Source organism: Amycolatopsis sp. NPDC049868 (assembly GCF_044461365.1).
Classification (GTDB): domain Bacteria; phylum Actinomycetota; class Actinomycetes; order Mycobacteriales; family Pseudonocardiaceae; genus Amycolatopsis.
Genome location: NZ_JBITKV010000017.1, coordinates 57672 through 115342 on the forward strand (window position 1 = coordinate 57672; position 57671 = coordinate 115342).

Consider the following 57671-nt stretch of genomic DNA (forward strand, 5'->3'; position numbering starts at 1 on the left):
CCTCGCTGCAGACCACCGAGGGACTGGCCTGGCACCTGATGACCGGCGGCGCGGCCAGCGTCATGTCCGGCCGGATCTCCTACCTGCTCGGCTTGCAGGGGCCAGCGGTCTCCATCGACACGGCTTGCTCTTCTTCGCTGGTCGCGCTGCATCTGGCGGCGCAGGCGGTGCGGTCGGGGGAATGCTCGATGGCGTTGGCGGGCGGGGTCACCGTGATGGCCTCGCCGAGCGGGTTCGTCGGCTTCTCGCGGCAGCGTGGTCTCGCCGAGGACGGCCGCTGCAAGGCGTTCTCCGCGGACGCGGACGGCATGGGCATGGCCGAGGGCGCCGGGATGGTGCTCGTGGAACGGCTGTCCGACGCCCAGCGCAACGGGCATCAGGTGCTGGCCGTCCTTCGCAGCAGTGCGATGAACCAGGACGGCGCGTCCAACGGCATGACCGCGCCGAACGGGCCTTCGCAGCAGCGGGTGATCAAGGCCGCGCTGGCCGGGGCGCATCTCTCGTCCGCCGACGTGGACGTGGTCGAGGCGCACGGCACCGGCACCACGCTCGGCGACCCGATCGAGGCGCAGGCCCTGCTGGCCACCTACGGCCAGGACCGGCCGGAAGACCGGCCGCTGCTGCTGGGCTCGGTGAAGTCCAACATCGGGCACACCCAGCAGGCCGCCGGGATCGCCGGGGTGATCAAGCTGGTGCTCGCGCTGCAGCACGGCGAGCTGCCGAAGACCCTGCACGCGGACGAGCCCTCGCCGCATGTGGACTGGACCGAAGGCCACGTCCGGTTGCTGACCGAGAGAACGCCGTGGCCCGCAGGCGAACGTCCGCGACGCGCCGGGGTGTCGTCGTTCGGCCTGAGCGGCACCAACGCGCACGTCATCCTGGAGGAAGCGCCCGCCGCGGTTCCCGCGCCGGTTGAGCGGCCGGAGCCGGTACTCGGCACCGGAGTGGGCGGCGCGTGGGTGCTGTCCGGGCGGACGCCGGAAGGCCTTGCCGGGCAGGCGGAACAGCTGCGCGAGTGGGTGCTCGCGCGGCCGGAGCTGTCTCCGGCGGACGTGGGCTGGTCGTTGGCGACGACCCGGTCGGTGTTCGAGCATCGCGCGGTGGTGACGGGCGAGTTCGCTTCGGGGTTGAGCGACCTGGCAGCCGGGGTGCCCTCGGGTGCGGTGGTGACCGGGGCGGCGCGGACCGGGGTGCGTCCGGTGTTCGTGTTCGCCGGTCAGGGTTCGCAGTGGCTCGGCATGGGGCGGGAACTCGCGCAGGCGAGTGCGGTGTTCGCGGCGCGGCTGGCGGAGTGCGAGCGGGCGCTTGAGTCTTTTGTGGACTGGAAGTTGTCCGAGGTGTTGGCTGAAGAGCTGACGACGGCGGATGTGGTGCAGCCCGCGTTGTGGGCGGTGATGGTGTCGTTGGCCGCGGTGTGGGAGGCGGCTGGGGTTTCGCCGCAGGCGGTGGTCGGGCATTCGCAGGGTGAGATCGCGGCGGCGACTGTGGCGGGGATGTTGTCCCTTGAGGACGGCGCGAAGGTCGTTGCGCTGCGCTCCAAGTCGTTGAAGGTGCTGGCGGGTCTGGGCGGCATGCTGTCGGTTAACGCGGCGGCCGGTGTGGTTGAGGAGCGGATCGCCAGGTGGGGTGAGCGGTTGGCGTTGGCCGCGGTGAATGGTCCGGCTGCGGTGGTGGTTTCCGGTGCGCCGGAGGCGTTGGCCGAGCTGGAGTCCGAACTGGGTGCCGAGGGTATTCGGGCGCGGATGGTGGCGGTGGATTACGCGTCGCATTGTGCGCAGGTGGAGGGCCTGGAAGCGGAGATTCGTGCGGTGCTGGCGGGTGTTTCGCCGCGTAAGGGCCGGGTGCCGATGGTGTCGGCGATGTCCGGGGAGACTTTGACGGGCGAGGAACTGGATGCCGGGTACTGGTACGAGAGCCTGCGCTCGACTGTCCACTTCGAACGTGCGGTGCGCCTCCTCGCCGAGCAGGAACACAATGTTTTCCTAGAGGTCACCCCGCATCCGGTGCTGCTGGGCGCCATGAACGACACTCTGGGCGACACCGCCGCGGTGTGCGGCACGCTGCGGCGGGACGACGGCGGCAGCGCGCGGATGCTCACTTCCTTCGCCGAGGCTTTCGTGCACGGGGTCGCGGTGGACTGGACGCGGGTGCTGCCGTCCGGGAACCGGGTGGAACTGCCGACGTATGCGTTCCAGCGGGTGCGGTTCTGGCCTTCGGAGGCCGCGCCGGTGCTGGGCGGCGACGCCGTGTCGCTGGGCCTGGGCGCGGTCGATCACCCCTTGCTCGGCGCGGCGGTGGAACTCGCCGATGGCGCCGGCTTGGTCTGCACCGGTCGGCTGTCGGTCCGGACTCATCCGTGGCTGGCCGATCACAGCGTCGGCGGGGTGATCCTGGTGCCTGGCACCGGTTTCGTGGAGATGCTCCTGCGGGCCGGGGACCAGGCGGGCTGCGGCGTGCTGGAAGAATTGACCTTGCAGGCGCCGCTGGTGGTGCCCGCCGAGCAGGCCGTGCAGTTGCAGGTCATCGTGTCCGAGGCGGGCCAGGACGGCCGGCGCGCGGTCGAGGTGTTCGCCCGCCGCGACGACGCGGGCGAAGGCTGGACCCAGCACGCCGGCGGCACCGTGGCCCCAGCCGGACCGGGCGAAACCCACGACGAGGAACTGGCCGTCTGGCCGCCGCGGAACGCCACCCGCGTCGAGGTCGACGGCCTCTACGAGGCTTTGGCTGACGCTTCCTACCGGTACGGTCCGGCTTTCCGGGGCGTGCGCGGAGTCTGGCGGCGCGGCGAAGACGTCTTCGCCGAAGTGTCGTTGCCCGAGGGCATGGCCGAGCAGGCGGCCACGTTCGGCCTGCATCCCGCGTTGCTCGACGCGGTCCTCCAGGCCGGCGTGTTCGCCGGTGGCCCCGACGCCGAGGTCTCCGGCGAAGTACGGCTGCCGTTCGCCTGGACCGGAGTGGAACTGTTCGCGGGCGGCGCGTCCGTGCTGCGCGCGCGGCTGCGCCGCGACGCGACCGGCTCACTGTCCTTTGTGGCGGCGGACGTCACCGGCGCGACCGTCGTTTCGGTGGGGTCGTTGAGCACCCGTCCGGTGGCGGCGGACCAGTTGAGCGTCACCGACCCGGTGGTGCAGGATGCGCTGTTCGCGGTGGAGTGGGCGGAGATCGGCGAGACGACTCCCGCCGATGTGGCCTGGGCGGTCGTGGGGGAGGACCGGTTCGGCGTCGCCGATGTCCTTCCGGCCGAGTCCATTTCGGACCTTTCCGCGCTGGCTGAGACGGCACCGGGTGTGCTGGTGGTTTGCGCCGGCGGCACCGGGGACGCCGACACGCCCGCATCCGCAAGGCGGGCGACCGCCGAAGTGCTCGACGTGGTCCAGCGGTGGCTGGCCGACGAACGTCTCGAAGCGGCACGCCTGGTCGTGCTGACCCGCGGCGCGGTGGCTTCGGTGCCCGGCGAGCGGGTGCACGATCTGGCCGGGGCTGCGGCCTGGGGTCTCGTGCGGTCGGCCCAGTCGGAGAACCCCGGACGGCTGGTGCTGGCCGACGTCCTCGACGACGCGGACCTCGCGCGGCTCCCGTCCGTTATGGACAGTGGTGAGCCGGAGGTGGCTGTTCGCGGTGGTGTCGCGTTGGGACGGCGGCTGACCCGTCCGTCGGGCGATCTCGCGCTGCCGGGGGGTTTGTGGCGGCTGGAGGCGGACGAGAACGGGTCCCTCGACGGACTCGTGCTGGCTCCGGTGGCCGGCGTGGCGCTGGAGCCGGGCCAGGTGCGGGTGGGGGTGCGGGTCGCGGGCTTGAACTTCCGGGATGTGTTGATCGCGTTGGGGATGTATCCCGGCGGTGGGGTGATGGGCGGTGAGGTCGCGGGCCGGGTCTTGGAGGTCGGGTCCGGGGTGACCGGTTTCGCGGTGGGTGACCGGGTGCTGGGCATCGTGTCCGGTGGGTTCGGTCCGGAGGTGATCGCCGACGCGCGGCATCTCGTCGGCATTCCGGACAGCTGGTCCGAAGTGGACGCTGCTTCGGTGCCGGTGGCGTTCCTGACGGCTTGGTACGCGCTGGTGGAGTTGGCGGGCGCGCGGTCCGGGCAGCGGGTGCTGGTGCACGCGGCCGCGGGCGGCGTGGGGATGGCGGCGGTGCGTATCGCGCGGCATCTGGGGTTGGAGGTTTTCGCTACTGCCAGTCCGGCGAAGCACGGTGTGTTGGCCGGTCTGGGTCTGGATGCGGACCATATTTCGACCTCGCGTGGTGTTGAGTTCGAGCGTGATTTCCTTGTCGCGACGGATGGTCGTGGTGTGGACATCGTGGTGAACTCGTTGGCGGGTGAGTTGGTGGACGCGTCGCTGCGGCTGTTGCCTGAGGGTGGTTCGTTCGTGGAGATGGGCCGCACCGACCTGCGGGACCCGGAGACCATTCCCGCCGGAGTGGTTTACAGGCCATTCGATCTGGCGGAGGCCGGCTCGGCGGGCCTGCACCGGATGTTGGCGCGGGTGGTCGAGCTGATGGCCTCGGGCGTGCTGGCGAAGCTGCCGGTGCGGGTGTGGGACGTGCGGCGGGCGCGGGACGCGTTCCGGTTCATGTCGCAGGCCAAGCACACGGGCAAGATGGTCTTCACCATTCCGGCCGCGGCGGTGTCGGCTTCCCGCTCGGCGCTGATCACCGGCGGCACCGGGACGTTGGGTGGTCTGGTCGCCCGGCATCTGGCGTCGACCGGGCGTGCGGACGAGTTGGTGCTGACCGGCCGTTCCGGCCCGGGCGCGCCGGACGTCGCGACGCTGGCGGCGGAGTTGGCGTCGTTGGGCGCGTCGGTCCGCGTGGTCGCCTGTGACGCGGCGGAGCGCGAGGATCTCGCCACCGTGCTGCGCGGGGTGCCGTTGCTGAAGTCGGTCGTGCACACGGCGGGCGTCCTGGACGACGCCACGATCGCGTCGCTGACGTCCGAGCGGGTGTCGGCCGTCATGCGGCCCAAAGTGGACGGTGCGTGGAACCTGCACGAGCTGACCAAGGACCGCGAGCTGGACGAGTTCGTCCTGTTCTCCTCGGCGGCTTCCACCTTCGGTGCCGCCGGGCAGGGCAACTACGTCGCGGCGAACTCCTTTTTGGACGGTCTCGCGGCGGACCGCCGGGCGGCAGGGCTGCCGGGAACCTCGCTGGCGTGGGGGATGTGGGCCGAGACCAGCGCACTGACCGGGCAGCTCAGCGACGCGGAACGGTCCCGGATCAACCGGGGCGGCGTGGCGGCGCTGAGCGCGCAGGACGGTCTCGCGCTGTTCGACCGCGCGGTGTCGCGCGACGAAGCGGTCCTCGTGCCCGCGCTGCTGAACATCGCCGGACTGCGGGCGCAGGCGGCCAAGGGCAGCGAAGTCCCGCCGGTCTGGCGGGCACTGATCACCGCCAGGCCCGGCCGTCGGACGGCGGCGTCGGAGGTCGGCGCGGACTCGTTGCGGCAGCGGCTGGCCGGACTGTCCGAACCGGACCGGGAACGCGCCCTCGTCGATCTGGTGCGCACCCATGTGGCGGCGGTGCTCGGCCACCGTTCCCCCGAGGCGATCGGCGCGAACCGGGTCTTCACCGAGCTGGGCTTCGACTCGCTGACCGCGGTCGAACTGCGGAACCGGCTGAACGCCGCCACCGGTCTGCGGCTGCCCGCCACCCTCGTCTTCGATTACCCGACCTTGCTCGTGCTGGCCGGGCACCTCACCTCGCTGCTGGTGGACGGCTCCGCGGCGCCGGTGCGCTCGGTGGCGACGCACGTCGCGGCGGCCACCGGCGAGCCGATCGCGATCGTCGGCATGGCCTGCCGGTATCCCGGCGACGTCACCGACCCCGAATCGTTCTGGCGGCTGCTGCGCACCGGGACCGACGCGGTCGCCGGGTTCCCGGACGACCGCGGCTGGGAGACGGTCTACGACCCCGACCCGGACAGCGTGGGCACCCTCTACACCCAGTCCGGCGGCTTCATGTCCGACGCCGGCGGCTTCGACGCGGGCTTCTTCGGTATCAGCCCGCACGAGGCGCTCGCCATGGACCCGCAGCAGCGGCAGCTGCTCGAAGTCTCCTGGGAGGCGATCGAGCGGGCCGGGATCGACCCCGGTTCGCTGCGCGGCAGCCAGACCGGCGTGTTCGTCGGCGGGTTCGCTTCCGGCTACGGGATGAGCCTCGGCGCGGGCGCGGAGGGCAGCGAAGGACATGCGACCACCGGTTTCGCCACCAGCGTGTTGTCCGGCCGGATCTCCTACACTCTCGGCCTCGAAGGCCCGGCGATCACCGTGGACACCGCGTGCTCGTCCTCGCTGGTCGCGCTGCACCTCGCGGTCCAGGCGATCCGGGCGGGGGAGTGCTCGATGGCGCTTGCCGGCGGCTCGACGGTCATCGCCACCCCGGACGGCATCGTCGGGTTCAGCCGGCAGCGCGGTTTGGCAGCAGACGGCCGGTGCAAGGCGTTCTCCGCGGAAGCCGACGGCATGGGCTTCGCCGAGGGCGCGGGCGTCGTGGTGGTGGAGCGGCTTTCGGACGCGCGGCGCAACGGGCACCAGGTGTTGGCCGTGGTGGCCGGCAGCGCGGTGAACCAGGACGGTGCGTCGAACGGGTTGACGGCGCCGAACGGTCCTTCGCAGCAGCGCGTTATTCGCGCGGCGTTGGCGAATGCCGGGTTGTCGGCGTCCGATGTGGACGTCGTGGAGGCGCACGGCACCGGCACGGTGCTGGGCGACCCGATCGAGGCGCAGGCGTTGCTGGCCACCTACGGCCGGGACCGGGACCGTCCACTGTGGCTGGGTTCGGTGAAGTCGAACATCGGGCACACGCAGGCGGCGGCCGGCGTGGCGGGCGTGATCAAGATGGTGCTGGCGTTGCAGCATCAGGAGATCCCACGCACGCTGCACGTCGAAGAGCCTTCGTCGCATATCGACTGGGAGTCCGGCGCGGTCCGGCTGCTGGACGCCCCGGCTCCGTGGCCCTCCGGCGACCGGGTGCGCCGGGCCGGTATTTCCTCGTTCGGCATCAGCGGCACCAACGCGCACATCCTGGTCGAGGAGGCCCCCGCCTCGGACGACGCCGAGACCGAGGCTGTCCCGCCGTCCACGGCGGTCGAATCCGGCGGGATCGGCGCTTGGCTGGTTTCCGGGCGGACGGCGGACGGCCTGGCGCGCCAGGCCGAGCGGCTGCACGGCTGGGCCACCGCCCGGGAGGCGCTGGCCCCGGCCGACGTGGCCTGGTCGCTGGCTACCTCCCGGTCCGCGTTCGAACACCGCGCCGTGGTCGTCGGCGACCAGGACGCCCTGCTCGCGGGCCTGCGCGACCTCGCCGACGGCGTCCCGTCCGGCTCGACGTCCGCCGGAGTGGTCCGCGACGACGTGCGTCCGGTGTTCGTGTTCGCCGGGCAGGGTTCGCAGTGGCTCGGGATGGGCGAGGAACTCGCGCGGTCGAGTGCGGTGTTCGCGGCGCGGCTCGCCGAATGCGAGCGGGCGCTGGAGTCCTTTGTGGACTGGAAGTTGTCCGATGTGCTCGAAGGCGAGCTGGAGTCGGCGGATGTGGTGCAGCCCGCGTTGTGGGCGGTGATGGTGTCTCTTGCCGCGGTGTGGGAGGCGGCTGGGGTTTCGCCGCAGGCGGTGGTTGGTCATTCGCAGGGTGAGATCGCGGCGGCGACGGTCGCGGGGATGTTGTCCCTTGAGGACGGTGCGAAGGTCGTTGCGCTGCGCTCCAAGTCGTTGAAGGTGTTGGCGGGTCTGGGCGGCATGCTGTCGGTGAGCGTGGCTGCTGTTGTGGTGGAGGAGCGGATCGCCAGGTGGGGTGATCGATTGTCGCTGGCGGCGGTGAACGGTCCGGCCGCGGTGGTGGTTTCGGGTGAGCCTGAGGCGTTGGCCGAGTTGAAGTCCGAGTTGGATGCCGAGGGTATTCGGGCGCGGATGGTGGCGGTGGATTACGCGTCGCATTGTGCGCAGGTGGAAAGCCTGGAAGACGAGATCCGTGCGGTGCTGGCGGGGATCGAGCCGCGGCGTGGCCGGGTGCCGATGGTGTCGGCGATGTCCGGGGAGACTTTGACGGGCGAGGAACTGGACGCCGGGTACTGGTACGAGAGTCTGCGTGCGCCGGTGATGTTCGACCGCGCGATCCGGACGGTGGCGGGTGACGGAAACCGGATGTTCATCGAGGTGACCCCGCATCCGGTGCTGCTCGGCGCGATGAACGACACCTTGGACGAACTGGCCGCCGACGCCGGGCCGGGCGCGGCGCCCGGCGTCGTGTGCGGCACGCTCCGCCGGGACGACGGCGGTGCGGCGCGGTTGCTGACCTCGTTCGCGGAAGCTTTCGTGCACGGTGCGCCGGTGGACTGGGCAGCGGTGCTGCCGTCTGGCGCCCACGTGGACCTGCCGACATATGCGTTCGGCCATGTGCGGTACTGGCCGAAGCCCGGTGGCGGTCGTGCCGGTGACGCGGTCTCGTTGGGCTTGGGCGCCGTGGACCATCCCTTGCTGGGCGCGGCGGTGGAACTGGCTGGCGGTGCAGGCATGGTGTGCACTGGCCGGTTGTCGGTGCGCACGCATCCGTGGCTGGCCGACCACGTCGTGAACGGGGTGCTCCTGTTGCCGGGCACGGCGTTCGTGGAACTGGCGGTGCTGGCCGGGGACCAGATCGGCTGCGGCCTGCTGGAAGAGCTGACTTTGCAGTCTCCGCTGGTGATCCCGGCCGACGGCGGCGTGCAGGTCCAGGTGGTGCTGGGCGACGCAGAGGACGGGCGTCGGACGGTCGAGGTGTTCGCGCGCCGCGACGACGCGGGCGAGGACTGGACTCAACACGCCAGCGGCACCGTCACCACGGCGACGACCGCGGAGACCCGGGACCCCGAGCTGGCCGTCTGGCCGCCCCGCGAGGTCACTGCTGTGGACGTCGACGGGATGTACGCGGACGAAGGCCCGTACGGCTACGGCCCGGCCTTCCGCGGCCTGCAAGCGGTCTGGCGTCGCGGTGAGGATGTCTTCGCCGAGGTCGCCCTCCCGGACGGGCTCGACGCGGGAGCGTTCGGCCTGCACCCCGCGCTGCTCGACGCGGTGCTGCACGCCAGCGCGCTGACCGGCACCGCCGAATCCGGCGAGGTGCGCCTGCCGTTCGCGTGGACGGGAGTGCGGCTGCACGCGAGCGGGGCGTCGGCGCTCCGGGCGCGGTTGCGCCGGGACCACACCGGCGCGCTGACCGTGACGGCCGCCGACCCGGCCGGGGCTACGGTGATCACGGTGGACTCGCTGATCACCCGTCCGCTCGCGACGGATCAGCTGACCATCGCCGGACCCAGCGTGGCGGACGCGTTGTTCGCGGTGGAGTGGTCCGCGATCGGCGAGGCACCCGCGCTCGCCGGGGACTGGGCTCTTCTCGGAGCTGACCGCTTCGGCCTCACCGACACGCTCACGCTGCGGTCCTTTGTGGACCTGCCTGCGCTGATCGCGGCGGAGAACACCCCCGACGTGGTGCTGGTTTGGGTCGGCGACGGAGACGCGGCCGACGCGGCGAAGGCGGCGCGCCAGGTCACTGTGGAAACGCTGAACCTGCTCCAGTCGTGGCTGGCGGAGGAACGGCTGGAGCAGACGCGGCTGGTGCTCCTGACCCGGCGGAGCCAGGCCGTCGAGCCTGGCGAGCGGATCGGCGATCTGGCCGGTTCCGCGGCGTGGGGACTGGTGCGGTCCGCACAGGCGGAAAACCCCGGCCGGGTAGTGCTGGCCGACCTGCCCGACGGCGCCGCCGCCGCGCTCCTGCCGACCATTGTGGCCAGTGGGGAACCGGAACTGGCGGTCCGAGGGCAGCTCGCCTACGCCCGGCGGCTCGCCCGCCCGAGCGGCGTCCGGCAAGGGACAGCGCACCCGCCGGTCGCGGGCACCGCCTTGGTGACCGGCGGGACCGGCACCCTCGGCTCACTCGTCGCCCGGCATCTGGCGACCACCGGACAGGCCGACGCGGTGGTGCTGACCAGCCGATCCGGTCCCGCGGCCGCCGGGGCGGCGGGGCTGGCCGCCGAACTGGCCGAACGCGGCACCGGAGTGGCCGTCCTCGCCTGCGACGCGGCGAACCGGGCCGAACTGGCCACCGTGGTCGACGCGATCCCGGAGCTTACCTCCGTGGTGCACACCGCCGGGGTGCTCGATGACGCGACGATCACTTCACTCACCGAGTCGCGTGTGGACACTGTGCTGCGGCCTAAGGCGTTCGCCGCCTGGCACCTGCACGAACTCACCCGAGACCGGAACCTGGCGCGCTTCGTGCTGTTCTCCTCGGCCGCGGCCACCTTCGGCGTGGCCGGGCAGGGCAACTACGTGGCCGCCAACGCTTTCCTCGATGCCCTCGCCGCCGACCGGCGCGCGGCCGGCCTGCCCGGCACGTCCCTCGCCTGGGGCATGTGGGCCGAGGTCAGCGGCCTGACCAGCACACTCACCGACGCCGAACGCGCCAAGATGGCCCGCGACGGCGGCGCGCTCAGCGCCGACGAGGGCCTCGAACTGTTCGACGACGCGCTCGACCGGGCCGAGGCCGTCCTGGTGCCCGTGCGTCTCGATCTCGGCCGGCTGCGGACCCGGGCGGCCCGCGGCGGCGACGTCGCGCCGTTGTGGCGGGCGCTGCTCGGCGGCCCGGCTCGCCGGAGCGCCTCGTCCGGCGCGGCGGGCGCGGATTCGCTGCGCGAGCAGCTCGCCGCACTGTCCGCGCAGGACGGGCACGAGGTGCTGCTCGGCCTGGTGCGGACCCACGTCGCCGCGACACTGGGGCACGCGACCGGCGAAGCGGTCGATCCGGAACGGGCCTTCACCGACCTGGGCTTCACCTCGCTGACCGCGGTGCAGCTGCGCAACCGGCTCAGCACCGCGACCGACCTGCGGCTCCCCGCGACCCTGGTCTTCGACTACCCGAACCCGACCGCGCTCGCGGTGCGGCTCGCCGAACAGTTCGGCGGGGTCGCCGCGGGCCCGGCCGCGCCGGTCGTCACCGGTGGGGTCACCGACCACGAGCCCGTCGCCATCGTCGGGATGAGCTGCCGGTTCCCCGGCGGGGTCGACAGCCCGGAGGAGTTCTGGCGGTTGCTGGACGGCGGTGAGGACGTCATCTCGGCGTTCCCCGCCGACCGCGGCTGGGACCTCGGCGGCCTGTACGACGCGGACGCCGCGCACACCGGCACCTCCTACACCCAGGCGGGCGGCTTCCTCTCCGACGCCGGCGCGTTCGACGCCGCGTTCTTCGGGATCAGCCCGCGCGAGGCGCTGGCGATGGACCCGCAGCAACGCCTGCTGCTGGAGCTGTCCTGGGAGGCGTTCGAACGGGCCGGGATCGACCCGACCTCGTTGCGCGGCAGCCAGACCGGGGCGTTCGTGGGCGGCTACACCTCCGGCTACGAGCAGAGCGTGCTCGCCGAAGAGGGCAGCGCCGACCTCGAAGGCCACCTGATGACCGGCATCGCGACGAGCATCCTTTCCGGACGGCTGGCCTACACGCTGGGCCTCGAGGGCTCCACGATGACCGTGGACACCGCGTGCTCCTCCGCGCTGGTGGCCCTGCACCTGGCCGCGCAGGCGCTGCGCAGCGGCGAATGCTCGATGGCGCTGGCCGGCGGGGTCACGATCATGGCCACGCCGGGCACGTTCGTCGAGTTCTCCCGTCAGCGCGGGCTGGCGCCGGACGGCCGGTGCAAGGCCTTCGCGGCGGGCGCGGACGGCACCGGATTCGCCGAGGGCGCGGGGCTGCTCGTCTTGGAACGGCTGTCGGACGCGCGCCGTGCGGGGCACCCCGTGCTCGCGGTCATCCGGGGCAGCGCGACCAACCAGGACGGTGCCTCCAACGGCCTCACCGCGCCGAACGGCCCGTCGCAGCAACGGGTCATCCGGGCGGCGCTGGCGAACGCGCGCCTCACTGCGTCCGAAGTGGACGCTGTGGAGGCGCACGGCACCGGCACCTCACTGGGCGATCCCATCGAGGCGCAAGCGCTGATCGAGACCTACGGGCAGCATCGCGCGGCGGAGCGGCCGCTGTGGCTGGGCTCGGTGAAGTCCAACATCGGGCACACGCAGGCGGCCGCGGGCGTGGCCGGGGTGATCAAGATGGTGCTCGCCCTCCGGAACCAGCGCCTCCCGCAGACCCTGCACGTGGACGAGCCCTCGCCACACATCGACTGGTCGGCGGGCGAGGTGCGGCTGCTCACCGAACCGGTGCCCTGGCCCTCGGACGGACGGCCCCGACGAGCCGGCGTGTCCTCGTTCGGGATCAGCGGCACCAACGCGCACGTGATCGTGGAGGAAGCCCCGGCCGCGGCTGAACAGCCGGAGCGGTCCGGCGGCCCGGCGGTGGTGCCGTGGGCGCTGTCCGCGCGGACCGGGGAAGCGGTGCGGGCACAGGCCGCGCGGCTGCGGGCGCACCTGCTCGACCGGCCGGACGCGGACCTGGTCGACGTCGGTTTCTCCTTGGCCCGCACCAGAACGGTCTTCGGCCACCGCGCCGTCGTCGTCGGCCGCGACCGCGACGGCCTGCTCGCCGGGCTGTCCGCGCTCGCCGACGGCACACCGTCGCCGGAAGTGCCGACGGGCGTCGCGACCGACCGCAAGACCGTGTTTGTCTTTCCCGACAAGGGGTTCGGTCAGCTGGCTGAGCTGATGGACGAGTCTCCCGCCTTCGCGGCGAGCATCGCCGAGTGTGCGCGGGCGCTGTCCGTCGAGTTGGACGAGGCGGTGCGAACCGGCTCGGACCGGCCGGAAGTCCGCTGGGCCGTGCAGATTTCGCTGGCCGAGCTGTGGCGTTCGGCGGGCGTGCGCCCGGCAGCCGTCGCCGGGCAAGGGATCGGCGAGCTCGCGGCCGCGACGGTGGCAGGGGAGATGACCCTGGCCGAAGCGGCGGTGTCGCTCGCCGCGGACACCCCGGCGGAACGGCGCGCGGGACGTGTCCCGGTGCTGCCGGTGGAAGAACTCGGCGGGTTCGGCGAATACGTGGAGTTCGGCGCCGAGCGGCTGAGCCCGGCGGAACCGGAGGCCACGGTCACCGCCGCGCTGTCCGGTGCGGTGCCCGGCCTGAGCGCGTTGCTGACCGCGCTTTCCGCGGTGCACGTCCAGGGCACCGCGGTGGACTGGAGCGCGCTGCTCGGCCGCGGACGACGGGTGGACCTGCCGACGTATGCGTTCCAGCGCAACCGGTTCTGGCCCGCCCCGCCCGCTGTGCACAAGCAGGTGCCAGGGGAACGGGAGTTCTGGGCCGCGCTCGACGGCGGTGACCTGACGGCACTGTCCGAAGTGCTCGGTACGACCGAGCAGTTGAGTGCCGAAATGCCGCTTTCCGCGGTGCTGGAACGGATCGTCGCCTGGCGCGGTGCCGACGCCGAGCCCGGCGGGGAAGCCGCGGCGGAGTCGCAGTGGCTGCCGCTGCTGGCGGGGAAGACCGAGGCGGAGCGCCGGGAAGTGCTGCTCGGACTGGTTCGCGAGGAGATCGCCGGCGTGCTCGGCTACGCGTCGGTCGACGAGGTCGGGCCGAGCACGGACATCTTCGATCTGGGCGCGACGTCGATGTCGGCCGTTCAACTGCGCGAGAGGTTCGACGCGCGGACTGGTCTTAAGCTGCCCGAGGGTTTCGTCTACGACAACTACCTGCCGGAAGCCATCGCGGACTTCCTGGCGAAGGAACTGCACGACCCCGCCGGTTCGGCGGGGTAGGCGAAAGCGCGCGGGGCCGCCGTTTCCCGGGCGGTCCAGGGGAATCGTCGCGCGCGTTCGCCGTCCGCGAGCGCGGGGAACTTGGCCGTCCGACTTCGATGATGGGATCTACCAGTGCCGAACGAAGAATCGTGGAGCGTGCTCTCCGCCCCCACGTCGAACTCCGTCGTCCTCGCCGTCGATTTTCCTGCCCCCGGCCGTCCCGAAGCGGGATTCGCGGATCTGACCGCGGTGATGGGCTCCGCGTGGTCCGCCCACGGCGTGCTCCAGACGAAGCTGCCCGCGGTGACCCTCGCCGATCGGCCCGGCCCGGAGACCTACCTCGACTACTGGACCGGCGACGAGCAGTTGAGCGGCCGCGAGGTGGTCGCGGTGCTCGGCTACTGCCTCGGCGGCGTCTACGCGGCGGAGATCGCCGAGCGGATCGCGCGGCGGCAGCGCACCGAACCGGCCGTGGTGCTGTTCGACGGGCAGGTCACCGACAAGCAGTTGCTCGCGGTGGAGATCGACAAGCTGATCGCGCTCGGCGGCCCGGTGCTCACCGTGGAGGAAGCGAGCGAGGCCCGGCTGCGGGCCGTCGAGATCGTGACCACGCCGGGGATCGCGCTGGCCGACGCCACCGAGGAGATCGTCACGCTCTACCGCGAGGTGGCCACCGGCGCGTTCCACAAGGTCGGCCTCGCGCCGGAACGCGGCGAAGAGGTCGTCCGGTTCTTCGAGACCTACATGGCGTGGCTCACCGCCGCCGAGGGCATCGACCCCGCCTCCGCCTGGGGCCGTTCGCTCGCGCTCACCTCCACCGATTACGCGGCGCTGGAAGAGGACGGCGCCCCCACCGCGGTCAACGCGACCAAGCTGATCGACAAGCGGTTCCGCCTCGAAGTCAGCCACGCCGACCTGCTGCGCGCCGACGAAACCGCGCGGGTGCTCCGAGACCACTCCGGGTTCTGAGCGCGATGGCCGCGACGACCAACAAGGAAAAAGCACTGTGGCTGATGGAGGAACTGGTCCCCGGCGCGGGGATCAACAACCTCGGCTTCGCCCTGCACGTGGCGGGGCGGCTGCGCCCGGACGCGCTGCGCGAGGCGCTGGCCGTGGTGGTGGCGCGCACCGAGGCGCTCCGCACGGTCTTCCGCGCCGGTGGCGCTGACCTGGTCAAGGAGATCCTGCCCGCCGACTCGGCGGAGGTGTCCGAGGTGACGGTCGAACCGCTCGAACTTTCCGGCGCGGAGCTGGAAAAGGACCTCACCGCGTTCGTGGACCGCCCGTTCCCGCTGGAGGGCGATCTGCTGATCCGCGCGGGACACGCCCGCGGCCCGGACGGCGACCTGTTCTGCCTCGGCGTGCACCACCTGGCGTTCGACATGACCTCCGCCGCGTTGTTCCTGCAGGAGTTCCTCCCGGTCTACGAGGCGATCGTCGCCGGGCGTCCGGTGCCGCCCGCCTCGGCGCGGCCCTCGGCGGGCGTGGAAAGCCGGCCGCGGCCCGCCGATCTCGAGTACTGGCGCGAAAACCTGAGCGGCTTCACCCCCGGCACGCTCGACCTGTGGTGCGGACGGCCCCGCGTCCACCGGCCGATGATGCGCGGCGACTACGCGCGCCACCCGCTCTCCGGCGAAGCGCTGGCGGCGATCGGGCAGTTGCAGCGAAAGCTGCGCGCCCCGGTCGCGGCGGTGCTGCTGGCCGCCTACTCCGCGCTGCTCGTCGCGCACGGCGCGGGCGCCGATCTGGTGGTCGGGACCCCGGTCGACGTCCGCGGCGAGAACAGCGGCGCCATCGGTTACCACGTGAACGTGGTGCCGATCCGGATGCAGGTGGATCTGGCGGCCGGGTTCGGCCCGCTCGTCCGGCACGCCCGGGACGCCTTCCTCGGCGCGATGGCGCACGCGCACACCTCGGTGGAGGAGCTGACCGGCGAACTGCCCGGCATCGGCTCCACCTGGCAGACCGCGCTTTACCGGCACCTGTTCAACTTCGTGCCCGACTCGCCGGTCACCGAACTGGCCGTGGCCGGCCATTCCGCCCGGCTGCTGCGGGTGGACAACCCCTACAGCAAGTTCGACCTCGAACTGGTCGCCTCGCAGACCACCCCGGAGATCCAGTTCCGGTACTCCACCGAGAACTTGGACCGCGCCGACGTGGCGGCGCTGCTGCGGCGGCTGGACGCCCTGCTGGTCGCCGCCGCCCGGTCACCGGACCGGCCGCTGGCCGAAACCGCCGGGTGGAGCGAGACCGACCGCGAGACCGTCGAACGTGCCCATCGCGCACCTATCGCCGTGACAGTTCCCGCAGCCACTCCGGCCCGCGCGGCGGCCGCGTTGAAGGAACGGCTCACCCTGACTCCCAGCGAACGAGCACTGTCCGGCGGCCGAGTCTCCATCGTCGCTCCGGACGGACGGGAACTGCCCGTCGGCGTCCGCGGCGAACTGTGCCTGGACACCGGCGATGGCCCTGCGCGCACCGGAGAACTGGCCCGCTGGTCGCCCGACGGCGCGATCGAATGGCTCGGTCAGCTCGGCCGCCGGTTCGACACCGCGCACGGTCCGGTCAACCTCGGCGACCTCGAAGCGGCGCTGCTGGACGAGCCCGGCGTGTCCGCCGCGGCGGCGGTCGCCGTCCCGACGGACGACGGGGAACACACCGTCGTCGTCTTCGCGGTGGCAGCGAAACCGTTGGCAGTGAAGGAAGTCCCCTGGCCGGTGGTGTCGCTGGAGGCCTTGCCGGAGACCGCCGACGGCAGCCTCGACACCGAGGCACTGCGGCTGCTCGCCGAACGGGAGACCCGGCCGGAAACCGGCGACCGCGACCACGAGGACGCATTGGTCGAAGATCTGGTGCGGATCTGGGCGGAGCTGCTCGGCGGCGAGGCCACCGCACGGACCCACTTCTTCGAAGCGGGCGGCCATTCGCTGCTCGGCGCCGTGCTGGCGCAGCGGGCCGAAGAGCTCACCGGAACCCCCCTCGGGTTGACCGAGGTGTTCGAGCACCCGACTCCCGCGGCGCTGGCCGTGTGGGTGCGCGCGTCACAAGCAAGGCAGGAATCGGCTCACGAGACCGCAGGGAAGAGCGTATGACCACGGCTTACGAAGATCACCGCCTCGCCGTCATCGGCGCCGGGGTGATGGGCACGAACATCTCGACACTCGCGCTCGGCCACGGCGTCCCGGTCGTGCTGGTGGACATCGACGAGTCCGTTCTGGACACGGCGAAGGCCACCATCGCGCAGAAGTCCCGGCACGCCCAGCTGATGGGCGTCCTGCCGGACCGCCCGACGGCCGAACTGACCACCAGCACCTCGCTGTCCTCGATCGCGGACGCGACCACCGTCGTCGAGGCCGTCACCGAGGTAGCCGAGGTGAAGGAGAAGGTGCTCACCGAGGCCTCGCGGATCGTGGCCCCGGGCACCACGCTGATCTCCAACACCTCGTGCATCCCGATCGACGAGATGGCCGCCTGGACCGCGCGTCCGGAAGAACTGGTCGGCGTGCACTTCATGAACCCCTCGTACCTGATCAAGATGGTCGAGGTGATCCGCGGCCCGCGCACCGCGCCCGCGGTGCTGGACAACGCCGTCGCGCTGCTTTCGGTGCTCGGCCGGGAATCGCTGGTGATCGAGGACTCGGCCGGGTTCGTGATCAACCGGCTGCTGCACCCGCTGATCAACACCGCGGCGATGCTGGTGGAGGAGGGCGTCGCCTCCGTCGAGGTGGTCGACGGCCTGCTCGAAGGCTGCCTCGGCCACTCGACCGGACCGCTGCGCACCGGCGACCTGATCGGCCTGGAGAACCTGGTCGATTCCCTCAACGTGCTCTACGAGCGCCGCGGCGACGAAAGCTGCCGCCCCTGCGACCTGCTGCTGCAGAAAGTGGCGGACGGCCACCTCGGCCGGAAAACCGGCCGGGGCTTCTACGACTACGGAAAGGTCGCGTCATGACTACCGGGGAGACCACCGCCACGTCGCGCACCGCGGAAAGCCTCCAGCAGGAGCTGCTCGGCTTCCTCAGTGAGCGCATCAAGACCGACGTCGAGGCCGACCAGGACCTGTTCGCCTCCGGCGTCGTCTCCTCGATGTTCGCGATGCAGCTCGTCGTGCACCTCGAATCGACCTACGACATCGCCATCGTCGGCCCGGACCTCAAACTGGACAACTTCCGCACCGTGGTGGCGATGACCGAGCTGGTGCTCCGGCTCCAGGACGGCGATGTTTGAGAAGATCGCCGACGAGGTCGCCCTGCTCGGCGAGCTCGTCGGCGACCGGGCCGCGGGCTGGGACGTCGAGGGCGAGCTGCCGATCGGGCTGCTGCGGGACCTCGGCTCCCGCGGCCTGCTCTGCGCGCAGGTGCCGGAGTCGTTCGGCGGACGGGGCCTGAGCAGCGCCGAGAACGGGGAGTTCACCGCCGAGGCAGGCGAACTGTGCAGTTCGCTGCGCAGCATCATGACCTCGCAGGGCATCGTGGCGTGGACCGTCCAGCGCTTCGGCGACAAGGTGCAGCGCCGCGAACTGCTCGGCAGGCTCACCGGCGGTGAGCTGACCGCGGTCGGGTTCAGCGAACCGGGCGCGGGCAGCGATCTCGCCGCCATGCGCACCCGGCTCAAGCCGGAAGGGGACGGGTTCGTCCTCGACGGCGAGAAGAAGTGGGTCACCGGCACCCGCTACGCCGATTTCGTGCTCATCGTGGCCCGCCACGGCGACGGGGACGGCGCCGCCGCGGTCGTGGTGCCCACCGACGCCCAGGGCGTGCGGATCGAACCGGTGCCGCATCCGATGGGGTGCCGGGCCGCCGGGCACGCGAACATTTTCCTGGACAACGTGGCGGTCCCCGCCACCGCGGTACTCGGCGGGGGCGAGCAGCCACTATCGCTGCTGTTCACCACGGCGTTGTCCTACGGCCGGATGTCGATCGCCTGGGGGTGTGTCGGCATCATCCGGGCTTGCCTCGACTCCGCCGCGCGGCACGTCGCGCACCGCCGCCAGGGCGGGGTGGCGCTCGCTGAACACCAGCTGGTGCAGGAACACCTGGCCGAGATGTACGTGGCCGAGCAGCTGAGCCTGCGCGCCTGCGAACACGCCAGCCAGGGCTGGGACAGCTTCTCGCCCGACCTTGGCGCGCTGACGGTGCTCGCCAAGCACGTGAGCGCCGGCTACGCGGCTCGTGCCGCCGCGGCCGCCGTTCAACTGCACGGTTCGACGGGCGCGGGGGACGGGCACGTCGCCGCCCGCGCGTTCCGCGACGCGAAGCTGATGGAACTGATCGAGGGCAGCAACGAGATCTGCAAGCTGATCCTGGCCGATCACGTCTTGCGCAACCGGGGAGGAGAACTTCCGTGACCGACAAGCCGACCTTGGTCAAATGCCTGGTCTGGGACCTGGACAACACCGTATGGGACGGGACCCTGCTGGAGAACCCGGACGTGGAGCTGTTCCCGGGGATCCGCGAGACCATCATCGAACTCGACTCCCGCGGCGTCCTGAACTCCGTCGCCAGCAAGAACGACTACGACCTCGCCTGGAAGCACCTGGAGAAGCTCGGCCTCGCCGAGTACTTCGTGCATCCGCAGATCGGCTGGGGCCGCAAGTCCGATTCGGTGGCGCAGATCGCGGAGCGGCTGAACTTCGCGCTGACCACCATCGCCTTCATCGACGACCTGCCGACGGAGCGGGCGGAGGTGAACTACCACAGCGACGCCGTGCGCTGCTACGACGCCACGCAGGCGGGCGAGCTGACCGGGCTGCCGGAGTTCAGCCCCGAGGTCGTCACCGTCGACGCGCGCCGCCGTCGCGAGATGTACCAGGCCAGTTTCCGCCGGGACGCGGAGAAGGAGACCTTCAACGGCCCGGACGAGGACTTCCTGCGCAGCCTCGATTTGGTGATGGCGATCAAGCGCGCCGACGAGGTCGACCTGTCGCGGGTCGAGGAGCTGACCCTGCGCACCAGTCAGATGAACGCGACCGGCGTGCACTACTCCGACGCGGACCTGCGGAAACTGCTCGCCGACCCCGACCACGAAGTGCTCACCGTCACCCTCACCGACCGGTTCGGCCCGCACGGCGCGGTCGGCGTGCTGCTGCTGGAACGGCATCCGCGGCTGTGGCACCTGAAGCTGCTCGCGACCTCCTGCCGGGTGGTCACTTTCGGCGCGGGCGCGGTGCTGCTCAACTGGCTGATCGACGAGGCCGCGCGGGCGGGCGCGCATCTGGTCGCGGACTTCCGGGCCACCGATCGCAACCGGATGATGGAGATCGCCTACCGGTTCGCCGGGTTCACCACCGACGCCTGCGACTGCCTCGCCGTGCTCGGCGAAGCCGCCGCGGACGGCCTGCAGCGCCTGCACTTGGTGGCCGACCGGCGCGACGCCTCGACGACGATGAGCCTCACCGCACCGGAGCTGGCTGTCGCCGCCGAAACCGCGGTGCGTCCCGGCTGACACCGGACCCGCCCCGACCCCCACCGGGCGGGGAAGGCCCGCGTCCGCGCGTCCTTCCCCGCCCGCCGCCCGTGCCAGGTAGCGGCGGGATTCGCGCAGCTATCGCAGAAGATCTCCGGAATGCCGAGGGTGTTGTGAACGAGACTGACCGAACGAACGGCACGGGATGCGCGGCCGACGGCGCGGAGCCGGTGGCCGTCGTCGGCATGAGCTGCCGGTACCCCGGCGGCGTCCGCTCGCCCGAAGACCTCTGGGAGCTGCTGGCCGAAGGCGGGAACGTGCTGTCGGCGTTCCCTGAAGACCGGGCGTGGCGGCCGGACCTGCACGACCAAGATCCGGAAGCGGCCGGGAAGACTTACCTCGCCCGCGGCGGTTTCCTCGACGACGCAACGGGTTTCGACGCGCGGTTCTTCGGCATTCCGCCGCGCGAGGCGCTGGCGATGGAACCGCAGCAGCGGTTGCTGCTGGAAGCTTCGTGGGAGGCCCTCGAACGGGCTGCCATCGTCCCGGAGTCGCTCCGGGGCACCAGCGCCGGGGTTTTCGTCGGCGCGGAGCCCCGGGAGTACGGCCCGCGGCTGGAGGACGCGCCCTCGCCGGTGAAGGGCTATCTGCTGACCGGCACCACGACCAGCGTGCTGTCCGGCCGGGTCTCGTATCTGCTCGGGCTGCACGGGCCGTCCCTCACCGTGGACACGTCCGCGTCCAGTTCGCTGGTCGCGATTCACCTCGCCGCACAAGCATTGCGCGCCGGCGACTGCTCGCTGGCGCTGGCCGGCGGCGTCTCCGTGATGTCGACGCCCGGCAACTTCGTCGCGTTCAGCGGCCTGCGGGCGCTGTCGCCGGAGGGGGACTGCCTGCCGTTCTCCGCCGCCGCTGACGGCACCGTGTGGTCGGAGGGGGTCGGACTGCTCGTGTTGCGGCGGTTGTCCGACGCCATCCGCGACGGACAGCCGGTGCTGGCCGTGCTGAGCGGTTCCGCGGTCAACTCCGACGGCGCGAGCGACGGCCTGACCGCCCCGAACGGCGAGGCGCAGCAGGCGGTGATCCGCCAGGCTCTGGCCAATGCCCGGCTCGACGCGTCCGAAGTGGACGCAGTGGAGGCGCACGGCACCGGGACCACTCTCGGTGACCCGATCGAGGCGGAAGCCCTCTTCGCCACCTACGGCCGGGAGCGGGACGAGCCGTTGTGGCTGGGCTCGGTCAAGTCGAACCTCGGGCACACCCAGGCCGCGGCCGGGGTGGCCGGGGTGATCAAGATGGTGCTCGCGCTGCGCAACGGCGTGCTGCCCGCGACCCGGCACGGCGAGGAGCCGACCCCGCGCGTCGACTGGTCGCGCGGCACGGTCCGGCTGCTGAGCGAACCGGTGCCCTGGCCGGCGGGCGACCGTCCGCGCCGGGCCGGGGTGTCCGGATTCGGGCTCAGCGGCACCAACGCGCACGTCATCGTGGAAGAAGCCCCCGGCACTACGGAGCAGGTGCCGGTGCCGGAAGTGGTCCCGGCCTGGGTGCTGTCCGCTCGCTCGGCCGAGGGGCTGCGGGCGCAGGCGGCCCGGCTGCGAGACTGGGTGTCGGCGCGGCCTGGGCTCGAACCGGCCGAGCTGGCCTGGTCGCTGGCCACCACCCGGACCCCGTTCGAGCATCGCGCGGTGGTGACCGGGGACCTGTGGACCGGGTTGGCCGGTCTCGCCGACGGGGTGCCCGGGGCCGAGGTCGTCTCCGGGGTCGCGCGCGGTTCCGGGCGGCCGGTGTTCGTCTTTCCCGGCCAGGGTTCGCAGTGGCGGGGCATGGGGCTTGCGCTGGCGCGGACGAATCCGGTGTTCGCGGCCCGGCTGGCGGAATGCGCGGCAGCCTTGGAGTCCTTTGTGGACTGGAAGCTTGCCGAGGTGCTCGAAGGCGAGCTGGAGTCGGCGGACGTCGTGCAGCCCGCGTTGTGGGCGGTGATGGTTTCCCTTGCCGCGGTGTGGGAAGCCGCGGGTGTCGTGCCCGCCGCGGTGGTGGGCCACTCCCAGGGCGAGATCGCGGCGGCCACGGTCGCGGGGATGGTGTCCCTTGAGGACGGTGCGCGGATCGTTTCCCTGCGGTCGAAATCGCTGACTGCGCTCGCGGGCCTGGGCGGCATGTTGTCGGTCAACGCGACCGTGGCCGAAGTGGAAGAGCGGCTCGCCCGGTGGGGTGAGCGGTTGTCGCTGGCCACGGTCAACGGGCCGTCCGCAGTGGTGGTCTCGGGTGAACCGGCGGCGCTGGCGGAGTTGAAGGCGGAGCTGGACGCCGAGGACATCCGGGCGCGGATGGTTTCGGTGGACTACGCGTCGCACTCCGCGCAGGTGGAGCGGCTGGAAGAGGAGATCCGTGCGGTGCTGGCGGGGATCGAGCCGCGGCGTGGCCGGGTACCGATGGTGTCGGCGATGACCGGCGAAACCCTGACTGGCGAGGAACTGGACGCCGGGTACTGGTACGAAAGCCTGCGGGCACCGGTGCGGTTCGACCGTGCCGTGCGGGTTCTCGGCGACCGGGTGTTCATCGAGGTGTCCCCGCATCCGGTGCTGACCGCCGCGATCGCCGACACCTTGGAGGACGCCGGTGCGGTGTGCGGCACTCTGCGCCGCGACGAGGGCGACAGCGCCCGGCTGCTCGCCTCCCTCGCCGAGGCGTACACGCACGGCGTGCCGGTGGACTGGACGGCCGTGCTGCCCGCGGCGAACCGCGTCGACCTGCCCACCTACGCCTTCCAGCACGAACGTTTCTGGCTCGACGCCGGAGCTCCCCGCCGGCTCGACGGCGTCGCCGCGAGCCTGCCGGAACCCGTGGCCGCCCCGGTCTCCGGGTGGGCGCGGACGCTGGCCGGGAAGTCGGCCGCGGAGCAGGTCACGCGGGTGCTCGACCTGGTCCGGGCGCAGGCCGCCGCCGTCCTCGGGCACGCGTCGCCGGAGTCGGTGGATTCCGCGCTGACCTTCAAGGAGATCGGCTTCGACTCGGTCACCGGGGTCGACCTGCGCGGCCGGCTGTGCACCGTGCTGGGGCGCAAGCTGCCCAGCACGCTCACCTTCGACCATCCGACCCCGCTCGCGCTGGCCGAGTTCCTGCGAACCGAACTTCTCGGGCTCGCCGACGCCGCGCGGACGTCGGAGCGCACCGGCGCGGCCGCGGACGAGCCGATCGCGATCGTCGCGATGAGCTGCCGCCTGCCCGGCGGCATCAGCGACCCCGAGCAACTGTGGCGGCTCCTGGCCGCGGGCGGCGACGCCGTCGGGTCGCTGCCGTCCGATCGGGGCTGGGACCGCCTCGGCGAGATCGCCACGCTCGGGGGCGGATTCCTTGCTGCGGCGGGAGAATTCGACGCCGCGTTCTTCGGCGTCAGCCCGCGCGAGGCGCTGGCGATGGACCCGCAACAGCGGATGCTGCTGGAACTGTCCTGGGAGGCGTTCGAACGCGCGGGCCTCGATCCGAAACGGCTGCGCGGCTCGACGACCGGCGTGTTCGTCGGCGGCGCGGCCTCCGGGTACGGCGGCAACGCGCCCGAAGAGCTTCAGGGGCATCTCCAATCCGGGATCGCGCCCAGCATTCTCTCCGGCCGGGTCTCCTACACCCTCGGCCTGGAAGGCCCCGCGCTCACCGTCGACACGGCGTGCTCCTCGTCGTTGGTCGCCCTGCATCTGGCGGCGCAGTCGTTGCGTGCCGGGGAGTGCTCGCTGGCGCTGACCGGCGGCGTGACGGTGCACGCGACGCCGTCGTGGCTGGAGTGGTTCACCCGCCAGCAGGGCCTGGCGCCGGACGGCCGCTGCAAGGCCTATGCGGAGCAGGCCGACGGCATGGGCATGGCCGAGGGTGGCGGTCTGCTGCTCTTGGAGCGGCTTTCGGACGCGCGGCGCAACGGGCATCAAGTGTTGGCCGTGGTGGCCGGCAGCGCGGTGAACCAGGACGGTGCGTCGAACGGGTTGACGGCGCCGAACGGTCCTTCACAGCAGCGGGTGATCCGCGCCGCGCTCGCCGACGCGGGCATCGAGGCCGCTGACGTCGACGCCGTGGAGGGTCACGGCACGGGGACCCGGCTGGGTGATCCGATCGAGGCGCAGGCGTTGCTGGCGACCTACGGTCAGGACCGGGACCGTCCACTGTGGCTGGGATCGGTGAAGTCGAACATCGGGCACGCGCAATGGGCCGCCGGGGTGGCGGGCGTGATCAAGACCGTGCTCGCGCTGCGTCACCAGGAACTGCCCGCGACCCTGCACGCGGGCGAGCCATCGTCCCAAGTGGACTGGGAATCGGGCGCGGTCCGGTTGGCGACCGAGGCGGTGTCCTGGCCGGAGGTCGGCGATCGGCCGCGTCGGGCCGGGGTGTCGTCGTTCGGTATCTCGGGGACCAATGCGCATGTGATCGTGGAGCAGGCTCCGGAGGTCGCGGAGGCTCCGGTCGAGGCTGATGTCGTGTTGCCGGTGGTGCCGTGGGTGGTGTCGGCGCGTTCGCCGGAAGGTCTGGCTGCGCAGGCGGCGCGGTTGGCCGGGCTGGTTGATGAGCCGCTGGACGTGGGCTGGTCACTGGCTTCCCGGGCGGCGTTGGAGCACCGTGCGGTCGTGTTGGGCGACCACAGCCAGGGATTGGCCGCACTGGCCGAGGGCCGCGAGTCCGCCCACGTGGTGTCGGGTGTGGTGGGTTCGCTGGGGAAGGTCGGGTTTGTTTTCACTGGTCAGGGTGCGCAGCGTTTGAGCATGGGGTTGGGTCTGTACTCGGTGTTTCCGGTGTTCGCGGAAGCTTTTGACGCGGTGTGTGCCGGGTTGGAAGAGCATTTGGACGGTTCGCCGGCGGCGGTGATCCGAGGCGAGTACGGCGATCTCAACGACACGGTGTGGGCGCAGTCGGGGTTGTTCGCGGTCGAGGTCGCGCTGTTCCGGTTGTTGGAGTCGTGGGGGATGCGGCCGAACGTGGTCGCGGGCCATTCGATCGGTGAGCTGGCGGCCGCGTATGTGGCTGGCGTGTGGTCGCTTTCGGACGCCTGCGCGGTGGTAGCCGCGCGCGGCCGGTTGATGCAGGAGTTGCCGACCGGCGGAGCGATGGTCGCCGTCGAGACGACCGAAGACGAGGTTCGGAAGGCGATCGCGGGCCGCGCTGGGGTGGGTATAGCCGCGGTGAACGGCCCGAGGGCGGTGGTGATTTCCGGCGTCGAGGACGAGGTGCTGGCGGCTGCGGCGGAGCTGGCGGGCGCGGGTTGCCGGACGAAGCGGTTGTCGGTGTCGCATGCGTTCCATTCGCCGTTGATGGAGCCGATGCTGGCGCGGTTCGCCGAAGTCGTGAACTCGGTGGAGTGCCGACGTCCGGAGCTGCCGCTGGTGTCGGGGCTGACCGGGCGCGTCGTGGCCGACGAGGTCACGGACCCGGGCTACTGGGTACGGCACGTGCGCGAGGCGGTGTGCTTTGCCGACGTGGCGGGAACACTGCGGGACCAGGGAGTCCGGACCTTCGTCGAGGTGGGTCCCGACGGGGTCTTGTCGGGGATGGGGCCGTTGAGCCGTCCCGACGAGGCGGACGAGGCGTGGATTCCGGTGGCACGACGCGGACGCGACGAGGTCCGTGCGCTGCTCACCGCGGTGTCCAAAGTGTACGTGCGCGGCCTGGATGTGGAGTGGCATCACGTTTTCGCGGGCACGGGTGCCCGGAGGGTCGAGCTGCCGACCTATGCGTTCCAGCGTCAGCGGTACTGGCTGAAGGCGGTCGCGAGCGGTCGCGTCGACGATTTCGGCCTGGAAAGCCCCCGGCATCCGTTGCTGGGCGCGGCGGTGGAGCTGCCCGCGACCGGCGGGGTGATGCTGACTGGTCGGCTTTCGCTCAGCGAACAGCCGTGGCTGGCCGACCATGTGGTGGCGGGTCGGGTGCTCGTGCCGGGTACCGCGCTGCTGGACATGGTCGTGCGTGCGGCCGACGAGGTGGGCTGCGACCACCTGGACGAGCTCCTGATGGAGACGCCGCTGGTACTCGAGGATTCGGTGCGGGTCCAGGTCACGGTGAGCGGACCGGGCCCGGACGGCAGCCGCGAAGCCGCCCTGTACGCCCGTGCCGGCGACGACTGGGTGCGCCACGCGGCGGGCACCGTGCGGCCGGGTGCCGCGGTCGAGGCCGTGCGGTTCGCGCAGTGGCCCCCGGCCGGGGCGGTGCCGGTCGATCTGGAGAACTTCTATCCGGCGCTGGCCGAAGCCGGACTCGGCTACGGGCCGGTGTTCCGGGGCGTCCGCGCGGTCTGGCGGCTCGGCGCGGATCTGTTCGCCGAGGTCGCGCTGCCCGAGGACACCGAGGTCGCCGGCTTCGCCGTGCACCCCGCGCTGTTCGACGCCGCCCTGCACGCGGTGGTCGGCGCCGACGGCGGGCGGCTGGAGGTCCCGTTCGCCTGGCGGGACGTCCGGGTCCACGCGACCGGCGCGACGACCGCTCAGGTCCGGATCAGCCCCCAGGCCACCGACGGGGTGTCGCTGGTCCTCGCCGATCCGGCGGGCGAACCGATCGCCACCGTGGGCGCGCTGGCCCTGCGGCCGCTGCAGGCCGGCCGGGAAACTCCCCGAGACGACCTGTTCCGCCTGGAATGGGCGCCGGTGCCGTCCGGCTCCCCGGACGCCGGTCGTTGGGCGGGGTGGGGGAGCAGCGAAGACGCCGATTTCCTGGTCCTGCGGGTGAATCCGGCCGCGGGCCCAGTGCCCGAACAAGCGCACGCCGCGGCGGCCGAGGTGCTGGGCGTGCTGCGGGAATGGCTCGCGACGGGCACCGAAACCCGGCTGGTCGTGGTCACTGAACGCGCGGTGGACGCCGGTGACGGCCTGCCCCTCGACGTGGCCTCCGCGACGGTGTGGGGCCTGGTCTCGGCCGCGCAGGCCGAGCATCCCGGCAGCATCGTCCTGTGCGATGTGGACGACAGCGCTGACGAGCGGACGCTGAGGGCCGGAGTGGCCGCCGGGGAATCGCGGTTCGTGGTGCGTTCCGGCGAGGTGCGGGTCCCGCGGCTGGTCAAAACGACCGCGCCGCGTCCGGCTCCCCGGACCCGTCCGGGCACCGTGCTGGTGACCGGCGCGTCCGGTGCGCTGGGCGGACTGGTCGCCCGGCACTTGGCCGGGACCGGCGCTGTCGCGCGGCTGATTCTCCTGTCCCGCAGGGGAGCCGAGGCGCCGGGAATGCCGGGGCTGGCGGCGGAACTGGAACGGTCCGGTGTCGAGGTGACCGTCGCCGCGTGCGACGTCGCTGACCGGACGCAGCTGGCCGCGGTGCTGGACGGCGTGCCGATCACCGGTGTGGTGCACACCGCCGGAGTGCTCGACGACGGGGTCGTCGAGTCGCTGACGGCCGAGCGGACGGCCGCCGTGCTGCGGCCGAAGGTCGACGGTGCGTGGCAGTTGCACGAGCTGACCGAGGGTGCCGAGCTGGACTTCTTCGTCCTGTTCTCGTCGGTCGCCGGGGTGTGGGGCACCGCCGGACAGGCGAACTACGCGGCGGGCAACACCTTCCTCGACGCGCTCGCCGCCCATCGCCACCGGCAGGGCCGCACCGCGGTGTCGCTGGCCTGGGGCCCGTGGGATACCGGCATGGCCGGAGAACTGACCGGGACCGATCGCACCCGGCTGTCCCGCCAGGGCCTGCGGACCCTGTCCGCGGCGCAGGGCCTCGCCGTGTTGGACCTGGTGACCGGTCCGGCCGCCGCTCCCGCGCCGCTGCTGGTCGCGGCCCGGCTGGACCTGGCCGCGCTGCGGCGGGCCGGGGAGGTGCCGCCGGTGCTGTCCGGGCTGGTCGGCGCCTCGGCACCCGCCCGACGCACCATCGAGCAGTCGTCCGCCGACGGGAACGCGCTGGCCGAGCGGCTCGCGTCGCTGGGCGAGGCCGAGCGCGCGGACCTCGTGCGGGATCTGGTGCTGGCGCAGGCCGGACAGGTGCTCGGCCTGACCGGAGACGCGACTGTCGACTCCGGACGGTCCTTTCGCGACGCCGGGTTCGACTCGCTGACCGCCGTGGAACTCCGGACGCGCCTGGGCGCGGCCACCGGCGTGCGGCTGCCCGCCACCGTGGTGTTCGACTATCCCACCCCGGCCGCACTGACCGCGTTCCTGCTGGGCGAACTGACCGGCCGGAGCGAGACCGCTCCCGCGCGCGTCGCACCGCGCGCGGCCACCGGAGAGGACCGCATCGCCATCGTGGGCATGGCCTGCCGGTTCCCCGGCGGCGTGTCCTCCCCGGCGGAGCTGTGGGAGCTGCTCGCCTCGCGCACCGACGCGGTCGGGACCTTCCCGACCGACCGGGGCTGGCCCGCCGACCTGGTCGACTCCGATCCGGACGCGGTGCGGAAGAGCGTCGCCGCGGAGGGCGGCTTCCTCTACGGGGCCACCGGTTTCGATGCGGAGTTCTTCGGTATCAGCCCTCGCGAAGCGCTCGCGATGGATCCGCAGCAGCGGGTTTATCTGGAGACGTCGTGGGAGGCGTTGGAGGACGCCGGGATCGACCCGGACTCGTTGCGGGGCAGTGACACCGGGGTGTTCGCCGGGCTGTTCTACCACGACTATCTGTCGTGGCATCAGGTCCACGAAGACTCGGAAGGCTACCTGGGCACCGGCAGCATGGGTTCGGTCGCTTCCGGCCGCGTTTCCTATGCGCTGGGCTTGGAGGGTCCGGCGGTGACGGTGGACACGGCGTGTTCGTCGTCGTTGGTCGCGCTGCATCTGGCGGCGCAGTCGTTGCGTGCCGGGGAGTGCTCGCTGGCGCTGGCGGGTGGGGTGACGGTGATGTCCACCCCGGGCGCGTTCTTCGACTTTTCGCGGCAGCGGGGCCTGTCGCCGGATGGTCGGTGCAAGTCCTATGGGGACGGTGCCGACGGTGTCGGTTGGGGTGAGGGTTCCGGGGTTTTGGTGCTGGAGCGGCTTTCGGACGCGCGGCGCAACGGGCATCGGGTGCTGGCGGTGGTGGCAGGCAGCGCGGTGAACCAGGACGGTGCGTCGAACGGCTTGACCGCGCCGAACGGCCCGTCGCAGCAACGGGTGATCCGTGCGGCACTGGCCAGCGCGGGACTGGAGCCGGACGGCGTGGACGTCGTGGACGGACACGGCACGGGCACGCGGCTGGGCGACCCGATCGAGGCGGAAGCCTTGCTGGCCACGTACGGGCAGGACCGGCCGGCCGACCGGCCGTTGCTGCTGGGGTCGGTGAAGTCGAACATCGGGCACACACAGGCCGCCGCGGGGGTGGCCGGGGTGATCAAGATGGTGTCGGCGATGCACCGCGGCGTGGTTCCCGCGACCCTGCACGCGGAACAGCCCTCCACCCGGGTTGAGTGGGAATCGGGCGCGGTGCGGTTGGCGACCGAGGCGACACCGTGGCCGGAGGTCGGCGATCGGCCGCGTCGGGCCGGGGTGTCGTCGTTCGGGTTCTCCGGGACGAACGCGCACGTCATCGTGGAGCAGGTGCCGGAGGTCGCGGAGCTTCCCGTCGAGATCGACGTCGAGCTGCCGGTGGTGCCGTGGGTGGTGTCGGCTCGTTCGCCGGAAGGCTTGGCTGCTCAGGCGGCGCGGTTGGCCGGGCTGGTTGATGAGCCGCTGGACGTGGGCTGGTCGCTGGCTTCCCGGGCGGCGTTGGAGCACCGTGCGGTCGTGCTGGGTGACCACGGCCAAGGGCTGGCGGCGTTGGCCGGGGGCCGCGAGTCCGCCCAGGTGGTGTCGGGTGTGGTGGGTTCGCTCGGCAAGCTCGGGTTTGTGTTCACTGGTCAAGGTGCGCAGCGGCTAGGCATGGGTGCCGGGCTGCACGCGGTGTTCCCGGTGTTCGCTGAAGCCTTTGACGCGGTGTGTGCCGGGTTGGAAGAGCATATGGACGGTTCGCCCGCGGCGGTGATCCGGGGCGAGTACGGCGATCTCAACGACACGGTGTGGGCGCAGTCCGCGCTGTTCGCGACCGAGGTCGCGCTGTTCCGGCTGCTGGAGTCGTGGGGGATGCGGCCGAACGTGGTCGCGGGCCATTCCATCGGAGAACTGGCGGCTGCCCATGTCGCCGGAGTGTGGTCACTTTCGGACGCGTGTGCGGTGGTAGCTGCGCGCGGGCGGTTGATGCAGGAGTTGCCGACCGGCGGGGCGATGGTGGCGGTGGAGGCGACCGCGGAGCAGGTGTCGGCGGTGATCGCGGGCCGCGCCGGGGTGGGTATAGCCGCGGTGAACGGCCCGAAGGCGGTGGTGATTTCCGGCGTCGAGGACGAGGTTCTCGCGGCCGCGGCGGAACTGGAAGGGTGCCGGACGAAGCGGTTGTCGGTGTCGCACGCGTTCCATTCGCCGCTGATGGAGCCGATGCTGGCGCGGTTCGCCGAAGTCGTGGACCGGGTCGAGTGCCATCGTCCCACGATCCCGTTGGTGTCCGGGCTGACCGGGCGCGTGGTCGGCGACGAGGCGACCGACCCGGGCTACTGGGTGCGGCATGTGCGCGAGGCAGTGGACTTCGTCGCCGTGGCGGGAACCCTGCGGGACCAGGGAGTCCGGACCTTCGTCGAGGTGGGCCCCGACGGGGTCTTGTCGGGGATGGGTCCGCTGAGCCGCCCCGACGGCCGTGACGAGACGTGGATTCCGATGGCGCGGCGCGGACGCGACGAGGTCCGTGCGCTGCTCACCGCAGTGTCCAAAGTGTACGTGCGCGGCCTGGACTTCGACTGGCACAACGTTTTCGACGGCACGGGTGCTCGGCGGGTCGAGCTGCCCACCTACGCCTTCCAGCACCAGCGGTACTGGCTCAACGCGCTCACCGGCGGCCACGCCGACGACCTCGGCATGGACAGCCCCGAGCACCCGCTCCTGGGCGCCTCTGTCGAACTGCCCGCCACCGGCGGAGTCATGCTCGCCGGCCGGCTCTCGCTCGGCGAACAGCCGTGGCTGGCCGACCACGCGGTTGCCGGGCAGGTCCTCGTGCCGGGCACCGCGCTGCTGGACATGGTCGTCCGCGCCGCCGACGAGGTGGGCTGCGACCACATCGACGAGCTGCTGATCGAGGCCCCGCTCAAGCTCGAAACCGGGGTCTCGGCCCGGATTCAGCTCACCGTCGACGGTCCGGACGACACCGGCCGCCGCGCGCTCAACGTCTACGCGAAGAGCGGCGACGGCGAATGGGTCCGGCACGCGGCGGGCGCGGTGTCCGCCGGAGCCGCCCACGCTGACGGCTCAGACCTGGCGCAATGGCCCCCGGCCGGCGCGGAGCCGATCGACCTGGACGGTTTCTATCCAGGGCTGGCCGAGACCGGGCTTGAATACGGGCCGGTGTTCCAGGGCGTCCGTGCGGTCTGGCGGCGCGGCGAGGAGCTGTTCTCCGAAGTCGAACTGCCCGAAGGCGTTCCCATCGCAGGGTTCGGCGTGCACCCCGCCCTGTTCGACGCGGCGTTGCACGCGGCCGGAGTGGACACCGAGGGCCTGCGGCTGCCGTTCGCCTGGAACGACGTGGTGGTACACGCGTCCGGTGCTTCGGCGGCCCGGGTGCGGATCTCGCCGGTGCCGGGCGGGATCTCGCTCGCGCTGGCCGACGCCTCCGGCGAGCCGGTGGCGTCGGTCGGGATGCTGGCGCTGCGCACGGCAAGCGTTGAAGAGCTGACCGCGAGTTCCGACGGCTCGACCTACGCGGTCGAGTGGACGTCGGTCCCGCCCGCCGACTCCTCGAACGCCGACCTCGACCTGCTGACGGTGCCGACGCTCGACGGCGAACTGCCGGAACAGGCCAACGCCGTCGCGCTCGACGTGCTGGCCCGGCTGCGGGCATGGCTCGCCACGGACACCGAAACCCGGCTCGCGGTGGTCACCGAACGCGCGGTCGACGTCGGCGACGGGCTCGCCCTGGACCTGGCGACGGCGCCGGTGTGGGGCCTCGTCCGCGTCGCGCAGTCGGAGAACCCCGGCCGGATCGTGCTGTCCGATGTGGACGATCTGGCCAGTCCCGCCGTCCTCGACTGGGTGCGTGCCGGGATCGCGACGGGGGAGTCCGAGTTCGCGGTGCGCGCCGGCGAGGTGCGGGTGCCGAGGCTGACCCGGGTTACGCCGCCTGCCCCGGACGACACCCGAGCCGCGGGCACGGTGCTGATCACGGGCGCGTCCGGGGCCTTGGGCCGCCTGGTCGCCCTGCGGCTGGCCGAAACCGGTATCGCCAAGCGGTTGTTGCTGCTGTCCCGGCGTGGCGCCGACGCCCCCGGGCTCGCCGAGCTGGCCGCGGACCTGGAACAACGCGGCGTCGAAACCACGATGCTGGCGTGCGACGCCGCTGACCGCGAGCAGCTCGCCGGAGTGCTGGACGGCGTGTCGCTGACCGGCGTGGTGCATTCGGCCGGGGTCCTCGACGACGGGGTCATCGGCTCGCTGACCGACGAGCGGATGACCGTGGTACTGCGCCCGAAGGTGGACGCGGCCTGGCATCTGCACGAGCTGACGCAGCCGATGAACCCGGACTTCTTCGTGGTGTTCTCCTCCGTCGCCGGGATCTGGGGCAACGCCGGACAGGCCGCCTACGCGGCGGGCAACACCTTCCTCGACGCGCTCGCCGCGCACCGCCGCCAGCGGGGCCTGCCCGCGGTGTCGATCGCGTGGGGTCCGTGGGAATCCGGGATGGCCGGCGAGTTCACCGAAGCCGACTGGCGGCGGATGTCGCGCCAAGGGCTGGCTCCGCTGCCGGAACCGGAAGGGCTGCGCGTGCTCGACGCCGCGCTGGGCCAGTGCGGTCCGCTGCTGGTGGCGGCCCGGCTCGACCTGGCCGGGGTGCGCCGGTCCGGGGAGGTGCCGCCGCTGCTGTCGGCTCTGGTGCCCAGCGCCCGGCCCTCGGCACCGACCCGCCGCGCGGTCGGCGAACGCGTCGTGGACGCCCGCAGCACGCTTCACGACCTGAGCGAACCGGAACGCCGGGACGCGCTGCGCGAGCTGGTCAGCACGCAGGCCGCGCTGGTACTGGGCCTGGCCGGGACCGGCGGGCTCGACGCGGACCGCCCGTTCCGCGAAGTCGGCTTCGACTCGCTGACCGCGATCGAGCTGCGCAACCGGTTGAACGAGGCCACCGGGGAACGCCTCTCGCCCACCGCGGTCTTCGACTACCCGACCTCGAGCGCACTGGCGGACTTCCTGCTGGAAGGGATGTTCGGCGCCGAGACCGGGGAGGCACCGGAGCAGCCCGCGCTGTCGGCCTACTCGGGCCTCGACCGGCTCGAAGCCTCGCTCGCCGAACTGCGGGCCGACGACACCGCGCGGGCGAGGGTCGCCGCCCGGCTCACCGACCTGCTCGCCGCGCTGACCGAAGCGGAGGGCGGCGCCGGCGATTCGGTCGCCGACCAGCTCCAGTCCGCCAGCGACGACGACATGTTCGACTTCATCGACAAACAGCTCGGGATCTGAACTCCGCGCACGAAAGAGGAAGGACTCCCGGATGTCGAACGAGGACAAGCTCCGCGACTATCTGAAGCGGGTCACCACCGAACTGCACCAGACCCGCGAGCGTCTCCGCGAAGCCGAGGAGCGCAAGCAAGAACCTGTCGCCATCGTCGGCATGGCCTGCCGGTTCCCCGGCGGGGTCTCGTCCCCGGACCAGCTGTGGGAACTGCTCGAAGCGCGCACCGACGCGATCGGCCCGCTGCCTGCCGACCGCGGCTGGCCGGCCGACCTGCTCGACCCCGACCCGGACGCGCTCGGCAAGAGCATCTGCGTGGAGGGCGGCTTCCTCTACGAGGCAAGCGGATTCGATGCGGAGTTCTTCGGTATCAGCCCTCGCGAAGCGCTCGCGATGGATCCGCAGCAGCGGGTTTATCTGGAGACGTCGTGGGAGGCGTTGGAGGACGCCGGGATCGACCCGGACTCGTTGCGCGGCGGCGACACCGGGGTGTTCGCCGGGCTGTTCTACCACGACTACCTGATCTGGAACCAGGCGCGCGAGCAGTCCGAGGGCTACCTCGCCACCGGCAACATGGGCTCGATCGCCTCCGGCCGGATCTCCTACGCGCTGGGCTTGGAGGGTCCGGCGGTGACGGTGGACACCGCGTGTTCGTCGTCGCTGGTCGCGCTGCATTTGGCTGTGCAGTCTTTGAACGCGGGGGAGTGCTCGCTGGCGTTGGCGGGTGGGGTGACGGTGATGTCCACGCCGGCCACGTTCATCGACTTTTCGCGGCAGCGGGGCCTGTCGCCGGATGGTCGGTGCAAGTCCTATGGGGACGGTGCCGACGGTGTCGGTTGGGGTGAGGGTTCCGGGGTTTTGGTGCTGGAGCGGCTTTCGGACGCGCGGCGCAACGGGCATCGGGTGCTGGCGGTGGTGGCGGGTTCGGCGGTGAATCAGGACGGTGCGTCGAACGGGTTGACGGCGCCGAATGGTCCGTCGCAGCAACGGGTGATCCGTGCGGCGTTGGCGCGCGCGGGGGTGGGGCCGGACGGCGTGGACGTCGTGGACGGGCATGGGACCGGGACCCGGCTGGGTGACCCGATCGAGGCGGAAGCCCTGCTGGCCACGTACGGGCAGGATCGGCCCGCGGACCGGCCGTTGCTGCTGGGGTCGGTGAAGTCGAATATCGGCCATGCGCAGGCGGCTGCCGGGGTGGCCGGGGTGATCAAGATGGTGTCGGCGATCCGTCGGGGCGTGGTGCCCGCGACGTTGCACGCCGAGGAGCCGTCCACGCGGGTGGAGTGGGATTCGGGTGCGGTGCGGTTGGCGACCGAGGCGGTGTCGTGGCCGGAGGTCGGCGATCGGCCGCGTCGGGCCGGGGTGTCGTCGTTCGGGTTCTCGGGGACCAATGCGCATGTGATCGTGGAGCAGGCTCCGGAGGTCGCGGAGGCTCCGGTCGAGACAGACGTGGTGTTGCCGGTGGTGCCGTGGGTGGTGTCGGCGCGTTCGGCGGAGGGACTGGCTGCGCAGGCCAGGCGGTTGACCGGGTTGGCGGATGAGCCGCTGGACGTCGGGTGGTCGTTGGCGGCCAAGGCGGCGTTGGAGCACCGTGCGGTCGTGTTGGGTGATCACGGCCAAGGGCTGGCGGCGTTGGCCGAGGGCCGCGAATCCGCCGGCGTGGTGTCGGGTGTGGTGGGTTCGCTGGGGAAGGTCGGGTTTGTTTTCACCGGGCAGGGTGCGCAGCGGCTAGGTATGGGGTTGGGCCTGTACTCGGTGTTTCCGGTGTTCGCGGAAGCTTTTGACGCGGTGTGTGCCGGGTTGGAGAAGCATCTGGACGGTTCGCCCGCGGCGGTGATCCGGGGCGAGCATGGCGATCTCAACGACACGGTGTGGGCGCAGTCGGGGTTGTTCGCGGTCGAGGTCGCGCTGTTCCGGTTGTTGGAGTCGTGGGGTATGCGGCCGAACGTGGTCGCGGGCCATTCCATCGGAGAACTGGCGGCTGCCCATGTTGCCGGAGTGTGGTCGCTGCCCGACGCGTGTGCGGTGGTGGCGGCTCGCGGCCGGTTGATGCAGGAGTTGCCGACCGGCGGAGCGATGGTCGCCGTCGAGACGACCGTGGAGCAGGTGTCGGAGGTGATCGCGGGCCGTCCGGGCGTGGGAGTGGCTGCGGTGAACGGGCCGACGGCAGTCGTGATTTCCGGCGTCGAGGACGAGGTTCTCGCGGCCGCGGCGGAACTGGAGGGGTGCCGGACGAAGCGGTTGTCGGTGTCGCACGCTTTCCACTCGCCGCTGATGGAGCCGATGCTGGCGCGGTTCGCCGAAGTAGTGAACTCGGTGGAGTGCCGACGTCCGGAGCTCCCGCTGGTGTCCGGGCTGACCGGGGCCGTGGTCGGCGACGAGGTGACGGATCCGGGCTACTGGGTGCGGCATGTGCGCGAGGCAGTGCGCTTCTCGGACGTGGCGGGAACCCTGCGGGAACTGGGGGTGCGGACGTTTGTCGAGGTCGGCCCGGACGGCGTCCTGTCGGGGATGGGTCCGCTGAGCCGCCCCGACGACGCGGACGAGGCGTGGATACCGGTGGCGCGGCGCGGACGTGACGAGGTCCGTGCGCTGCTGACGGCGGTGTCCAAAGTGTACGTGCGCGGCCTGGACTTCGACTGGCACAACGTTTTCGACGGCACAGGTGCTCGGCGTGTCGATCTGCCCACCTACGCTTTCCAGCACCGGCGGTACTGGCTGAACGCGGTCGCGGGCGGCCGTGCCGAGGACTTCGGCCTGCACAGCCCCGAACATCCGCTCCTGGGCGCTGTCGCGGAACTGCCCGCCACCGGCGGGGTCATGCTCACCGGTCGCCTCGCGCCGGGAACCCCGTCCTGGCTCGCGGGCTCGACACTGGCAGGCCGGACGATCCTGCCCGCCGCGGCACTGGCGGACCTGGCGATCCGCGCCGGCGACGAGGCCGGATGCGGTCGACTCGAAGAACTTCTCGTCGAGACGCCGGTGGTGCTGCCGAGCCGGGACAGCCTGTCGATGCAGGTCACCGTCGGCGAAGCGGACGCCGAGGAGCGGCGGCCGGTGGCGGTGTACACCCGGATCGGCGACGCCCCGTGGGTGCGGCACGCGTCCGGCACGCTCGCCCCTGGCGGCCACGACGCCGGACTGGCCCCGTGGAGTTCGCAGTGGCCACCGGCCGGCGCGGAAACCATCGATGTCACTGCGCTGTACGAAGAATTGGCCGCCTCGGGAGCCAGCCACGGGCCCGCCGTGCGCTGCGTCCGCGCGGCGTGGCGGCGCGGCGACGAGCTCTTCGCGGACGTAGCCCTGCCCGAGGGCACCGACGTCGCCGGATACGGCGTCCACCCCGCGTTGCTCGACGCCGCCCTGCACCTGACCCAGCTGGCCGAGTCCACCGGCGGCGCGCCGTCGCTGCCCACGATGTGGAGCGGTGTGGACGTGCACGCCTCCGGCGCGATCGCGACGCGGGTCCGCCTGGCCCCGGCCGCCGAGGGCGTCGAGGTGGCCTTGGCCGACCCGGCCGGACAGCTCGTGGCCTCCGCGCAGTCGGTGGTGCTGACCCCGTTGACCGCCGCTTCGCTGGACCGCACCCACGACGGACTGTTCCGGATCGAATGGGCGCCGGTAGAGCTGCCCGACGCGGCTCCCGTCCTTTCGTCGGCCGTCCTCGGCGGCGACGGCGGACTGGCCGTGCCGGGTGCCCTGGGCTACGCGGACGTCGCGGGGCTGATCGCCGCGGTCGAGGCCGGGGCCGCGGTGCCCGAGGTGGTCGTCGTCTGCTGCCCTCGCGGCGAGGACCTGGCGGCAGGCATCGCCGGGCAGGCCCGCGAGGCCGTGCTGCACGTGCTGGATGTGGTACGCGATTGGCTTGCGGCGGACGCGATGGAGAGTTCGCAGCTGGTGGTGGTGACCGAACGAGCCGTGGCCGCGACGCCCGGCGTCGGCGTCCGTCTGGACGGGGCCGGGGTCGTCGGCCTCATTCGCGGCGCCGCGGGCGAACACCCGGAGCGGATCGCGCTGGCCGACGTGGACCGAGTCGACGGCACCGGCGCACTGGTGCTGGCCGCGACCGTGCTGCGCGAACCCGAATTCGCGATCCGTGGCGCGGAAGTGCTGGTGCCGCGCCTGCACCGGGCCGAAGCGGACGGCCTCGCCGTGCCCGCCGGACCGGACTGGCAGCTCGGCTTCACCGCGCCCTCGCTGGAAAACCTGGAACTGCGCGAGAAAGACCGCGTCCCGCTCGCGGACGGCGAGGTCCGGGTGGGCATCCGCGCCGCCGGGGTGAACGTCGAAGACGTGCGCACCGTGCTGGACGGCGGTTCCGGGCCCCTGGGCCGAGAAGGCGCCGGAGTGGTGCTGGAAACCGGCCCCGGTGTGACCCGGTTCGCCGTCGGGGACGCGGTCCTGGGCGTGTTCGACGGCGCGTTCGGCCCCACCGCGGTGACCGATGCCCGGTTGCTGCTGCCGATCCCGGCGGGCTGGTCGCACCCGCAGGCGGCCGCCGCTCCGCTGGCGTTGCTCGCCGCGTGGCACGCGGTGGCCGACATCCGACCAGGACAGCGAGTGCTCATCCACGACGCCGCGTCGGCGGCCGGGCTGGCCGCGGTGCGGCTGGCGCAGCATCAGGGCGCGGACGTCGTCGCGGTCGCGGAACGGTCCGCGTGGCGCGTGCTGTCCGAAGCGGGACTCGACGAGGAGCACCGCACCGAGAACGCCGCTTCGGCTCCTGGACGGGAAACCGTGCGTGTCGACCGACTTCCGACTCCCGAAGCGTTCGGCCCGCTGCTGGCGTCGCTGTCGACCCCGCTCGCCGAAGGCGTGCTGCGCCCGCTGCCGGTGGAGTGCTGGGACATCCGACACCCGGCGGCGGCGTTCGCCCGGGTGAACCGCGGCGGGCCCGAGAAGATCGTGCTGACCGTGCCCGCGCCGTCCGGTCGGGCGGGGACCGTGCTGGTGACCGGGGCGTCCGGCGCGCTCGGCGGGCTGGTCGCCCGGCACCTGGCGCGGCCGGGCGGGGCCAAGAACCTGCTGCTCGCCTCGCGGCGGGGCATGGGCGCGGCGGGCATGCCCGAACTGGCGGGCGAACTGGCCCGGTCCGGGGCGAGAGTGCGGGTGATCGCCTGCGACGTCGCCGACCGCGACCAGCTGGCCGAAGTGCTCGCCGGACTGCCCGAGACCGAGCCGCTGACCGGCGTGGTCCACGCCGCGGGCGTGCTCGACGACGGCGTCGTCGGCTCGCTCACCCCGGAGCAGATCCACCAGGTCATGCGCCCCAAGGCCGACGCCGCCTGGAACCTCCACGAGCTGACCAGGCATCTCGACCTCGACACCTTCACCCTGTTCTCCTCGGTGGCCGGGGTCTGGGGCAGTCCCGGACAGGCCAACTACGCGGCGGGCAACACCTTCCTCGACGCGCTCGCCGCGCACCGCCGCCAGCAAGGACTGCCCGCCGCTTCGCTGGCCTGGGGCCCCTGGGAGAACGGCATGGCCGGGGAACTCACCGAAGCCGGACGGCAGCGGATGACCCGCCACGGCCTGCGCCCGCTCGCCGTGGCCGACGGGCTCTCGCTGCTGGACGTCGCCACCGGGCGGACGGACCCGCTGCTGGTCACCGCCCAGCTGGACCTGGGCGCGCTGCGCCGCTCCGGCAGCCCGGTCCCCGCGCTGATGACCGGGCTGGTCCGGCCAGGACGGCGGACCGCCGGAGCCGCCGACCCCGGCCGGACCAGCGCACTGGCCAGGGAACTCGCCGCGCTGCCGCCCGAACAGCTCGAAGGCGCGATCCTGAACGCGGTGCTCGCGCAGGCGGCGCTGGTGCTCGGGAAATCCGGTCCGGAATCGGTCGAGGCGGGCCGGTACTTCCGCCAGCTCGGCTTCGATTCGCTGACCGCGCTGGAATTCCGCAACCGGCTCAGCGGCGCGCTCGGCCTCCGGCTGCCTGCTGCGGTGGTCTTCGACCATCCGACCCCGGCGGATCTCGCCCGCTACCTGCATGGGCAGCTCGCCGACCGGGAAGCAGACCACCGTCCGGTGCTGGCCGAACTGGACCGGCTGCGGTCGCTGCTGGCCGGGATCGGCGCGCGGGGCGAGGGCAGGGCCCGCCTGGCGGACCGGCTGGAGCTGCTGGTGGAGGAATTCCGAGGCAGCGCAACGGATCCCGAGTCCGTCGACGATTCCGACGACGACATCGCCGAGGCGACCGACGACGAGATCTTCGAGCTCATCGACAAGGAACTGGGTATCTGACATGGACACGACGCGTGCCTGGCAGGGCGAAGAACTGGCTTGCGTGGCACCGGCTTCCGGCGAACCGGCCGCGGCCGCGCGAATCGAGCACCGGCTGTCCGCGGAGACGGTCCGCGCAGTCCGCGCACAGGCCGAATCCCTTGGCGTCCCGGAGTTCGAGGTGCTGCTCGGCGCCTTCGCCGTGCTGCTCGAAAGGCATGGCGCCGGACGGGACCTGTTCCTCGGAATCGTGCACCGGCGACTGCTCATCGATCCACTGTGGACTGTTCGAGAACTTCTTGTCCAGCAAGGGGAATATCCTGCGGAGTCGTCCAGGCGCGCGCGGTACGCGTTCTCCCGGGACCTCGGTGCCGACGACGGCGTCGAACTCGAGATCGCTGTCGATGGCGACCTGGTTTCGGCCCGGTACCAGCCCGAACTCCTGCCCGAAGAGCAGGTCCGCCTGCTGCTGGCCCGGTACGAGACAGTGCTTTCCGCCGTGGCCGAGGACCCCGAGCGCCGCGTCGGCGACCTGCCGTGGTGGAGCGCGAAGGACCACGAAATCATCTCAGCGGCCAACGACACCGCGCGACCCGTCGAACCGGCCTCGGTGCTCGAAGCCGTCCACACCCGCGCCGTGCGCGCACCTGAGACCAGCGCCGTCGGCGAAGGGGATCGCTTCGTCGACTACGGCCAGCTGTGGCACGCGGCCGTCGCCCAATGCGCCGTGCTCCGGGAAGCCGGGATCGGCCCGGGGGACAGGGTGGCCATCTCGCTCCCGCGCGGCCCCGAACTCGTCACCGCGGTCCTCGGCACCTGGCTCGCCGGCGCGGCCTACGTGCCCCTGGACGCGGCACACCCTGAGGACCGAATCCGTTACCAGCTCGCCGACTCGTGCGCGAAAATCCTGATAGCGGCTGGAAATATGGGCCAGTTCGCCACCTCCGACCTCGCCGTGCTGTCCGCTTCTCCCGCCGAGGACGCGCTCCCGGCGGACCACAGCGCGCCCCCGGCACCGGATCCGGCCTCCTGCGCGTACCTGATCTACACCTCCGGCTCCACCGGACGTCCTAAAGGGACACTCATCACGCACGGCGCGCTGGCCAACGTCGCGAGCCACTTCGCCCGGCAACTGGACGCCGGCCCGGCGGACACGATGCTGTGGACGACCACCTTCGCCTTCGACATGTCCGGCGTGGAACTGTTCGTATCCCTGGTCTCCGGATGCCGCCTCGCCGCCGCGCCGGACCCGGCCCGCAGCGACGGCCGGGTGCTGCGCGAACTGGTCGAACGGTACGACGCGCGGTTCGTGCAGGCCACCCCGACCACTTGGCGGCTGGTCCTCGACCGCATGGCGGATTGCTTGCGCGGCCGCAGCGTCATCACCGGCGGCGAACCGGTTCCGGTATCGCTGGCCCGTCGCCTGCTGACCGCCGGCTGCGTGCTGCACCACGCTTACGGCCCGACCGAAACCGCGATCTGGTCGACCTCCCGCGTCATCGCCGACGACCCCGGACCGCGGCTCGACGTCGGCGGCCCGATCGCCAACACCCAGGTGCACGTCGTGGACCAATACGACCGGGAACTGCCGGTCGGCGTCCGCGGCGAACTGTGCATTTCGGGGGCCGGAGTGGCCATCGGCTACCACGACCGCCCGGAGCTGAACGCGGCCCGCTTCGGCGTGCACCCGGTGCACGGCCGCTTCTACCGCACCGGAGACCTGGCCGGCTGGCGCGCCGACGGCACCCTGGACCTCTTCGGCCGCGGCGACCGCCAGGTCAAACTGCGCGGCAACCGGATCGAACTGGGCGAGATCGAAACGACCCTGCTGGCCCACCCCGAAGTCGCCGCCGCCGCGGTCCTGGTCGTCGGCGACCCGACGGCCGATGCCGTACTCGTCGGCTGCCTGGAGCCGTCCGGGAGTGGTGTCGACCTGGACAGCGTCCGCGAGCACCTGCGCGAACGCCTCCCCGCCTCAATGACCGTCGGCGAGCTTCTGGTCTTCGAGTCGATCCCGATCAACGCCAATGGGAAGGTCGATTATCCGGCGCTGGACCGCTCGCTGGCGGAACGGCCTCGCACCACCTGCCCGGCTTCGGCACCGGGGTCGGGTTCGGTGCAGATCACCGACGGGTTGATCGAGGTCTGGCGCACTGTGCTGCGTCGTGACGACGTGGACGAGGACACTGATTTCTTCGCCCACGGCGGGAATTCGATGCTGGCGGCGGTGGCGATGCAGGAGCTGCACAAGGTGAGCGGCGTGTCGGTCGGTCTCACGGAATTCTTCGAATGCCGCACTCCGCGGGCTCTCGCGGAGCGGGTTCCGTTCATCGGGACCGCACTGGGTCGGTGAACCGCGGCCCGCGCCGTCGACCGCCATCCCCGCCAATCCGATGACAGACAGCGAACAGCCCCCTCGGGAAAACCGAGGGGGCTGTTCGACGATCGACGAGGGCGCTCGGCCGGAGCGTTACTTCTTCTGCTTGCGGAACGCCGCGCGGACCTGGCTGTTGCGGGTCAGCACCGCGACCCCGATCAGCGGCAGCGCGCTGATGCCCTGGATGACGGCGTACCAGGGCGGGCAGATGCCCGGGATCAGGTCCACCGCGATGATCGCGATCGGCAGGATGACGGAGACGGTGGCGAGCCGGTCGTACGGACCCCCCGCGCCGTTGGCGGCCTTGTTGACCCAGCTCAGCATCAGCGGGGCGACCAGGAGCAGGATCGCGCCCCGCACCCACATGAACGTCGTGACCTCCTGGTGCATGAAGGCGACCACTACGCAGGTGGCGAGCACGATGGCGCTGACGATGCCGAAGAAGCCGACGCACTTCTTGATCGTGTCGAACGCCTGCTTGGTGCGCGGGTCGTTGAGCGCCGCGGTGTCGATCGTGAAGTTGGCCATGTCCGGTTCCTTAAGTCTGGTGATGTGTTCGAGGTCTTGCGATGCATTCGAAGTTACTGACCGGCCGGGCTGACCGGTATGGGTCTGGACGTCCGGCCGAGTAGGGACAGCCACACTTCGCTCCCCGGCGGCTCCGGCTCGACGGCGCGTGCGCCTTTGAGCCCGGGAAGCCTGGCTGAAGAAGTGAATAGCAGCACCCGTCAGCCGGTGTCAACGACGCGGCGGCCATCCGATGGAAAAGCATTAATGCACGCCCGGGACCGGCTGGCGAATGCGCTCGCCGACCCGGGAAAGGGCCGGTGAACGGTGGCCTAATTCCCCGGGAAGCCCGCGCGGCGGTCCGGCCGCTCGGCCCCGGTCCGGCCCCGCCGGGTCCTGGACGGCCCTGGGAGTCGCTCGCGCCGGGCACGGGGTCGATCACGCTTCGATCAAGAGAACCGCCAGGTCATCGGCTAGATTGGGCCATCAGGGGAGCGAGCGGCGGGAGACGAAGCGGGAAAAACTAACCGCCGGTGCGGCCTGCCCTGTCAGTCGTTGACGGGCCTGCCGGGCCGTTGATATGTTCAACTGGCAGTTGAACACGACTGGGACCTGTCGACCACTCGATAATGGGGGACATTATCAAGCACGTTCAGTCATGAAGTAGCGAGGCAAACCAAGCTTTGCCGGAAAAAGCGGCAGGGTTCCGATTTTTCGCGACGGCACGGCAGACCCGTCGGGGGCGTCGTCTGCGGGCACGGTCGAGCCGGGAGGTCTGGGGAAACACGATCCCGCCCGGTGGGGCGTTCCCGGTTCTTGTTCCTAATGTCGCATTTGAGACGCTGAGTGTCTCAGATGCGACATTGGGAACCTCCATCGCCGGATCGTCGAGACGGTGAGTGTCCCCAGCGTGGCGCTCGGGACACGACACGTTTGCCTTACCCCTCGATAACTGCCGGGGAGCAGGCAGGCGAGAAAAGCGGGCGAGACGATCCGGAGCCGAGTGCGGCGCCGGGTCTCTCGGGACCGCGGCGCCCGTTCCCCCTGGCGCGCCATGCCCTTTCCGCGCTCCTACCCTCCACTCAGGACATTCCGAGGCGCTGGCGAGCCGACGAGGAAAGACACGAGGAGGCCGGTCCGACGAAGCGGATTCGCTGTGGGCAATGGGGGAGCCGGGTCTGAAGGCTGGGGAAGCTGAGGGAGATCCACCGCCGCTCCACCGGCGGAGCCGGGTATGACCAACCGGGAGAATAGCCCGAAACTGTTCATCACTGTCAGCACAGTTGAACAGCACCTCACCCGCATATACCGGAAACTCCAGGTGCGCAGCAGGGCAGAGCTGCCAGGACGGCTCCGGATGGCCGATTGTGTCGGCGATGCGAGCTGATCCGGCCGCGACAGTGTGTAGTATCCGCCCGGACATCGCGGGCGGGCCGGCGAACGCCCGAAATGTGAAGGTATTGCCGGGAAGTGCGAGTGTCCAGTTCGGTCGTGGGGGTTCCTGAGCCGGAGCGGGGGTTCGCCCAAGAAGTCTGGGGTCGTTGATGAATGCATTAGGCAGGTTTTTGCACGGCCGCGCCAAGCGGGTGGTGACGGTGGCCTGCGCCGCTGTGCTGCTGCCCGGCGCGGTCGCCTACGCGGTGACCGAAAGCGGATCCCCCGGTGGGCCGCAGTCCTCCTTCGGCCCGGAGCGCGCGAGGGCGCTGGTGGCGGAGATGACCCTGGACGAGAAGCTGTCGTTCGTCTCCGGGACGACGGACCCGAATTCGGTCGGGGAGGCCGGGTTCATGCCCGGCGTGCCGCGGCTGCAGATCCCGCCGCTGCGGATCACCGACGGGCCGGCGGGCGTCCGGATCGGCAAACCCGCCACCGCGCTGCCCGTTCCGGTGGCGCTGGCGTCCTCGTTCAACGACGGACTGGCCAAACAGTACGGTTCGGTGCTGGGCGCCGACGCCCGCGCGCTCGGCGCCGACGTGGTGCTCGGCCCGATGATGAACGCGATCCGGGTGCCGCTCGGCGGGCGCAATTTCGAGACCTTCAGCGAGGACCCGCTGGTCACCTCGCACATCGCGGCGGCGGAGGTCTCCGGCATCCAGTCGCGCGGCGCGATGGCCTCGGTCAAGCACTTCGCGGGCAACAATCAGGAGCAGGACCGCTACAGCGTCGACGCCAGGATCGACGACCAGGCCCTGCACGAGATCGAGCTGAAACCGTTCAAGGCGGCCGTCGACGCGGGCGCGGCCTCGGTGCTGTGCTCCTACAACAAGGTCAACGGCGAACAGGCCTGCGGGAGTTCGTCGCTGCTGACCGACATCCTGCGCCAGCAGCTGGGCTTCCAGGGCTGGGTGATGTCGGACTGGTACGCCACGCAGTCCACCGATTCCCTCGTCAAGGGACTCGACCAGGAGATGCCGGACAGCAAGTTCCTCGGCCGGGCGCTGAAGTCGGCGCTGGACAGCGGCACGATCCCGATGTCCGCTTTGGACACCGCGGTGACCCGGATCGTGACCCAGATGGGCCGCTTCGGGCTGCTCGACTCCCCGCCGCCGGCCCGGCCGGCCCAGGACCCGGCCGCCGGCGCGAGGGTGGCTCAGCAGGTCGCCGAACAGGGCGCGGTGCTGCTGCGCAACGAGGGCGGCACACTGCCGCTTTCCGGTGCGGCGGGCCAGAACCTGGCGTTGATCGGCCCCACCGCGAAGGTGCCGAAGGTCGGCGGCAAGGGCAGCTCGCTGGTGACCCCGGCGCACGCGTCGTCCCCGCTGGACACGATCACGGCACGGGCGGGCAAGGGCGCGCAGGTGTCCTACTCGCAAGGCATCAGCGAGGACTACGCGGCGCTCCCCGCCGCCCAGGTCTCGCCCCAGTTCCCCGCGGCCGCCGACGGCGCGATCACCGTGGCGCCGAAACAGGTGCACCAGGGGACCTTGGACGTGCCCGAGACCGGCGACTACCGGTTCACCGCCGACGTGACCGGTCCCGGCGTCGCGCTGCTGACCGTCGGCGGACGGGCGAAGGCGTTCATCCCCGGCACCCCGGCGACGCTGCGGGTGCACCTGGAGGCGGGCAAGGTCCCGGTCACGCTGGGGCAGCTGGACGGTTTCGCCAACGGCGACATCACCACCAAGCTGAAGTGGCTCACGCCGACCCAGGCCCACCAGAAGTTCGGCGAAGCCGTCGCCGCGGCGAAGAAGGCCAAGACCGCCGTCGTGTTCGCCTACGACGACGAGAGCGAGGGCATCGACCGCGAGTCGCTGTCGCTGCCCGATTACCAGAGCGAGCTGATCTCCGCGGTCGCCGACGCCAACCCGAACACCGTGGTGGTGCTGAACACCGGTTCGTCGGTCGCGATGCCGTGGCTCGGCAAGACCAAGGCAGTGCTGGACATGTGGTACCCCGGCGAGCAAGGCGCCGAGGCGACCACGCGGCTGCTGTACGGCGATGTCGCGCCCAGCGGCCGGCTGACCCAGACCTTCCCGATGTCGGTAGACCAGACTCCGGTCGGCGGCAAGCCAGAGGCGTACCCGGGCAAGGACGGCACGGTGCAGTACTCCGAGGGCATCCAGACCGGCTACCGGTGGTACGACAAGAACGGCGTGCGGCCGCTGTTCCCGTTCGGCTACGGGCTGACCTACACCAAGTTCGGCTACCGGGACCTGACGGCGGCCTGGCGCAACGGCGGGCTCGACGTCGAATTCACCTTGTGCAACACGGGTTCGGCGGCGGGGGAGGAAGTGCCGCAGGTGTATCTGGGCGCCAGCCCGGACGTCAAGGCGCCGCAGGCGACCAAGGCGCTCGCGGGATATCAGCGGGTCAAGCTGGCCGCGGGGGCGTCTACTCGGGTGAAGATGCATATCGACGGGGCCGAGCTGACTTACTGGGACACGTCGACGAAGAGCTGGCGGGTCGGGACGGGGGACCGGAGCGTTTTGGTGGGTCCGTCGGCCGCGGTGACGCCGTTGAGTCATTCGGTGCGGATCAGTTGACTGGAGGGGCCGGGTGAGCGGGAGTTCCCGTTCACCCGGCCCTGCTTCCGGTTCCGCCGTCGGGAAACCCCTACGCAGACCAAAGCGCAGAACTGGCGACCCGAGAGATCTCCTCGTTCACCGCCGCACCGTGTACGTTCAGGAAGAAGTGCCCGCCGGGGAAAGTCTTCATCTCGAAGCGCCCGGAAGTGTGCTCGCCCCAAGCCCGCACGTCCTCCACCGGGGCCTTCGGGTCCGCGGTTCCGCTCATCGCGTGGATCGGGCAGGGCAGCGGCTCTCCCGGCTCGTAGCGGTAGGTCTCGGCCGCCTTGAAGTCGTTGCGGATCGAGGGCAGCGACATGCGGAGGATCTCCTCGTTGCCCGAGACCGGGTCCTCGTCGCCGGACAGCTCGCGCACGATCTCGATCAGCCGGTCGTCGCTGCCGAGGTAGTTCTCCTCAGGGAAGTGCCGGGACGGGGCCCGCCGCCCGGTGACGACCAGCGCCAGCGGGGCACGGCCCTGTCCGGTGAGCACCCTGGCCACCTCGAAGGCCACCGTGGCGCCGAGGCTGTGTCCGAAAAGGACGACCGGTTTGTCCAGCCAGGGCAGGAGATTCTCCACGCACGCCGACACCAGGCCGGGCACGTTGTCGATGCCCGGCTCGGCACGCCGGTCCTGGCGGCCGGGGTACTGCACGGCCAGCACGTCCAGCTTCGGCGCGAGCGTCCGGGCGACCGGGAAGAAGTAGCTGGCCGAACCCCCGGCGTGCGGAAAACAGACGAGCCGGGTCGCCGCGTCTTCGGCGGGCTGGAACCGGCGGATCCACGGTTCTGTATCACTGATGCTTATGGGCACGCGAAATCGTCCTTCACAGGTCACAGCAAGCGGCCGTAGTCACCCCCCACTGTCCTCGAACCCGGTCCGCGTGGACACCCCTACTGTCCACGCCGAACCCCAGAACCGGCGCTCAGGCGCGGACGGGCAGTTCGGTGAGACCGCGGATGAGCAGGCTGGACTGCCAGTTCAGCGAGCCGGGCTCGACGGCGAGGGCGAGCGTGGGCACCCGGTCGGCGAGCACCCGGAAGGCGATCTCGCCCTCCATCCGGGCCAGCGCGGCACCGAGGCAGTAGTGGATGCCGTGCCCGAACGCGAGGCTCTTCCCCCGCGGGCGCTGCAGATCGATCTCGTCGGGCCGCTCGAACACCTCGGGGTCCCGGTTCGCCGACCCGATCGCCAGCAGCACGGTCGAGCCGGGCAGGACGGTGGTCGCGCCGATGGTCACCGGCTCGGTTGCGAACCGCACGGTCGCGGTGTTCACCGGACTGTCGATGCGCAGGAACTCTTCGACGGCGCCGGTCAGCAGCCCGGGTTCCCGCCGCAGCCGGTCCCACTGGGCGCGGTCCTTCAGCAGGGCGAGCACACCATTGCCGATCAGGTTCATCGTCGTCTCGTGCCCGGCCACGAGCAGCAGCGAGGCCATCCCGGTCGCTTCGGAGTCTGACAGCCGGTCGCCGTGCTCGTCCGCCGCGACGATCGCGGAGAGGATGTCTTCGCCGGGGCGGTCCCGTTTCTCCGCTACCAGCACGGAAAGGTACTCCGTCATCTCCGCCGACGCGGTCACGAACTCCGCGGGCGAAGCGGGCGACAGCACCGCGTGCGACCATTTCCGGAAGGCGGTCCGGCGGTCTTCCGGCACGCCGAGGATCTCGCAGATCACCTTCATCGGCAGCGGGAACGCGAGCGCGTCGATGAGGTCGACCGATCGTTCGCCGTCGGCGAGGCGCTTGGCCAGCGCGTCGACCAGTTCCTCTGCCAGCTCTTGGATCCGCGGGCGCAGCCCGGCGATGGCGCGGGTGGTGAACGCCTTGGTGACCAGCTTCCGCAGCCGGGTGTGCTTGGGCGGATCCGAGTTGAGCATGTGGTCGTGCACGTCGAAGTCGTCAAGCGTCACCGCCGCGACCCCGGCCCCCGCCGCGCGCAGATCGTCCAGCGCGGCCGTGATGTCCTTGGACAGCCGCCGGTCGGCGAGCCCGGCGCGCACGTCCTCGTACCGGGTGACCAGCCAGGCGGGCGGCCCGCCGGGCACCTGCACCTTGGTGACCGGACGCTGGGTGCGCAGCAGCGCGTACAGCGCATACGGGTCCTCCGTGAAGCGCGGGGTGAGCAGGACGGCGTCGCCGTCGGTGTCGAATTGCGCGTTCATCTCAGTCCGCCTCGCGGGTAAGCGTGATTGTCGCGCCATTCGGCGGGCGCTCGGGCTCTGCCGGAGCGTATCGCTTCGTGATCACCGGACAACCCCCTATGTCCGTTGCCCTGCCCCGTATCCGGTGCGGCCGGACGCGCGCCGACCGCCCCTGAACTCGGCAAGAACGCCACCCCTGAATGCGTGAGCGCCCATAGCACGGAATTGTCGCTCATCGCAAATGTTCGGTGCCCCTCGGACGACCAGCCCGGAGTGCCCCGCTGCCGGGCAGATCAGCCCGGCCCTCGGCAGCGCACGAGGGCGGAACGGGCAGTGCGGGGCGAAAGTCGTTTCCCCGCACTGCCGCTCAGTTTTCTTACTCGGCGATCTTGGTGCGTCCCGTCCAGTGGTAGACCGCGACGCGGGCCTCGTCGACCTGCTCGAACTCCCCGCGGTGCGAGAAGTGCTCGTATCCGCCGTCGACGCAGATCTTGACGTCCTCAGTGAGGTCGTCCACGTAATGCCCGTCGCCCAACGGGGTGAGCCGGGACGGGGAACCGACGAGGTTGATTCTGATTCGTGCCATGGTCATTCTCCCATTTGCTCGACAATCGTCAGTACAAGTCGTCACAGGGTCCGGGCGAGGGTGCCTCCGGTCGGCGTCAGCACGTCGACGATCGTCCGGACGACTTTCGGGGCCTGTGCGGAGAGATAGAAATGCCCGCCGGGATAGGTGGTCAGCGTGCAGGACGCGGTGGTGTGGTCGCGCCAGCTCTCGGCCTCTTCGACGGTCACCTTGGGGTCGTCCTCGCCGAGCAGGACGTGGATCGGGATCTCCAGCACCGTCCCGGGCGGGCAGCGGTAGGTTTCGGCGGCCCGGTAGTCGGCGCGCAGCACGGGAAGGACCATCCGGAGCAAGTCGTCGTCGCCGAAGACCTGCGCATTGGTGCCGCCGAGGGATTCGACCGCTTCGAGGAACCGGTTGTCGTCCGGTTCCTGGTGCACCCGCTCGTCCCGCGCCCGCGACGGCGCGACGCGGCCGGAGGCGAACAGCGCCCGCAATTCGGTGGCTCCGTTGGCTTCCAGCCGTCGGGCGACCTCGAAGCCGAGGGTTGCCCCCATGCTGTGGCCGAACAGCACCGTCGGCCGGTCCAGCCAGGGCAGCAAGGCCTCGGCCGCCTCGTCGGCCAGTTCCGTGATGCTCTCCAAGCACCGTTCCGACCGCCGGTCCTGGCGTCCCGGGTACTGGACCGCCAGCACGTCGGCCGCCGAGGACAACGCCTTCGCCATCGGGAAGAAATAGCTCGCGGACCCGCCCGCGTGCGGAAAGCAGACGATCCGGAACGGCGCCCCGTCCCAGGGTTGGTATCGCCGGATCCACCGGCTGCTGTCTTGTCCGTTGTCTTGTCCGGACACGGGCATCCCTTTCGTTGTCCGGGCTCTCGGCGAATGCGAGAAACCGCAGGTTCGAGGGTGCCGGAGGATCCGCGACGGCAACAACCCCTATTAAGTCCGCGCCGCCCCCAGCGGATCCGGCGGAAAAGCCCGCGCTTGTTTCACCTAATTGGCGGCTCCGTTCACCCGAGTGCAGCCGGCCCGGTGAACGGAGGAGGAGCGCGGGCGCGCGCGGACGGGCAATTCCGGCCGGTGCGAGGTGAAATGCGCGACGGAACGGCGTTCGGTCCCGTTGTCTGGGATGTCGGTATTCGGGCAAGTCACCGGCGGTGTGCGGCGGTCGCGACGGCGCACTCGCCGACGCGGCGGGGATTGCGAGCGCAGTGGGTGCTCGCTAAGATCAGCGATGACGGGAATAAACGTACAGGGACCCGACATTGTCGCTTATGTCCGAATGCGGGTGCCTGCTGCAATAGTCTCCGGATAGGTGAAGAAAAGACGGGCACGCATCTCTAGGGGGAATCATGGGGCAGGCCGGACGGATCCTTCGCCGGCGCGGGACCGGCAGTGGCCGGGGCTGCCGAGGGCTCGGCCGGTAGCTGCGGCGATGGCCTGGGGCACCGGGAGCGAGCGAGGGCCGCAGTGCGGTGGCCGGTCGGGTCGCGTGGTCGGTGTTCAGGGGCTGACCTCGTAGTTTACCAGTTGTGACGTCTTTGGTCGGGTCGGGGTTCGGCCGACAGGGCCGTCCTCGGGCGGGGCGGCCTGGCAAGACGGTGAAAAGAGTGCGGAACGAACTGGGGTAGGCAACGGTGCGCCCGGGAGGCGGCGCGGCTTCTCGGGAGCGAGGCGAGTCGCCTGGGGCGATATCGGCGGTTCTGTGGCGCGCTCGCGTGCTGCCCGGCGTTCCGCTGTCGAATGCTTGGGGGCAGGACGACAGTGCTGATCGAGCGCGGAAACGAAATAAAGTTCCTGGAGGAGCTGTTTTCCGAAACGGATTCCGGGAACGGGAGAATAGCTCTGGTCAATGGCGCAGTTGCCAGTGGGAAGACCGAACTGCTCCGTACGTTCGCCGAACAACGGGCGAGTGAGGGCGCGGTCGTGCTGACGATGACGGGAGACCGTGACCGGGAAACCCGCGCGTACGGCAGCCTGCAGCGGCTCGTCCGGGATCTGCCGGTGCCGCGGGCGAAAACCCTCGAGCTGACGCGGTTGATCGCGCGGTCCTCGAACGGTGTTCCGCCTTCTTCGTTCGACGTCGCGAACATCGTGCTCGAACTGACGTTGGAACTGGCGGAGAGAACGCCCCTGCTGATCACCGTCGACGACGCGCAGCACGTGGACGCGTCGTCGATGGACTGCCTGCTCCGCCTCGCCGAGCGCATGCGCTCGGCCCGGATCATGCTGCTGCTGGCGGAGTTGGCGCACGGCCGGTCGGCGCATCCGTCCTACCGCATCGAACTGGTCCGCCAATTGCACTTCCGGCGGGTGGGCCTCGCGCCGCTCTCGGCGGCGGGGGTGGCGAAGCTGCTGGCCCAGCATCTCGATCCAGACGCAGTGGAGCGGCTGGCCGCGGGGTGCTACACGATCACACGCGGAAACCCTCTTCTGGTGCGTGCGCTGATCGAAGACCAGCTCGACTGGCCGGAACCCGGCCAGGACGCGCGCCCGGTGGTCGGCGACGCGTTCCGGCACGCGGTGCTGACGTGCTTGCGGCGCAGCGGATCCGACGTCCTGGCGCTCGCCCGCGTGGTGTCGGTGCTCGGCCCGGACAGCACGGTGGAACGGCTCAGCGGGCTCGTGCACCGCAGACCCGCGGACGTCGCGCGCGCGTTGCGGGCCTTGCGCACGGTCGGTTTTCTGAACGGCAACGATTTCCGCGACCGGTCCTTCCGCGAGGCTGTGATCGACTGCATGGAGCCAGAGGACCTGGCGAAGCTGCACGTGACGGCGGCGCGGGCGCTGCACGCGGACAAGGCGGGCGCGGGCCGGGTCGCCCACCATCTCCTCGCGGCCGGCGGCGAACCGGACGCGTGGGCGGTGGAGCAGCTGCACAGCGCGGCCAAGGAAGCGCTGCGCGCGGACGACGCCGGACGGGCCGCCGAATACCTGGAGCACGCGCTGACCGGGCAGCCGGACGGACCGCAAGCCGCCGCTCTGCGCGTACTGCTGCTCCGCGCCGAGATGCGCGGGGGTTCCGTCGCCGACCGGCACCTGACCCGCCTATGCGAGCACGAGCGCGCCGGCGACCTCGATCCGGAACAGAAAGTCTTCCTGGTGCAGCGCCTGCTGTGGGCGGGCCGACAGCCGGACGCTGAACCCGTCCTCGACCGGCTCGGCCGCGAGTACGCCAGCCGCCGGTTGCTGAACAGCACGGTGGCCGACGTCGGCCATTGGCTGCGGCACGCGTATCCCGCGCTGGCCCCGCGCTGGGCGGAAGCGACCGGCGCGGCGGCTCGCGAGGACGCGGAGCCGGCGCGGTGGGCGGCGTCCGCGTCGGAAGCGCTGATCACGGTACTGGGCGGCACGGACGAGCACGGCGCGGTCTCGACGGCGGAAAGCCTCCTCGAGGCGACGCCGCTCGACGACCTGACGGTCGGCCCGATGTCGTCGGCGTTGCACACGCTGATCTACGCCGACCGCCTGGAGAACGCGACGAACTGGTGCGACGCGCTGCTCGAAGAGGCGAAGGCCAGAGGAGTGGCGTGGTGGCAGGCGGTGTTTTCGGCCTGCCGCGCGGACATCGCGCTGCGGTACGGGGAACTGTCGAAGGCGTCCGGCTACGCGCGCGACGCGATCGAGGCCGTCGGAGCCGAACGGTGGGGCGTCGCGATCGGGATGCCGTTGGCGGTGCTGATCAGCGTCGCCACGGTGATCGGCGACCACGAGGCGGTCCGCGAACACCTGCGGCAGCCGGTGCCGGAGGAGATGTACCGCTCCGGCTACTGCCTGCCGTACCTGCGGGCCCGCGGCCGGTACTGCCTGGCGACCGGCCGCGTCGAGGCCGCGCTCGCCGATTTCGAGCGGTGCCGGGAGCTGATGACGGCGTGGGGGTTCGAAGCGCCCACGCTCGCGCCGTGGCGGACCGACAGCGCGAAGGCGCACCTGCGGCTCGGCAACGCCGACCGGGCACGGGAACTGGCGAACCGGCAGCTGGCGCATCCCCGGTTCCGTACGCCGCGGGTGCGCGGCGCCGCGCTCCGGATGCTCGCCGCGACCGAGGACGTGAACTCGCGGCTGGCCATGCTGAAGGAAACCGTCGAGGTCCTGTACGCCAGCGGTGATCGGCTGGAGCTGGCGCAGGCGCTGTTCGACCTGAGCCGGACGCACCAGGCGATGAAGCAGTTCGCCAAGGCGCGGATGGTGCTGCTGCGCGCGCGGCGGTTGGGCCAGGCGTGCCGGCTGGAGATGACGCCGCCGCGGGGGAGCGAGGAGCCCAGGCCGGAGTCGGGTGCCGAATGGGCAGCGCCGGACCAAGCGGCCGCGGCGACTCCGGCGGCTGATGCTTCCGATTCCTCCGGTGTCGCGGCCGCGGCTGTGCAGAACGACCAGATCCTGCGGATCCTGACGTCGTCGGAGTACCGGGTGGCGACGCTGGCTTCGTTCGGGTACACCAACCTGGAGATTTCGACAAAGCTGCACGTCACGCCGAGCACGGTGGAGCAGCATCTGACCAGAGTGTTCCGGAAGCTGAAGGTGAGTAAGCGGACGGACTTGCCGGTGGAGCTCCAACTGGAGGCGGCACAGGCCGGCGGGATGCGGACGGCGGGGAAGCCGAGGGTGTCCGGGCGGGGGCCGCGGTCGGACCGCTCTGAACGGACCGCCGAGTAGATTTCGGATCGATGGCCACTCTGGCACCGCTTCGTCGGCGAGTTCGAATTGGACTACGCCACGCTGTTCATCGAGGACGACGCGGTGGATCGGACCGCGACCGCATCCGGCGAGCAGCCGAAGCCGCCAGGTCACGCCAGATCGCGGACGGCGCCGTGAGGAGGCAGCTGCCCGGATCGCCGCCCCGGGACGTCGCTACCCGGACGACTCCGCATACCAGCAGTTCGCCGACGCCATCCTGGCCGCGACGTCGGCTCAAGCGGAAACTTTGTTCCGCAACGATTCCGGAGCACGCGAAAAGAATGACACGCCAGGACTCCGGAACCCGTCAGCCCGCTGAACGGACCGCCGGCGGGAGAACCCCGGCATAAATACCGTCCCCAAGACGAACCGTCCCGTAGTTCCCCTGGTCGGCGTCCTGAATGCCGGGCTACCCCCTAAGCGCGGGAGCAGGGCGCGATCGCGGCATAGGGGGTTGTCCGGCGTCGCGGGCGATCGCTAGTTTCGCTGGACCATTTCCGAGTCAGGAAAACGGAAACTCGACGAAATCCCGGTTGTCGGGACGCCGTCGGCGCGGACCGTTTTCCGGCACGAGTCCGCGCGGGTATCGCCGAAACGGAATTCGTTCAGGCGGGACGGAAAGTGAGTGTTTGGCAATGGGAACAGCGAGCCGCTCCGGGCAGTCTTCGCCGTCGGACGCCACCAGCCCGCAATCGGCGTCGGTCGAAGGGGTCGACCGCATCGTGTCCGCCCCGGCGGCCGCCTGAGTCACCGACACTCGAAACGGAGACGGCTGGTTTCATGGCCTTCGACAGCGGCACTGCTTCCGCGTCCCTGGCGGTCGTCGGGCTCGCGTCCGGACCGGAGCCGGCGGCGGAGATCGCGCGCCGGGCACTGGAGAACTCGGCGATCGTCCCCGGGCCGGCGGACGTGGTCGGGGTCTTCGCCGCCGGGCACCCGCCGGTCGGCGCCGAACTCGGCCTGACCGGTCCGGCGGAGACAGCGGAAGACTCGGCGATCCGCCTGGCCGCGGACAGCCTCCGCTCCGGAGCGTCCACTCTCGCGCTCGCCGGATGGACCTCGCCGGACCGCACCGTCTACACAGTACTGAAAGGCGCCGCCCGCGCCGTCGCCGACGACGATCCGGTCCACTGCCTGCTCACCCCCGACGCTGTCGACGAGGATTTGTCCGAACTCGCGCAAGGCCTCAGCCCGGCCTCGGCGCTGCCGCCGCCAGACCGTCCCGCGACCCCTGAGAACAAGACGGCGGTGCCGATCCTCCTGTCGGCCGAAAGCCCGGAGGAACTGCGCGGCAAAGCCGGCACTTTGCTGGCACACCTGGAAATAGCCGAGCCCTTACCACTGCGGGACGTCGCGCACACTCTGGCGGTCGCCCGGCCGCACCTGGCCTGCCGCGCGGCCGTGGTCGCCGCCGACCGCGAGGAGGCGACCGCCGGGCTGGCGGAACTGGCGGACGGAACGGCAGCTCCGGTCCGAGCGGGGAACGGGCGCAAGGTCGCGTTGATGTTCCCCGGCGAGGGCGGCCAACGTCCAGGCATGGGACGAGAGCTGTACTCACGGCTTCCGGTGTTCGCGGAAGCACTGGACGAAGTCTGCGCGCACCTGGACGCCGTCTCGACCTGGTCGGTCCACGAACTCCTCCTCGGCGAAAGGGGAACCGGTGTCGACCCCGCCGACGAAGCCCTCTACAGCCAAGACGCCCTGTTCGCCCTGCAAGTCGCGCTGTTCCGTCAGTTCGAGCATTGGGGCGTACGCCCGGACTTCGTGGCCGGCCATTCCGTGGGCGAGCTGGCCGCGGCCACCGTCGCCGGGGTGTTCACCCTCCCGGACGTGTGTGCGGTGCTCGCCGAGCGGATCCGGTTGTTCCGCACGAAAACGACGGTCGGCGGCGCGATGGTGGCGATGCGTGTCACCGAGGCCGAGGCCCGCGAATCACTGGCCGGCCTGACCGGCAAGGCCGAGATCTCGGCGGTCAACGCGCCGCAGTCGGTGGTGCTCTCCGGCGACCGCGACGTCGTGCTGCGGATCGCCGAGGACTGGGCACGCCGCGGCCGCAAGGTCAAGCAGCTCGCGGTCGACCGCGCCTTCCATTCCCCGCACATGGCGCCGATGGCGGCCGACTTCGAAGAATTCATCCGCGGCTTGCCCGCCCGGCCGCCGCGCATCCCGATCATCCCGGTGCATCCCGGGCTCGGCACCGACTCCGACGTGGTGTGCCGTCCCGAGTACTGGGGCGCGCAAGTCCGCGGCACCGGCCATTTCCTCGACTGCGTAAGGGGCTTGGCTGCCGCCGGGGTCGACACCTATCTCGACATGAGCGCCAACGGCGTCCTCGCCGCGCTCGTCGAGGAAACGCTCCCCGAGGCCGCGCGCGGCGACGTCTTCGTGACGTCGGCGTTGCGCAGCGCCCGATCCGAACTCCACGCGGTGCTCGGCACGGCGGCCGGACTGCACGGGCACGGCGTGCCGCTCGCGTGGCCGAGCATCGTCGCGGGCCACCGGGTGCACCTGCCCGCCGAGACCGCCGAACCGGTCGAAACCCGGTCCCCGGCACGGGATCTGGCCCGGGTCATCCGGGCCGAGACCGAGGCGTTGACCGGCGCGGACTACCGGGCGGACCGGACCTTCCTGGAACTGGGCCTCGACTCCGTCGCGGCGGTGGAACTCGTCCGGGCGCTGCGCCGCCGGACCGGCCTCCCGATCGCCACGACCGCGCTGTTCGACCACCCGACTCCGGAGCGGCTCGCCGCGCACCTGGACGGCGCCGGACCCCAGACCGTGGTGGCCCGGCGCACGGCGTCGGACGAGCCGATCGCCATCGTGGGCATGAGCTGCCGGTTCTCGGGCGGCGTGCAGAATCCCGACGACCTGTGGCGGGTCGTCGCGGACGGCCGCTCGGTGATCGGGCCGATGCCCGAGGACCGCGGATGGGACGTCGAGACCCTCTACGACCCGGACCGGGTCCGTCCGGGCACCAGTTACGTGCGCGAGGGCGCGTTCCTGCACGACGCGGCCGAGTTCGACAACGCCTTCTTCGGCATCGGCGGGCACGAGGCGCTGGAGATGGATCCGCAGCAGCGGTTGCTGCTGGAACTGGCCTGGGAAGCGTTCGAGCAGGCCGGGATCGACGCGACCACGCTGCGGGGCTCCGACACCGGCGTCTACGCCGGTTTGGCGCACGACGACTACGGCGCCGGCGGCCTCGACACCCACGAGAACCTCGCGATCGGGACGGTCTGCAGCGTCGCGTCCGGGCGGATCTCGTTCGCCTTCGGCTTGCAGGGACCCAACCTCGCCATCGACACCGCATGTTCGTCGTCGCTCGTCGCCGTGCACCTGGCGGCGTCCGCGTTGCGCCGCGGCGAGTGTTCGCTCGCGCTGGCGGGCGGCGTGGCGGTGATGTCCTCACCGACGGTGTTCGTCGAGTTCAGCCGGCAAGGCGGGCTGGCGCCGGACGCGCGGGTGAAGCCGTTCGCCGAGGGCGCCGACGGCACCGCGTGGGGCGAGGGCGGCGGAATGTTCGTGCTGGAGCGGCTCTCCGACGCCCGCCGCCACGGCCACCCCGTCCTCGCGCTGGTCGCCGGGTCCGCGGTCAACTCCGACGGCGCCAGCAACGGCCTCACCGCCCCCAACGGCGCCGCCCAGCAACAACTTCTCGCCACCGCGCTCGCCGACGCCGGGCTCACGCCCGACGAGGTCGACGTCGTGGAGACGCACGGCACCGGCACCAAGCTCG

17 protein-coding genes and 2 pseudogenes (2 of these 19 cut by a window edge) are annotated in these 57671 nt (G+C 71.4%); 14 read left to right on the forward strand and 5 right to left on the reverse strand.

The window, feature by feature from the left end; translation table 11 throughout:
• From ACIBTM_RS41140 to ACIBTM_RS41185, 10 genes and pseudogenes are all read left to right on the forward strand, one after another.
• Positions 1-13667, forward strand: a pseudogene (locus ACIBTM_RS41140) (SDR family NAD(P)-dependent oxidoreductase) (its annotated part extends 466 nt beyond the left edge of the window); the annotation flags it as partial.
• A gap of 114 nt (positions 13668-13781) precedes the next feature.
• A complete protein-coding gene (locus tag ACIBTM_RS41145) occupies positions 13782-14618 on the forward strand; it encodes a hypothetical protein (RefSeq protein ID WP_395882551.1) in 837 nt (278 codons plus the stop codon).
• A gap of 5 nt (positions 14619-14623) precedes the next feature.
• Complete coding sequence (locus ACIBTM_RS41150; RefSeq protein WP_395882553.1) at positions 14624-16741, forward strand: condensation domain-containing protein; 2118 nt, start codon at positions 14624-14626, stop codon at positions 16739-16741.
• On the forward strand, positions 16738-17601 hold the full coding sequence (locus ACIBTM_RS41155) for a 3-hydroxyacyl-CoA dehydrogenase family protein (RefSeq protein ID WP_395882554.1): 864 nt from the start codon (positions 16738-16740) through the stop codon (positions 17599-17601). Before ACIBTM_RS41150 ends, ACIBTM_RS41155 begins: the two co-directional genes overlap by 4 nt.
• On the forward strand, positions 17598-17876 hold the full coding sequence (locus ACIBTM_RS41160) for an acyl carrier protein (RefSeq protein ID WP_395882555.1): 279 nt from the start codon (positions 17598-17600) through the stop codon (positions 17874-17876). Before ACIBTM_RS41155 ends, ACIBTM_RS41160 begins: the two co-directional genes overlap by 4 nt.
• A complete protein-coding gene (locus ACIBTM_RS41165; RefSeq protein WP_395882556.1) occupies positions 17869-18996 on the forward strand; it encodes an acyl-CoA dehydrogenase family protein in 1128 nt (375 codons plus the stop codon). The genes ACIBTM_RS41160 and ACIBTM_RS41165 overlap by 8 nt, the downstream gene beginning before the upstream one ends.
• Positions 18993-20093 carry an HAD-IIIC family phosphatase gene (locus tag ACIBTM_RS41170; protein WP_395882557.1) on the forward strand — a complete coding sequence of 367 codons (1101 nt, stop codon included), beginning with the start codon at positions 18993-18995 and terminating at the stop codon, positions 20091-20093. The genes ACIBTM_RS41165 and ACIBTM_RS41170 overlap by 4 nt, the downstream gene beginning before the upstream one ends.
• A 191-nt stretch (positions 20094-20284) precedes the next feature.
• Positions 20285-33448 (forward strand): annotated as a pseudogene (locus ACIBTM_RS41175) (SDR family NAD(P)-dependent oxidoreductase); the annotation flags it as partial.
• A gap of 31 nt (positions 33449-33479) precedes the next feature.
• Positions 33480-39683 carry an SDR family NAD(P)-dependent oxidoreductase gene (locus ACIBTM_RS41180; protein ID WP_395882558.1) on the forward strand — a complete coding sequence of 2068 codons (6204 nt, stop codon included), beginning with the start codon at positions 33480-33482 and terminating at the stop codon, positions 39681-39683.
• Between the two features lies 1 nt (position 39684).
• Positions 39685-42015 (forward strand): amino acid adenylation domain-containing protein, encoded by a 2331-nt coding sequence (locus tag ACIBTM_RS41185; RefSeq protein ID WP_395882559.1) that lies wholly within the window; start codon positions 39685-39687, stop codon positions 42013-42015.
• Positions 42016-42132: 117 nt separating this feature from the next.
• Here ACIBTM_RS41185 and ACIBTM_RS41190 read toward each other — a convergent pair whose 3' ends face one another.
• Positions 42133-42567: a hypothetical protein gene (locus ACIBTM_RS41190; RefSeq protein WP_395882560.1), complete on the reverse strand. Its 435-nt coding sequence runs from the start codon at positions 42565-42567 to the stop codon at positions 42133-42135.
• Positions 42568-43780: 1213 nt separating this feature from the next.
• On the opposite strand from ACIBTM_RS41190, the gene ACIBTM_RS41195 reads away from it, so the two are divergent.
• Positions 43781-43933: a helix-turn-helix transcriptional regulator gene (locus tag ACIBTM_RS41195; protein ID WP_395882561.1), complete on the forward strand. Its 153-nt coding sequence runs from the start codon at positions 43781-43783 to the stop codon at positions 43931-43933.
• Positions 43934-44090: 157 nt separating this feature from the next.
• Positions 44091-46529 carry a beta-glucosidase gene (locus tag ACIBTM_RS41200; protein WP_395882562.1) on the forward strand — a complete coding sequence of 813 codons (2439 nt, stop codon included), beginning with the start codon at positions 44091-44093 and terminating at the stop codon, positions 46527-46529.
• A gap of 70 nt (positions 46530-46599) precedes the next feature.
• Here ACIBTM_RS41200 and ACIBTM_RS41205 read toward each other — a convergent pair whose 3' ends face one another.
• From ACIBTM_RS41205 to ACIBTM_RS41220, 4 genes are all read right to left on the reverse strand, one after another.
• Positions 46600-47364, reverse strand: a complete 765-nt coding sequence (locus ACIBTM_RS41205) for a thioesterase II family protein (protein WP_395882563.1) — start codon at positions 47362-47364, stop codon at positions 46600-46602.
• 112 nt (positions 47365-47476) lie between these two features.
• Positions 47477-48712 (reverse strand): cytochrome P450, encoded by a 1236-nt coding sequence (locus ACIBTM_RS41210; RefSeq protein WP_395882564.1) that lies wholly within the window; start codon positions 48710-48712, stop codon positions 47477-47479.
• 355 nt (positions 48713-49067) lie between these two features.
• Positions 49068-49277, reverse strand: a complete 210-nt coding sequence (locus tag ACIBTM_RS41215; RefSeq protein ID WP_395882565.1) for a DUF5988 family protein — start codon at positions 49275-49277, stop codon at positions 49068-49070.
• Positions 49278-49318: 41 nt separating this feature from the next.
• A complete protein-coding gene (locus tag ACIBTM_RS41220) occupies positions 49319-50113 on the reverse strand; it encodes a thioesterase II family protein (protein WP_395882566.1) in 795 nt (264 codons plus the stop codon).
• A gap of 888 nt (positions 50114-51001) precedes the next feature.
• On the opposite strand from ACIBTM_RS41220, the gene ACIBTM_RS41225 reads away from it, so the two are divergent.
• A complete protein-coding gene (locus ACIBTM_RS41225) occupies positions 51002-53914 on the forward strand; it encodes an AAA family ATPase (protein ID WP_395882567.1) in 2913 nt (970 codons plus the stop codon).
• 801 nt (positions 53915-54715) lie between these two features.
• Positions 54716-57671 carry the 5' end (the start) of a type I polyketide synthase gene (locus ACIBTM_RS41230; RefSeq protein ID WP_395882568.1) on the forward strand. The gene runs 3608 nt beyond the window's last position, so only the first 2956 of its 6564 coding nucleotides appear in the window; its start codon is at positions 54716-54718; its stop codon lies off the right edge, out of view.

Coding starts and splice junctions, on each gene's coding strand:
- ACIBTM_RS41150 (WP_395882553.1), top strand. CDS start 14,624: ATGGCCGCGACGACCAACAAGGAAAAAGCACTGTGGCTGATGGAGGAA.
- ACIBTM_RS41155 (WP_395882554.1), top strand. CDS start 16,738: ATGACCACGGCTTACGAAGATCACCGCCTCGCCGTCATCGGCGCCGGG.
- ACIBTM_RS41160 (WP_395882555.1), top strand. CDS start 17,598: ATGACTACCGGGGAGACCACCGCCACGTCGCGCACCGCGGAAAGCCTC.
- ACIBTM_RS41165 (WP_395882556.1), top strand. CDS start 17,869: ATGTTTGAGAAGATCGCCGACGAGGTCGCCCTGCTCGGCGAGCTCGTC.
- ACIBTM_RS41180 (WP_395882558.1), top strand. CDS start 33,480: ATGTCGAACGAGGACAAGCTCCGCGACTATCTGAAGCGGGTCACCACC.
- ACIBTM_RS41185 (WP_395882559.1), top strand. CDS start 39,685: ATGGACACGACGCGTGCCTGGCAGGGCGAAGAACTGGCTTGCGTGGCA.
- ACIBTM_RS41190 (WP_395882560.1), bottom strand. CDS start 42,567: ATGGCCAACTTCACGATCGACACCGCGGCGCTCAACGACCCGCGCACC.
- ACIBTM_RS41195 (WP_395882561.1), top strand. CDS start 43,781: ATGACCAACCGGGAGAATAGCCCGAAACTGTTCATCACTGTCAGCACA.
- ACIBTM_RS41200 (WP_395882562.1), top strand. CDS start 44,091: ATGAATGCATTAGGCAGGTTTTTGCACGGCCGCGCCAAGCGGGTGGTG.
- ACIBTM_RS41210 (WP_395882564.1), bottom strand. CDS start 48,712: ATGAACGCGCAATTCGACACCGACGGCGACGCCGTCCTGCTCACCCCG.
- ACIBTM_RS41215 (WP_395882565.1), bottom strand. CDS start 49,277: ATGGCACGAATCAGAATCAACCTCGTCGGTTCCCCGTCCCGGCTCACC.
- ACIBTM_RS41220 (WP_395882566.1), bottom strand. CDS start 50,113: ATGCCCGTGTCCGGACAAGACAACGGACAAGACAGCAGCCGGTGGATC.
- ACIBTM_RS41225 (WP_395882567.1), top strand. CDS start 51,002: ATGCTTGGGGGCAGGACGACAGTGCTGATCGAGCGCGGAAACGAAATA.